49 protein-coding genes and 2 pseudogenes (2 of these 51 running past the window's edge) are annotated in these 56657 nt (G+C 69.2%); 27 read left to right on the forward strand and 24 right to left on the reverse strand.

Features of this window, described 5'->3' with window-relative positions:
- Positions 1–228, forward strand: the final stretch of a protein-coding gene (rimO, locus tag ICG51_RS11650) for a 30S ribosomal protein S12 methylthiotransferase RimO (RefSeq protein ID WP_190280517.1). Its footprint begins 1116 nt before the window's first position; the window shows 228 of its 1344 coding nt (coding positions 1117–1344); its start codon lies beyond the left edge, outside the window; its stop codon occupies positions 226–228.
- 40 nt (positions 229–268) lie between these two features.
- Positions 269–688: a low affinity iron permease family protein gene (locus ICG51_RS11655; protein ID WP_190280518.1), complete on the forward strand. Its 420-nt coding sequence runs from the start codon at positions 269–271 to the stop codon at positions 686–688.
- A 24-nt stretch (positions 689–712) separates the two neighbouring features.
- Here the strand turns inward: ICG51_RS11655 and ICG51_RS11660 are convergent, their stop codons facing one another.
- On the reverse strand, positions 713–2086 hold the full coding sequence (locus ICG51_RS11660; RefSeq protein ID WP_190280519.1) for an MBL fold metallo-hydrolase: 1374 nt from the start codon (positions 2084–2086) through the stop codon (positions 713–715).
- 117 nt (positions 2087–2203) lie between these two features.
- Between ICG51_RS11660 and ICG51_RS11665 the strand changes: the two genes are divergently transcribed.
- From ICG51_RS11665 to ICG51_RS11700, 7 genes and pseudogenes are all read left to right on the forward strand, one after another.
- On the forward strand, positions 2204–3580 hold the full coding sequence (locus ICG51_RS11665) for a pitrilysin family protein (RefSeq protein WP_190280520.1): 1377 nt from the start codon (positions 2204–2206) through the stop codon (positions 3578–3580).
- Positions 3580–4974 carry a pitrilysin family protein gene (locus tag ICG51_RS11670; protein WP_190280521.1) on the forward strand — a complete coding sequence of 465 codons (1395 nt, stop codon included), beginning with the start codon at positions 3580–3582 and terminating at the stop codon, positions 4972–4974. The genes ICG51_RS11665 and ICG51_RS11670 overlap by 1 nt, the downstream gene beginning before the upstream one ends.
- 126 nt (positions 4975–5100) lie before the next feature.
- A pseudogene (locus ICG51_RS11675) lies at positions 5101–7200 on the forward strand (M13-type metalloendopeptidase).
- Positions 7201–7359: 159 nt separating this feature from the next.
- Complete coding sequence (locus ICG51_RS11680; RefSeq protein WP_190280522.1) at positions 7360–8985, forward strand: phosphoethanolamine--lipid A transferase; 1626 nt, start codon at positions 7360–7362, stop codon at positions 8983–8985.
- A 167-nt stretch (positions 8986–9152) separates the two neighbouring features.
- Positions 9153–11765: pseudogene (locus ICG51_RS14450) on the forward strand (methyl-accepting chemotaxis protein).
- 213 nt (positions 11766–11978) lie between these two features.
- Complete coding sequence (locus ICG51_RS11695; protein WP_190280524.1) at positions 11979–13169, forward strand: hypothetical protein; 1191 nt, start codon at positions 11979–11981, stop codon at positions 13167–13169.
- 33 nt (positions 13170–13202) lie between these two features.
- The gene (locus ICG51_RS11700) at positions 13203–13607 is read left to right on the forward strand and encodes a phosphate ABC transporter substrate-binding protein (RefSeq protein ID WP_190280525.1); all 405 of its coding nucleotides are present in this window, start codon (positions 13203–13205) and stop codon (positions 13605–13607) included.
- Positions 13608–13669: 62 nt separating this feature from the next.
- Here ICG51_RS11700 and ICG51_RS11705 read toward each other — a convergent pair whose 3' ends face one another.
- From ICG51_RS11705 to ICG51_RS11730, 6 genes are all read right to left on the reverse strand, one after another.
- Positions 13670–14899, reverse strand: a complete 1230-nt coding sequence (locus ICG51_RS11705) for a cysteine desulfurase (protein WP_190282466.1) — start codon at positions 14897–14899, stop codon at positions 13670–13672.
- Between the two features lie 2 nt (positions 14900–14901).
- On the reverse strand, positions 14902–16161 hold the full coding sequence (gene sufD, locus ICG51_RS11710; protein WP_190280526.1) for a Fe-S cluster assembly protein SufD: 1260 nt from the start codon (positions 16159–16161) through the stop codon (positions 14902–14904).
- Positions 16161–16922, reverse strand: coding sequence for a Fe-S cluster assembly ATPase SufC (sufC, locus tag ICG51_RS11715; RefSeq protein WP_190280527.1), 762 nt, complete (start codon positions 16920–16922; stop codon positions 16161–16163). The genes sufD and sufC overlap by 1 nt, the downstream gene beginning before the upstream one ends.
- A 52-nt stretch (positions 16923–16974) precedes the next feature.
- Positions 16975–18420, reverse strand: coding sequence for a Fe-S cluster assembly protein SufB (sufB, locus tag ICG51_RS11720; protein ID WP_190280528.1), 1446 nt, complete (start codon positions 18418–18420; stop codon positions 16975–16977).
- An 11-nt stretch (positions 18421–18431) separates the two neighbouring features.
- Positions 18432–18881, reverse strand: coding sequence for an SUF system Fe-S cluster assembly regulator (locus ICG51_RS11725; protein WP_190280529.1), 450 nt, complete (start codon positions 18879–18881; stop codon positions 18432–18434).
- 63 nt (positions 18882–18944) lie between these two features.
- Positions 18945–19901 carry an alpha/beta hydrolase gene (locus ICG51_RS11730; protein ID WP_190280530.1) on the reverse strand — a complete coding sequence of 319 codons (957 nt, stop codon included), beginning with the start codon at positions 19899–19901 and terminating at the stop codon, positions 18945–18947.
- A 181-nt stretch (positions 19902–20082) separates the two neighbouring features.
- On the opposite strand from ICG51_RS11730, the gene ICG51_RS11735 reads away from it, so the two are divergent.
- Positions 20083–20334, forward strand: coding sequence for a hypothetical protein (locus tag ICG51_RS11735; protein ID WP_190280531.1), 252 nt, complete (start codon positions 20083–20085; stop codon positions 20332–20334).
- 7 nt (positions 20335–20341) lie between these two features.
- On the opposite strand, the gene ICG51_RS11740 is transcribed toward ICG51_RS11735, so the two are convergent.
- On the reverse strand, positions 20342–20659 hold the full coding sequence (locus ICG51_RS11740; protein WP_190280532.1) for a hypothetical protein: 318 nt from the start codon (positions 20657–20659) through the stop codon (positions 20342–20344).
- Positions 20660–20990: 331 nt separating this feature from the next.
- Here ICG51_RS11740 and ICG51_RS11745 point away from each other — a divergent pair, with 331 nt between their 5' ends.
- Together ICG51_RS11745 and ICG51_RS11750 are read left to right on the forward strand one after the other, a co-directional pair.
- Positions 20991–21455 carry an SET domain-containing protein-lysine N-methyltransferase gene (locus ICG51_RS11745; protein ID WP_190280533.1) on the forward strand — a complete coding sequence of 155 codons (465 nt, stop codon included), beginning with the start codon at positions 20991–20993 and terminating at the stop codon, positions 21453–21455.
- 130 nt (positions 21456–21585) lie between these two features.
- Complete coding sequence (locus ICG51_RS11750) at positions 21586–22494, forward strand: hypothetical protein (RefSeq protein ID WP_190280534.1); 909 nt, start codon at positions 21586–21588, stop codon at positions 22492–22494.
- Between the two features lie 53 nt (positions 22495–22547).
- On the opposite strand, the gene ICG51_RS11755 is transcribed toward ICG51_RS11750, so the two are convergent.
- From ICG51_RS11755 to ICG51_RS11765, 3 genes are all read right to left on the reverse strand, one after another.
- Complete coding sequence (locus tag ICG51_RS11755) at positions 22548–23171, reverse strand: hypothetical protein (protein ID WP_190280535.1); 624 nt, start codon at positions 23169–23171, stop codon at positions 22548–22550.
- A gap of 67 nt (positions 23172–23238) precedes the next feature.
- Positions 23239–25287: an elongation factor G gene (gene fusA, locus ICG51_RS11760; RefSeq protein ID WP_190280536.1), complete on the reverse strand. Its 2049-nt coding sequence runs from the start codon at positions 25285–25287 to the stop codon at positions 23239–23241.
- Between the two features lie 273 nt (positions 25288–25560).
- Positions 25561–25734 carry a hypothetical protein gene (locus ICG51_RS11765; RefSeq protein WP_190280537.1) on the reverse strand — a complete coding sequence of 58 codons (174 nt, stop codon included), beginning with the start codon at positions 25732–25734 and terminating at the stop codon, positions 25561–25563.
- A gap of 303 nt (positions 25735–26037) precedes the next feature.
- Between ICG51_RS11765 and ICG51_RS11770 the strand changes: the two genes are divergently transcribed.
- The gene (locus tag ICG51_RS11770; protein WP_190280538.1) at positions 26038–26721 is read left to right on the forward strand and encodes a glycine zipper 2TM domain-containing protein; all 684 of its coding nucleotides are present in this window, start codon (positions 26038–26040) and stop codon (positions 26719–26721) included.
- A gap of 87 nt (positions 26722–26808) precedes the next feature.
- Here ICG51_RS11770 and ICG51_RS11775 read toward each other — a convergent pair whose 3' ends face one another.
- The 3 genes from ICG51_RS11775 to ICG51_RS11785 all read right to left on the reverse strand — a co-directional run bounded on the left by ICG51_RS11775 (position 26809) and on the right by ICG51_RS11785 (position 30512).
- The gene (locus tag ICG51_RS11775) at positions 26809–27270 is read right to left on the reverse strand and encodes a response regulator (protein ID WP_190282467.1); all 462 of its coding nucleotides are present in this window, start codon (positions 27268–27270) and stop codon (positions 26809–26811) included.
- A gap of 203 nt (positions 27271–27473) precedes the next feature.
- Positions 27474–28364 carry a hypothetical protein gene (locus ICG51_RS11780; RefSeq protein WP_190280539.1) on the reverse strand — a complete coding sequence of 297 codons (891 nt, stop codon included), beginning with the start codon at positions 28362–28364 and terminating at the stop codon, positions 27474–27476.
- A 9-nt stretch (positions 28365–28373) separates the two neighbouring features.
- Entirely contained in the window at positions 28374–30512 is a 2139-nt protein-coding gene (locus ICG51_RS11785; RefSeq protein ID WP_223809442.1) for a M1 family metallopeptidase, read from the reverse strand.
- A 157-nt stretch (positions 30513–30669) separates the two neighbouring features.
- On the opposite strand from ICG51_RS11785, the gene ICG51_RS11790 reads away from it, so the two are divergent.
- The 3 genes from ICG51_RS11790 (at position 30670) to ICG51_RS11800 (ending at position 35719) form a co-directional block, all read left to right on the forward strand.
- Positions 30670–31023 carry a GFA family protein gene (locus ICG51_RS11790; protein WP_190280541.1) on the forward strand — a complete coding sequence of 118 codons (354 nt, stop codon included), beginning with the start codon at positions 30670–30672 and terminating at the stop codon, positions 31021–31023.
- A 40-nt stretch (positions 31024–31063) separates the two neighbouring features.
- Complete coding sequence (locus ICG51_RS11795) at positions 31064–33109, forward strand: tetratricopeptide repeat-containing sulfotransferase family protein (RefSeq protein ID WP_190280542.1); 2046 nt, start codon at positions 31064–31066, stop codon at positions 33107–33109.
- A gap of 84 nt (positions 33110–33193) precedes the next feature.
- Entirely contained in the window at positions 33194–35719 is a 2526-nt protein-coding gene (locus ICG51_RS11800) for a TonB-dependent receptor (RefSeq protein WP_190280543.1), read from the forward strand.
- Between the two features lie 83 nt (positions 35720–35802).
- Here the strand turns inward: ICG51_RS11800 and ICG51_RS11805 are convergent, their stop codons facing one another.
- From ICG51_RS11805 to ICG51_RS11825, 5 genes are all read right to left on the reverse strand, one after another.
- On the reverse strand, positions 35803–36096 hold the full coding sequence (locus ICG51_RS11805) for a hypothetical protein (protein ID WP_190280544.1): 294 nt from the start codon (positions 36094–36096) through the stop codon (positions 35803–35805).
- A 70-nt stretch (positions 36097–36166) separates the two neighbouring features.
- The gene (locus ICG51_RS11810; RefSeq protein ID WP_223809443.1) at positions 36167–37111 is read right to left on the reverse strand and encodes a peptidylprolyl isomerase; all 945 of its coding nucleotides are present in this window, start codon (positions 37109–37111) and stop codon (positions 36167–36169) included.
- A gap of 39 nt (positions 37112–37150) precedes the next feature.
- Positions 37151–37336: a hypothetical protein gene (locus ICG51_RS11815; protein WP_190280546.1), complete on the reverse strand. Its 186-nt coding sequence runs from the start codon at positions 37334–37336 to the stop codon at positions 37151–37153.
- Between the two features lie 80 nt (positions 37337–37416).
- A complete protein-coding gene (gene phaZ / locus ICG51_RS11820) occupies positions 37417–38703 on the reverse strand; it encodes a polyhydroxyalkanoate depolymerase (RefSeq protein ID WP_190282468.1) in 1287 nt (428 codons plus the stop codon).
- Positions 38704–38793: 90 nt separating this feature from the next.
- The gene (locus ICG51_RS11825; protein ID WP_190280547.1) at positions 38794–39387 is read right to left on the reverse strand and encodes a class I SAM-dependent methyltransferase; all 594 of its coding nucleotides are present in this window, start codon (positions 39385–39387) and stop codon (positions 38794–38796) included.
- Positions 39388–39504: 117 nt separating this feature from the next.
- On the opposite strand from ICG51_RS11825, the gene ICG51_RS11830 reads away from it, so the two are divergent.
- The gene (locus ICG51_RS11830) at positions 39505–39954 is read left to right on the forward strand and encodes a CopD family protein (protein ID WP_190280548.1); all 450 of its coding nucleotides are present in this window, start codon (positions 39505–39507) and stop codon (positions 39952–39954) included.
- A 53-nt stretch (positions 39955–40007) separates the two neighbouring features.
- Here ICG51_RS11830 and ICG51_RS11835 read toward each other — a convergent pair whose 3' ends face one another.
- Positions 40008–41723 carry an alkaline phosphatase gene (locus ICG51_RS11835; protein WP_190280549.1) on the reverse strand — a complete coding sequence of 572 codons (1716 nt, stop codon included), beginning with the start codon at positions 41721–41723 and terminating at the stop codon, positions 40008–40010.
- Between the two features lie 104 nt (positions 41724–41827).
- On the opposite strand from ICG51_RS11835, the gene ICG51_RS11840 reads away from it, so the two are divergent.
- The 6 genes from ICG51_RS11840 (at position 41828) to otsA (ending at position 49359) form a co-directional block, all read left to right on the forward strand.
- Positions 41828–43153, forward strand: a complete 1326-nt coding sequence (locus ICG51_RS11840; RefSeq protein WP_190280550.1) for a dicarboxylate/amino acid:cation symporter — start codon at positions 41828–41830, stop codon at positions 43151–43153.
- A gap of 46 nt (positions 43154–43199) precedes the next feature.
- A complete protein-coding gene (locus ICG51_RS11845; protein WP_190280551.1) occupies positions 43200–43961 on the forward strand; it encodes a flagellar brake protein in 762 nt (253 codons plus the stop codon).
- 230 nt (positions 43962–44191) lie between these two features.
- Positions 44192–45331 (forward strand): DUF3182 family protein, encoded by a 1140-nt coding sequence (locus ICG51_RS11850; RefSeq protein WP_190280552.1) that lies wholly within the window; start codon positions 44192–44194, stop codon positions 45329–45331.
- A gap of 112 nt (positions 45332–45443) precedes the next feature.
- Positions 45444–46202, forward strand: a complete 759-nt coding sequence (otsB, locus tag ICG51_RS11855) for a trehalose-phosphatase (RefSeq protein WP_190280553.1) — start codon at positions 45444–45446, stop codon at positions 46200–46202.
- Complete coding sequence (locus ICG51_RS11860) at positions 46199–47995, forward strand: glycoside hydrolase family 15 protein (RefSeq protein WP_190280554.1); 1797 nt, start codon at positions 46199–46201, stop codon at positions 47993–47995. The genes otsB and ICG51_RS11860 overlap by 4 nt, the downstream gene beginning before the upstream one ends.
- Positions 47992–49359: an alpha,alpha-trehalose-phosphate synthase (UDP-forming) gene (otsA, locus tag ICG51_RS11865; RefSeq protein ID WP_190280555.1), complete on the forward strand. Its 1368-nt coding sequence runs from the start codon at positions 47992–47994 to the stop codon at positions 49357–49359. Before ICG51_RS11860 ends, otsA begins: the two co-directional genes overlap by 4 nt.
- Positions 49360–49375: 16 nt before the next feature.
- Here otsA and ICG51_RS11870 read toward each other — a convergent pair whose 3' ends face one another.
- The 4 genes from ICG51_RS11870 to ICG51_RS11885 all read right to left on the reverse strand — a co-directional run bounded on the left by ICG51_RS11870 (position 49376) and on the right by ICG51_RS11885 (position 51743).
- Positions 49376–50179 (reverse strand): alpha/beta hydrolase, encoded by an 804-nt coding sequence (locus ICG51_RS11870; RefSeq protein WP_190280556.1) that lies wholly within the window; start codon positions 50177–50179, stop codon positions 49376–49378.
- A 32-nt stretch (positions 50180–50211) separates the two neighbouring features.
- A complete protein-coding gene (locus ICG51_RS11875) occupies positions 50212–50709 on the reverse strand; it encodes a hypothetical protein (protein WP_190280557.1) in 498 nt (165 codons plus the stop codon).
- Between the two features lie 282 nt (positions 50710–50991).
- Positions 50992–51423: a CBS domain-containing protein gene (locus ICG51_RS11880; protein ID WP_223809444.1), complete on the reverse strand. Its 432-nt coding sequence runs from the start codon at positions 51421–51423 to the stop codon at positions 50992–50994.
- 101 nt (positions 51424–51524) lie between these two features.
- Complete coding sequence (locus tag ICG51_RS11885) at positions 51525–51743, reverse strand: hypothetical protein (RefSeq protein ID WP_190280558.1); 219 nt, start codon at positions 51741–51743, stop codon at positions 51525–51527.
- Between the two features lie 66 nt (positions 51744–51809).
- On the opposite strand from ICG51_RS11885, the gene ICG51_RS11890 reads away from it, so the two are divergent.
- From ICG51_RS11890 to ICG51_RS11905, 4 genes are all read left to right on the forward strand, one after another.
- On the forward strand, positions 51810–52412 hold the full coding sequence (locus ICG51_RS11890; RefSeq protein ID WP_190280559.1) for a DUF892 family protein: 603 nt from the start codon (positions 51810–51812) through the stop codon (positions 52410–52412).
- 10 nt (positions 52413–52422) lie between these two features.
- Positions 52423–54933: a DNA ligase D gene (ligD, locus tag ICG51_RS11895; RefSeq protein ID WP_190280560.1), complete on the forward strand. Its 2511-nt coding sequence runs from the start codon at positions 52423–52425 to the stop codon at positions 54931–54933.
- Between the two features lie 211 nt (positions 54934–55144).
- Positions 55145–55510, forward strand: coding sequence for a response regulator (locus ICG51_RS11900; protein WP_190280561.1), 366 nt, complete (start codon positions 55145–55147; stop codon positions 55508–55510).
- Between the two features lie 327 nt (positions 55511–55837).
- A protein-coding gene (locus tag ICG51_RS11905; protein WP_190280562.1) for a sigma-54 dependent transcriptional regulator crosses the window boundary here: on the forward strand, positions 55838–56657 show its 5' portion. 524 nt of this gene lie beyond the right edge of the window; only the first 820 of its 1344 coding nucleotides appear in the window; the start codon lies at positions 55838–55840; its stop codon lies beyond the right edge, outside the window.

Raw genomic sequence — 56657 nt, forward strand, 5'->3', positions numbered from 1 at the left:
GAAGCGCGCCTGGCGGCAAAGGTCGGCACCGTGCAGCGCTGCCTGGTGGATGCGATCGACGGCGAGCTCGCCATCGCCCGTTCGATGGCCGATGCGCCGGAGATCGACGGCCTGGTGCAGATCCAGGACGGCCGCGAAGCCGGCCTGGTGCCGGGCGAGTTCGTCAACGTGCGGATCATGGGCAGCGACGAGCACGACTTGTACGGGGAAGTCGAGTACAACGACTGAGCCGCGGCATACTCCCGGCGTCCCCGCCGAGGAGTGCCCGATGTCGCCGTCGCATCTGTTCAGTCGCCTGGCCAAGTGGGCCTCGCGCGCAGCCGGCCGCCCGCTTGGATTCGCGCTGGCCGTGCTGGTGGTGCTGGCCTGGATCCTCACCGGGCCGCTGTTCGGTTTCAGCGACACCTGGCAGCTGGTGATCAACACCGGCACCACCATCGTCACCTTCCTGATGGTGTTCCTGATCCAGAACTCGCAGAACCGCGATACCGAGGCGATCCAGCTCAAGCTGGACGAGCTGATTCGCGCCACCCGTGGCGCCCACAACGCGCTGCTGGACCTGGAAGAGCTGGAGGAGCGCGAGCTGGATGTGTTCCGCGCCCGTTACGTCGCGCTGGCGCGCACTGCGCGCGAGCGCGACGACGAAGAAGCCGACCGCGGCACGCCGGAAGTCATCGACCCGCGCTGAACGCCCCTGCAGCAGGCGCGTGGCTCAGACGTCCAGCTGCATCCCCGGCCGCGCCAGCACCGCCTGCACGCCGTGGGCCTCGTGGATCTCGCCGGCCAGCGCCTCGCGCGCAAGGTCCTCGCCGTGCACCAGCGCTACCGGCGGCGGCGTGCTGAAACCGGCGTACCAGTCCAGCAGGCCGTGCTGGTCGGCGTGCGCGGACAGTCCGCCCACCGTGTGCCGGTGGGCATTCACGCGCACGTCGTAGCCGTGGATGCGCACCCAGCGCGCGCCGTCCACCAGCCGCCGGCCGATGGTGCCCTCGGCCTGGAAGCCGACGAACACCATCCGCGTCTGCCGCTTGGGCAGGCACTGGCGCATGTGGTGGAGGATGCGGCCGCCGCTGGCCATGCCGTTGCCGGCGATGATGATCGCGCCGCCGTGGATGCGGTTGATCGCCATTGATTCCTCGGCGGTTTCGGTGACGCGCAGGTTGGGCAGGCGGAACGGATTGGGCGTGCCGCGCCACACCTCGCGCGCTTCGGCGTCGAACAGGGCGTGGTGGCGGTCGTACACCTGCACCACCTTCGAAGCCATCGGGCTGTCGAGGAAAATCCGCCAGCGCGACATGTCCCAGTCGTTCCAGTGGCGGGCGAACCAGTACAGCAGCTCCTGCGTGCGGCCCACCGCGAACGCCGGGATCAGCACGTTGCCGCCGTCGCGCCAGGCAGCTTCGAAGATCTCGCCCAGCTCGCGCACGGTTTCGTCGCGCTCGCGGTGGTTGCGGTTGCCGTAGGTGGATTCCAGCAGCAGCAGGTCGGCCTCGGCGATCTGCACGGGATCGCGCAGGATCGGCGCGTTGCGCATGCCGAGGTCGCCGGAGAACACCAGTTTCCTGCCGTCGGCCCACAGCTCCACGATGCTGGACCCGAGGATGTGGCCGGCATCGCGGAAGGCGACCTCGATGCCGGGGAACAGTTCGGTACGCGTCGCGTAGGGCAGGGGGCGCAGCTGCGAGAGCGCGCCGCGCACGTCCTCGCGGGTATACAGCGGCATCGCCTTCGGCTGGCCCGGCTTGCGCTTGCGGTTGCTGCGCTCGGCGTCGTTTTCCTGCAGCGTGGCCGAATCCATCAGCATGATCGGCAGCAGGTCGACGGTGGCTGCCTGCGCGTAGATCGGGCCGTCGAAGCCGGACAGGGTCAGCCGCGGGACGCGGCCGACGTGGTCGATGTGGCCATGGCTCAGGATCAGCGCATCGATGCTGGCGGGGTCGAACGGGAACGGCGCGAAGTTGCGTTCGTCGGCTTCCGGGCTTCCCTGGACCAGCCCGCAGTCGATCAGGATGCGCCGGCCGGCGGCTTCAACCAGATGCATCGAGCCAGTGACTTCACCGGCTGCTCCGTGGAAATGCACGCGCATGCGCTTGTCCGTTCCGTTGCGTTGCCGCAGGTTAACCCAGCAACCCCCACTTCCGGCAGATGGCGATGCGCGCGCGGGTGCGGCAATGTATGCCGCCTGCAAAACGGGAAACCACCCATGCGTCTGCTTTCCATCGCCTGTGCGCTCGCACTGGGCACCGCGGCTTCCGCCGCCCCGGCCGCCACGCCCGCCCCGGCCGCGGCCGCCGTCCCCGGCAGCGAGGCCATCGCCAGCAAAACTTTGGCCAACGGGCTGAAGATCATCGTCTGGCCGGACCACGACATCCCCAACGCCAACTACTACACCTTCTACAAGGTCGGCAGCCGCAACGAGCGCGCCGGCATCACCGGCCTCGCGCACTTCTTCGAACACATGATGTTCAACGGCACCACCCGCCGCGCGCCGGGCGAATTCGACCGCACCATGGAGGCGGCCGGCGGCAGCAACAACGCCAGCACCAGCAACGACCTGACCATCTATACGGACTGGTTCCCGTCCAGCGCGCTGGAGGCGATCTTCGACCTCGAAGGCGACCGCATGGCCAACCTGTCGTTCGACCCCAAGGTGGTGGAAAGCGAGCGCGGCGTGGTCTACAGCGAGCGCCGCTCCAGCGTCGACAACGACAGCATGGGCACGCTGATGGAGCAGATGCAGGCCACCGCCTACGTCGCGCATCCCTACCAGATCCCCACCATCGGCTGGCCCAGCGACATCGAGCGCTGGAAGACCGAGGACCTCAAGCAGTTCTTCAAGACCTACTACGCGCCCAACAACGCGGTGCTGGTGGTGGCGGGCGATGTCGAGCCGGCGCAGGTCTTCGCGCTGGCCGACAGGTACCTGGCCGCGCTGCCGCGGCAGCCGGAACCGACCCCGATCACCACGGTGGAGCCGGAGCAGCTGGGCGAGCGTCGCATCACCGTGGAGCGCGGCGATGCACAGTCGCCCATCCTGGCCTACGCCTTCCACAGCGGCATCGGCGCCGGCAGCAAGGACTATCCGGCGCTGGAACTTTTGACCACCATCCTGGCGCAGGGCCAGTCCTCGCGCCTGCACCAGCGGCTGGTCGAGCGCGAACAGGTGGCGGTGGATGCCGGTGCGTTCGCCGAGGCCGGTTTCGACCCGGGCCTGCTGTGGGTCTACGCGATGCTGCCGCCCGGCGGCGACCTGGCGAAGGCCGAGGCGCTGCTGGACGAGGAACTGGCGAAGATCGCCCGCGACGGCGTGACCGCCGCCGAGCTGGACAAGGCGCGCAACCTGAAGTTGTCCGCGTTCTGGCGCGGCATGGCCACCATCAACGGCAAGGCGCGCGCACTGGGCACCGCCGAGGTGTTCGAGGGCGACTACCGCAAGGCCTTCGACGAACCCGCCGCCTTCGAGGCCGTCACCGCCGCCCAGGTGCAGGCGCTGGCCGCAAGGATCCTGCGCAGGCAGAACCGCACCACCGGCCTGCTGCAACCCGTCGCCGCGCCCGCGGCCAACAAGGAGGGCGTTTGATGAGCGGCCTGCGTTTCGTGTTCGCGGCGCTGGCCGCATTCGCCTTCGGCAGCGCCACGGCTGCTGCCGACATCAAGCTGCCGGACTACCAGACCGTCCGGCTGGACAACGGCGCCACCCTGCTGCTGACCCCACGCAAGGACGTGCCGATGGTCGCGGCTACCGTGCTGGTGCGCGGCGGTGCGCTGGCCGACCCGGCCGGCAAGGAGGGTACCGCCGGCCTGCTGGCGGAGATGCTGTCCAAGGGCGCGGGCAGCCGCGATGCGCTGGCCTTCGCGCAGGCGGTGGATGGCGCCGGCGGCAACCTCGACTTCGGCAGTTCCAGCGAGGCGCTCACCGCCAACGCGCAGTTCCTGTCGAAGGACACCGGGCTCATGCTGTCGCTGCTGGCCGATGCGCTGCTGCGTCCGGCGATGGCGCCGGCCGAGTTCGACAAGCTGCGCAAGCGCGCCATCGACGGGATCGCGAGCGCCAAGGATTCCGACCCGCGCCGGCTGATCGGCCTGTATGCCAGCGGCTGGTTGTTCCGCGGGCATCCCTATGGGCGTCCGGCCGGTGGCGACGAAACCAGCTTGGCCACCGTTACCCTGGACGACCTGCAGGCGTTCCGTCGCCAGCAGATGGGGGGTGACCGCCTGATCATCTCGATCGCCGGCGACTTCGATCCTGCCGCCGTGACCGCGCAGGTGAGGCAGGCGTTCGGCGGCTGGGCCAAGGCGGAAGGCGCATTGCCGCAGGTCGCGGCGAAGGCCCGGGAAAGCGGTCGCCGTGTCCTGCTGGTCGACAAGCCCGGCGCCACCCAGACCTATTTCTCGCTGGGCAACGTCGGCAGCCAGCGCAGCGACCCGGCCCGTGCCGCGCAGGATCTGGTGCAGACCGCGTTCGGTGGTCGCTTCACCTCGATGCTCAATACCGAGCTGCGGGTGAAGTCCGGCCTGACCTACGGCGCCAGCGCGCAGCTGCCGCGCCCGCGCCACCCGGGTGCCGCCCAGATCACCAGCTTCACCAAGACCGATTCCACCAAGGCCGCGATCGACCTGGCCATCGCCACCCTCGACCGCCTGCACAAGGACGGGCTGGACGCCGCCACCCTGCAGTCGGCCAGGAACTACATCGCCGGACAGTTCGCGCCGAGCATGGAAACCGCGCCGCAGTTGGCCAGCGCCATCGCCTGGCTGGCCCTGTACGGCGACGGCCGCGACTACATCGACGGCTACCTCGGGCAGGTGGCCGCCGCCACGCCGGCGCAGGTGGCAGAGGCGCGCGCGGTGTTCCCGGCCAGTGGCGACCTGGTGATCGTGGCGATCGGCGATGCGGCGAAGATCCGCACGGTGATGCAGGGTTACGGCCCGGTCACCGAGATGAAACTGACCGATCCGCGCTTTTCACCCTGAACGCGGGGCGGTGCCGGCGGCCATGACCTCCGGCACCCTCCCGCGCGTCGGGCAGCCGATACAGTCCGAAGACGCGGCCAGGTGCCGCGTCTTTTTTTCATTCCCGCCTCGCCGGAGCCGCCTGCCGTGAACACCCCGAAGTCCCTGCTGCTGTCCCTCGCCATCGCCACGGCGCTGGGCGCCTGCCAGAAACCGGCCGAACCGGCCGCCAACGCCGGCGCGGGCGACGCCAAGGCCGATCCGGCCGCCTACACCCTGGACGAATCCAAGCTCCCGCCGGTCAACCGCTTCCTGCCCGGCGACCTGGATCCGGCGAAGAACGCCTGCGCCGACTTCGGCGGCTACGTCAACGGCAAGTGGCTGGCCGCCAACGCGATCCCGGGCGACCGCACCAGCTGGGGTGCGTTCGAAATGCTGGACGAACGGTCGCAGGCGGTGCAGCGCCAGCTGGCCGAACAGGCCGCGGCCAGGGCCAACGCCAGCGGCATCGACAAGATCGTCGGTGATTTCTGGGCCGCCGGCATGGATGCGGCGAAGATCAACGCGCAGGGCATCGCGCCGCTGCAGTCGCGGCTGGACGCGATCGCCGCGCTCGACAGCCAGGACAAGATCGCCGATTACCTGCGCAGCAGCGCAGCCAAGGGCGAGAACCTGCTGTTCGGCTTCGGTCCCGAAGCGGACTTCAACGACCCGTCGATGAACATCGCCTACGCCGCCCAGGGCGGCCTGGGCCTGCCGGATCGCGGTTACTACTTCGACAAGGACAAGGCGGACAAGCTTGCCGCCTACCAGGCCCACATCGCCAAGGTGCTGGAGCTTTCCGGCGTCGAGGCTGCAGATGCCGCGGCCCAGGCCAAGGACGTGGTGGCCTTCGAAACCCGGCTGGCCAAGGTGTCCAAGTCCAGCGAGGAGATGTCGCGCGACGTCTCGCTGTACTACAACCCGGTCAGCCCGGCCGACGCCGACAAGCTGACCCCCAACTTCCCGTGGACGAAGTTCTTCGAGGCCCAGGGCATCGCGGCGCCGAAGATGTTCTCGCTGGCCATCCCCGCCTTCCACCAGGAGGTCAGCAAGATGCTGGCCGAGGTACCGGCCGCGCAGTGGCAGAGCTACCTGCGCTTCCATACCGTGGACGGCGCCTCGCCGTACCTGGCCGATGCGTTCGCCAACGAGCACTTCAACTTCTACGGCAAGGCCATGCGCGGCCAGAAGGAGATCAAGGAGCGCGGCAAGCGCGTGCTCGACACCCTCAACAGCAGCGCCGGCGAGGCGCTGGGGCAGATCTACGTCAAGGTCGCGTTCTCGCCGGAAGCCAAGGCGCGCATGCAGGAGCTGGTGAAGAACCTGTCGGAGGCGCTCAAGGTGCGGATCGGCGGGCTGGCCTGGATGGGTGATGCGACCAAGGCCAAGGCGATGGAGAAGTGGGCGAGCTTCACGCCCAAGATCGGCTACCCGGACAAGTGGCGCGACTGGAGCGGGCTGGCCACCAGCCGCGACAGCTATATCGGCAACGTGCTGGCCGCCAATGCCTTCAATTACCAGTGGATGCTGGGCAAGATCGGCAAGCCGGTGGACCGGACCGAATGGGGTATGAGCCCGCAGACGGTCAACGCCTATTACAACCCGCTGCAGAACTAGATCGTGTTCCCGGCCGCCATCCTGCAGCCGCCGTTCTTCGATCCGGCGGCGGACGACGCGCTCAATTACGGCGGCATCGGCGCGGTGATCGGCCACGAGATGACCCACGGCTATGACGATCAGGGCAGCCGCTTCGGCGCCACCTGCAAGTTCGAGAACTGGTGGAGCCCGGAGGATGCCAAGGGCTTCTCCAGCCGTACCGACAAGCTGATCGCGCAGTTCAACAGCTACCTCGCCGGCCCCGGCCAGTACGTCAACGGCAAGCTGACCCTGGGCGAGAACATCGCCGACCTGGGCGGCCTGGCCACCGCCTACGACGCCATGCGGAAGGCCACCGAAGGCAAGGACGACCCGAAGGCCGACGGCCTGAGCCGCGACCAGCGCTTCTTCCTGAACTGGGGCACGGTGTGGCGCCGCAACTTCACCCCGGAAGAACTGAAGGTCCGGCTGACCACCGACCCGCATGCGCCGGCCAACTTCCGCGCCATCGGTGCACCGTCCAACCTGCCGGCCTTCGCCAGCGCATTCGGTTGCAAGGCGGGCGATGCGATGGTGCGGGCGGACGGCCAGCAGGTGGTGATCTGGTAACGCCTGGCGGCGCGTCCTAGCCGACAATTCCCGCCGGAATGCGGATGCATCCGGCGGCATCGCCGGCTGGGCGGGACGCCGCGCGGATGTTAGTGTCGCGCGCCAATACCATTGCACCCACTGCGGGCGGAGAACGGCGTGACGGATTTGCTGCGGAACATGCGCCTGCGCACCGGCGGCGATGGCCCCTGGTGGCGGCCGCGCGTGTCCACGGAAGCGCTGGCCGCGCTGGCCAGCATCTGGTTCGCGCTCGTCCTCAACGGTCCGCTATGGGACGCGGTGCGGGCCGGCAGCGGTTCCCTGCGGGTGCTGCTGTCGCTGGGCGTGGCGGTGTTCGCGCTGCAGGCGCTGCTGTTCGGGCTGCTGTGCTGGGGCAGGCTGGCACGGCCGGTTCTGGCCCTGCTGCTGGTGGTGAGTGCGTTCGCCCACTGGTACATGACCCGCTACGCGGTGGTGCTGGATCCGGAAATGATCCGCAACGTGCTGGCAACCGACGTGGCCGAGAGCCGGGAGCTGGTATCGGTACGGATGCTCCTGCATGCGCTGCTGCTGGGCGTGCTGCCGGCCGTGGCGGTGCTGCTGACCCGCCCGCTGCCGGCGCGCAGTTGGCGGCGCGGGCTGCTGCGCCGTGCCGGCTTCCTGCTGGCGATGGCGCTGTTGGCCGGCGGCGCATTGGCAGCCTCCTCGCAGGGTGTGTTCTCGCTGATGCGCAGCGATCCCTCCCTGCGTTACCGGATCACTCCCGGTAACTACACCGTTTCGCTGGTGCGGGTATTGAAGCCCTCGAAGGCGAGGGGGCCGGTGAAGGTGGTCGGCGCCGATGCGCACCGGCCGCCCGCGGCGCTGGCACGCAAGCCGCGGCTGCTGGTGCTGGTGGTCGGCGAAACGGTGCGCGGCGACCATTGGGGACTGAACGGCTACGGCCGCCAGACCACGCCGGAGCTGGCGGCGCGCGGGGTGGTCAATTTCCCCGATGTGACCGCCTGCGGCACCAGCACCGAAGTGTCGCTGCCGTGCATGTTCTCCCCGTTCGGGCGCGAACGTTACGACCGCGACGCCATCCGCGGCCACGAATCGCTGCTCGACGTCGCCGCCCGCGCCGGCGTGGGCGTGCTCTGGCGCGACAACCAGTCGGGCTGCAAGGGGATCTGCGTGCGCCAGCGCTCGGAGACGATGGGGCCGTCCGACGCCGCCGCGCTGTGCGCGGACGGGCGCTGTTTCGACGAGATCCTGCTGTCCGGCCTGCAGGCCCGGATCGATGCCGTCCCGGGCGATGCACTGATCGTGCTGCACATGCTGGGCAACCACGGCCCGAACTACTTCGAACGCTATCCGCCGAAGTTCGAACGTTGGACGCCGGTCTGCCGCACCGCAGAGCTGGGGCGCTGCACGCAGCAGGAAATCATCAATGCCTACGACAACGCGATCCTCTATTCGGATGCGGTGCTGGGGCAGTTGATCGACCTGCTGGCGCAACAGCAGGGCCACGACGCGGCGATGCTGTACCTGTCCGACCACGGCGAATCGCTGGGCGAATACGGGCTGTTCCTGCACGGCGCGCCGCACGCCATCGCGCCGAAGCCCCAGCTGCATGTGCCGATGACGCTGTGGATGTCGCCCGGTTTCGTCGCCGGCGAGCGGCTTGACGCCGCCTGCCTGCGCGAGGCGGCGAAGCGGCCGGCCAGCCACGATCACCTGTTCTCGACCGTGCTGGGGGTGTTCGACGTGCAGACGTCGGTGTACCGCCCTGAACGGGATCTGCTGGGCGCCTGCCGGGCGCGCTGAAGCGCAGCGGACAGTTGTCAGGAAACCGTCAAGAAAAGTCCGTCGCTGCCGTTGACGTGGCAAGGGAGCGGATCGGGCCGCGTTGCCCTTGCGGTCGGTCGTGGCGGTTTCGCCGGGACGCGCGGCTGGTTCCGGTCCGGTGTCCACAACCTCCGCAGGTCCATACCATGTCCAAATCCCCCGCTTCCCGCAGCGGCAGCGTCGCCACCCGCCTGATGCTGGGGGTCGCCCTGATTGCCATCGCCGCGTTCGGGCTGACCGCCGCGGTGAGCTACTGGAAGAGCAGCCGCGCGCTGCTAGCGTCGGCGCAGGGTGCGCTGGAGAACCTGGCGCAGTAAGAAACCCAGCGCGTCGCGGTGGAGATGAGCCAGTCCTATGACGCGGTGCAGACCCTCGCCGAGAACCTGAAGACCCAGCGCGGCCAGGTCAGCCGCGCGGTGGTCGACGAGACCTTCAAGCAGCAGGTCGAGATGCATCCGGAGCGCGCCGGCATGTGCGTGCTGTTCGAACCCGACGCCTTCGACGGCAAGGACGCGGAGTTCGTGGATGCGCCCATGCACGACGCCACCGGCCGCTTCATGAGCTACTACGCGCGCGTCGATGGCAAGGTCGTGGGCGAGCCCCTGCGCGACTATGAAGACCCGAAGCTGGGCGAGTGGTACGTCACTCCCAAGACGCTGAAGCGGCCGGTGATCATCGAGCCCTACCCGTACCAGGTGGGCGGCAAGACCCTGATGCTGACCACGATTGCGATTCCGATCATGGAAGGCGACCGCGTGCTGGGCGTGGTGACCTCGGAATTCGAACTGTCCACCCTGCAGCAGCGGGTTGCGCAGCTGCGCCCACTGGGCGAGGGCCGCGCCGAACTGCTGTCGCCGATGGGCACGGTGGTGGCGTCGCCGGACGCCGCCAGCATCGGCAAGAAGCGCGAGGACGCGACCACCAGGGCGATCCTGGCCGCGACCGAGGAGGACCGGCTCTACAGCGACTTCAATGCCGACGCACAGGGCATGGTGAAGGTCTACGCGCCGCTGCGCGTGGGCGAGAGCAACCGCCGTTTCGCGCTGGGCGTGCTGGTGCCGCGGGCGCTGCTGACCGCGCAGGCGCGTTCGCAGCTGGTGCTGGTGGTGCTGATCGGCCTGCTGGCCGCGGTGGCGCTGTGCGCCGGCCTGTACCTGGTGCTGCGCCAGCTGGTGCTGCGGCCGCTGGCGGAGGCGGTGCGGGTTTCCGGCGACGTGGCCGACGGCCGGCTGGACACCCATATCCCGCAGGTCGGCAACAACGAGCTGGGCCGGCTGCTGCAGGCGCAGCGGCGGATGGTCGACCAGCTCAAGGCACGCTCGGAACAGGACCGGGCGCGGGCCGCGGAAGACCTGCGCATCCGCACCGCGCTGGACGAAGTCAGCACCAGCGTGATGATCGCCGATGCCGACCTCAACATCATCTACGGCAACAAGCCGCTGATGAAGATGCTGGGCGAGGCCGAGCAGGACCTGCGCCGTGACCTGCCACAGTTCGACCTGCGCACGATGATCGGCAGCAACATCGACATCTTCCACAAGCATCCGGCGCACCAGCGCCGGCTGCTGGGTGAGCTGCGCGGGACCCACCGCGCGCAGATCACCGTGGGCAACCACATCCTGCGCCAGCTCATCAACCCGGTCACCGACGCGCAGGGCCAGCGCGTTGGCTACGTGGTGGAGTGGGACGACCGCACCGAGGAGGTGCGGATCGAAGGGGAGGTCAGCGACATCATCCGCAATGCGGTCGATGGCGACCTGTCCGGGCGGATCCCGCTGGATGGCAAGCAGGGCTTCCTGCTGCAGCTTTCGGGGCAGATGAATGACCTGCTGTCCGCCATTTCCGGCAGCGTCGAGCAGGTGTCCACCGTGCTGCGCGCGCTGTCGCAGGGCGACCTGACCGCGCGCATGGATGGGGACTTCCGCGGTGTGTTCGCGCGCATGCGCGACGACGCCAACGCCACCGTGGCCCAACTCACCGGAATCGTGTCCGGCATCCAGCAGGCCGCCGGAAACATCAATGCCGCCGCCAGCGAGATCGCCGCTGGCAATGACGACCTCTCGCGCCGCACCGAACAACAAGCGGCATCCCTGGAGGAGACCGCGGCGTCGATGGAGGAGCTCACCTCCACCGTCAAGCAGAACGCCGACAACGCACGCCAGGCCAACCAGGTGGCGCAGGGTGCGGCGCAGGTGGCGGCGCAGGGTGGCCAGGTGGTTGACCAGGTCGTGACCACCATGTCGGCCATCGACGCCTCGTCGAAGAAGATCGCCGACATCATCAGCGTGATCGACGGCATCGCCTTCCAGACCAACATCCTGGCCCTGAACGCGGCGGTGGAAGCCGCCCGCGCCGGCGAGCAGGGCCGCGGCTTCGCGGTGGTGGCGGGCGAAGTGCGCGCGCTGGCGCAGCGCAGCGCCGGCGCGGCCAAGGAGATCAAGCAGCTGATCGAGGAGTCGGTGGGCAAGGTGACCGACGGCTCGACGCTGGTGCGCCAGGCCGGCAGCACCATGCACGAGATCGTGACCTCGGTGTAGCGGGTCACCGACATCATGGCGGAGATTTCCGCGGCTTCGCAGGAGCAGAGCTCGGGCATCGAGCAGGTCAACCGCACGGTGACCCAGATGGACGAAACCACCCAGCAGAACGCGGCGCTGGTGGAAGAGGCCACCGCCGCGGCCCGTTCGATGGAAGAGCAGGCGCGCCAGCTCAGCGCCGCGGTGGCCGCGTTCCGGCTCCAGGGCGGACCTGTCCTATAACGGACCGCGCCGACTCATCCGCAGGGCGTCGCGGCGGCGCTCCCGCGGGTTGCATCGGGCCGCAACCGTGACCGCCATCGCCGTTCCGGCGGGTGGCCCCCAACTCCCCCGGCAGAGCGCCGTTATCCGGGGGCGAGGCCGTGCGGCCGCGTCCGGACAGCGGCCGCGGCGCGTCGCTGTGACCGGACCTCCCCCACTCGAACAAGACAAGGCATGTCCATGCAACTCAAGAAACTATCGATCGCGCTGGCGCTCGGCTTGGCACTCGCGCAGGGCGCCCAGGCGCAGGATGGAGAAGAACGCTTCAAGCTGAGCGGGTTCGGCACGCTCGGCATCGCCCATTCCAGCGAAGACAAGGCCGACGTGACCCCGGATTTCCAGGTCGACCGCGGCGTAGGCGCCAGCGACGCTGTCTCCGGCCGGCTGGACTCGCGCATCGGCGTGCAGCTCAACGCCGGATTCAGCGACAACTTCAGCGGCGTGGTGCAGGCCGTCAGCGAATACGCGGTGACCAAGTCGTATCGCCCGGAACTCACCCTGGCGCACGTCAAGTACCGCTTCTCGTCGGCCTTCAGCGCCCGTCTCGGCCGCATTTCCGCGCCGCTTTACATGCTGTCCGAGTACCAGCGCGTCGGCTACGCGATGCCGTGGGCCCGTCCGCCGCAGGAGGTCTACAACTACCTGCTGCCGATGGATGGCATCGAGGGGCAGTACAACATCACCGCCGGTGAAACCGTCATCGGCATCCAGGGCTTCTATGGCCGTATCGACTCCGAAAAGGCCGACGTCAACGCGATGCGCGGGATGGCGGTGACGGTCGACAAGGGCGCGTCAAGTTTCCGCGTCAGCCACATCCTCGGCCGCGTGCAGTACGTCACCGCCGACATCGACGCGCTGTTCAACACCTACCGCAACCTGCCGATCCCGGCGCTGGCGGCGGCGGCGGCGCGGCTCGACCCACGCGACATGGACGGCAGCTTCAGCGGCATCGGCTACAGCTACGACCCGGGCGACTGGTTCCTGCGCAGCGAAATCATCCGCGCCGACTACGCGCCGTCGATCAGCGGCAAGACCACCTCGGGCTACGCCAGCGTGGGCTATCGCCATGGCAGCCTGACGCCGTCGCTGACGGTGGCGCACGTGGACGTGCGCGGGCAGGAAATGCCGGGCGCGCTCGACCCGTTCGGCCTGCTCAACGGCGCCGTCGCCAGCAACAACGCCAACCGCCACAGCTACTCGGCGGCGCTGCGTTGGGACGTGCGCGACAACGTCGCCATCAAGTTCCAGGCCAGCCGCGTCCAGAACCATTCCGGCTCGTTCGGCAGCCTGGACAACCTGCAGCCGGGCTTCCAGCCGGGCCGCGGCTACAACCTGCTGTCGGCCTCCGTCGACTTCGTCTTCTGAGGTGAGCCCATGACTATTACTTCTAAGCGGCGCATGCTCCTGCTCGCCGCGCTGTTGACGGCCACCTCGGTGGCGCAGGCCGGCGTGGTGGTGGTGATGTCGTCGAAAAGCGACGTGTCCTCGCTGAGCAAGGCGCAGGTGGCACAGATCTTCATGGCCAAGACCGACGCCCTGCCCAACGGGCGGGTCGCCAAACCGGTCGACCAGGCGGAAGGGTCGGCCGTGCGCAACGAGTTCTACGACAAGGTGGCCGACAAGTCCGCCGCGCAGATGAAGGCGTACTGGTCGCAGCTGACCTTCACCGGCAAGGCGCAGCCGCCACGCAAGGTCTCGGGCGATGCGGCGGTCAAGGCCGCGCTGGGCGAAAACCCGGCGGCGATCGGCTACATCAGCGATGGCGCCGTCGACGGCAGCGTCAAGGTGGTGTTCAAGCCCTGATCCCGACGGATCGATGCCGGGCAAGCCCGAGCCCGCGTCGCGCCCCGCGACGCGGGCTTTTTTCATGCCAGCAGACGCTTCACCTTGCGCAGCGCGGCGATGAACGCGTCGATTTCCTCATGCGTGTTGTAGAACGCAAGCGAAGCGCGGCAGGTGGTGCCCACGCCCAGCCACTGCAGCAGCGGGTGCGCGCAGTGCTGGCCGGAGCGCACCGCGACGCCTTCGAGATCCAGCAGGGTGGCGAGGTCGTGCGAATGCGTGCCCTCGATGGCAAAGCTGATCACCGCGGCCTTGTGCGCGGCAGTGCCATACAGGCGCAGACCGTCGATCTTGAGCAGTTCTTCGGTGGCGTGCGCCAGCAGCGCCTGTTCGCGCGCGGCGATATCGGCCATCCCGATGGAGGCCAGGTAATCGCAGGCCGCCCCCAGGCCGACGTGGCCGGCGATATTGGGCGTGCCCGCCTCGAACTTGTGCGGGCCTTCGTTGAACACGGTGCCGTCGAAACGCACTTCCCGGATCATCTCGCCACCGCCGAGGAACGGCGGCATCGCATCGATGTGCTCACGCCGCGCCCACAGCGCCCCGGTGCCGGTGGGCCCGCTCATCTTGTGGCCGGTGACCGCGTAGAAGTCGCAGCCGATGGCGGGAATATCCACCGGCATGTGCGGCGCGGCCTGCGAGCCGTCGACCACCGTGGTGATCCCGCGCTTGCGCGCCTCGCGGCAGATGTCGGCAACCGGGTTGATGGTGCCAAGCACATTACTGACGTGGGTCAGCGCCAGCAGCTTCACCTCGGGCGTCATCGCCGCGGACAGCGCATCGAGGTCGAGGCTGCCGTCCGGCAGCAGTTCCGCCACCTTGATGGTCGCGCCGGTGCGCTGGGCGATGAGCTGCCAGGGCACGATGTTGGCGTGGTGCTCCATCCGGGTGACGAGGATGGCATCGCCCGCCTTCAGCTGCGGCAGGCCCCACGAATACGCCACCAGGTTGATGGCGAAGGTGGTGCCGCTGCACAGGATCAGCTCGTCGGTGCGCACGTTGAGGAAGCGCGCCAGCTTGCCGCGTGCGCCTTCATAGGCCTCGGTGGCCTCGCTGCCGAGTGCGTGCACCGCGCGGCTGACGTTGGCATTGTGGCGGCGGTAGAAGTCGTCGGTGGCGGCGATCACCGCCTCGGGCTTCTGCCCGGTATTGGCCGCATCGAAATAGATCAGCGGTTTGCCGTGGACCTGCCGCTGCAGCAGAGGGAAGTCCCTGCGCACGGCCGCCCAGTCGATCGCCGATACCGTTTCCATGTTCACGCGCCCAGCCTCGCCAGGGCGCGACCCAGCGCGGCGTCGGCCAGCGCGCGGCTGGGGCCGTCGCCGATGGCGTTGACCACCTCGCGGCAGAACGCGCCGGTCAGCAGCGCGCGCGCCTGCACCTCCGGCAATCCGCGCGAGCGCAGGTAGAACAGAGCGGTGGGATCGAGCTGGCCGACCGTGGCGCCGTGGGCGGCTTTGACCTCGTCGGCGTGGATTACCAGCACCGGCTGGGTGTCGATCTCCGCCTCGTTGGACAGCAGCAGGTTCTTGTTGGACAGGTCGGCCTCGGTGCCGTCGGCGCCGGGGTGGATGGTGATGCCGCCGTGGAAGACCGCGCGCCCGCGCTGGCCGGCCAGGCCGCGCCAGGTCAGGCCGCAGCGGTTGTCGCGGGCAAGGTGTTCGATGCCGAGGCGGGTATCCACGTGGCGGCGGCCGTCGGCCAGCAGCACGCCATCGGCCCGCAGCGTGGCGCCATCGCCCTCCAGCCGTACGTTGAGTTCGTGGCGCGACAGTGCCGCGCCCAGCTCCAGGTCGGTGCGCGCATAGCCGGCGTCGCGCGCCAGCACCGCGTCGGTGCGGGCGAACAGGCTGGCGCGCGCGGCGGCATCCTGCACGCGCACGTGCGACAGGCGTGCGCCGTCGGCCACGTGTGCATGCAGCAGCCCATTGCCGAGGTGGGCATGCTCGCCCGCAGCCAGTTCATGTTCCACCAGTTGCAGCGCCGCGCCTTCGCGCAGCTCGATGAAATGCCGCAGGTGCCAGGCCGCATCGCCGCCGTCCTGCGGCGCGCCGACATGGACGATGTGCAGGGGGGATTCGACCTGCACCCCGGCGTCGACGCGGACCACCACGCCTTCGCGCGCCAGCGCGGCATTGAGGCGGGCGAAGGGTTCGTCGATGCGCTGGTAGCGGCGTTCGAGGAAATGGACTGCGCGCGGATCATCGCCTTGCAGCAGCCGCGACAGCGGGCCGACTTCGATGCCGACGGGCAGCGCCGACACATCGCTCAAGACTGCATCGAAATGACCATTGACGAAGACGATGCGTGGTGCGGGAATCGCGGCCAGCAGCGTGGGATCGATAGCCACCGCCGCGGCCTGCGCGAAGCTGCGGCGTTCCAGCTGGCGCAGCGAGGTGTATTTCCAGCTTTCCGCGCGCTGCGGCAGGCCGTCGCGCAGCACCTCGTCCAGCAGCGCGCGGCGGGTGGCGTCGCCCTCGAAGCCAGCGGCCAGCGAGTCGAGCAGGGCGCCCATCAGGCGGCCTCCGGCGCCAGCCGGTTCCTGATCCAGTCGTAGCCGTGTTCTTCCAGTTGCAGTGCCAGCTCCGGGCCGCCGCTCTCGACGATGCGGCCATTGGCCAGCACGTGCACCACGTCCGGCTTGATGTAGTCGAGCAGGCGCTGGTAGTGGGTGATGACGAGGAAGGCGCGTTCGTTTGATCGCTGCGCGTTGACGCCGTCGGCCACCGCCTTCAGCGCATCGATGTCGAGGCCGGAGTCGGTTTCGTCGAGGATCGCCAGCTTCGGCTCCAGCAGCGCCATCTGGAAGATCTCGTTGCGCTTCTTCTCGCCGCCGGAAAATCCTTCGTTGACGCCGCGATGCAGCAGCTCGTCCTTCAGGTGCAGCACCGCGAGTTTCTCCCGCACCTTCTTGAGGAACTGCATCGAGTCGAGTTCTTCCTGCCCGCGCGCCTTGCGCTGGGCGTTGAACGCCGCGCGCAGGAAGTAGGTGTTGTTCACGCCGGGGATTTCCACCGGGTACTGGAAGGCCAGGAACACGCCGGCGGCGGCGCGCTCCTCGGGCTCCAGCTCCAACAGCGGCTTGCCGTCGAACTCGATCGTGCCGGCGGTGACCTCGTAGCCGTCGCGGCCGGCCAGGATGTTGCCCAGCGTGGACTTGCCGGCGCCGTTCGGGCCCATGATGGCGTGCACTTCACCTGCCGCAACAGAGAGCGAGAGCCCCTTGAGGATTTCCTTGCCCGCAACGGTGGCGTGGAGGTCGGTGATCTTGAGCATGTGCGTTTCCAATAGGTTCTTTCGAGTCCATCCCCTGCGGGGATGGAGAAAATCAGCCGACCGCGCCTTCCAGCGTCACGTCCAGCAGTTTCTTGGCTTCCACGGCGAATTCCATCGGCAGTTCGCGGAACACCTGCTTGCAGAAGCCGTCGACGATCATCGACACCGCGTCCTCCTGGCCGATGCCGCGGCTGCGGCAGTAGAACAGCTGGTCGTCGCTGATCTTCGAGGTGGTCGCCTCGTGTTCGACGGTGGCGCTGGGGTTCTTCACCTCGATGTAGGGGAAGGTGTGCGCGCCGCAGGTCTTGCCGATCAGCAGGCTGTCGCACTGGGTGTGGTTGCGCGCGCCGTCGGCGCCGGCGGCGACCTTCACCAGTCCGCGGTAGGTGTTCTGGCCGCGTCCCGCGCTGATGCCCTTGCTGACGATCTTCGACTTGGTGCGCTTGCCGATGTGCACCATCTTGGTGCCGGTATCGGCCTGCTGGTAATGGTGGGTGAGCGCCACGCTGTGGAACTCGCCGGTGGAGTCGTCGCCGGTGAGGATGCAGCTGGGGTACTTCCAGGTGATCGCGCTGCCGGTCTCCACCTGCGTCCACGTCACCTTGCTGCGCGCGCCGCGGCATTCGGCCCGCTTGGTGACGAAGTTGTAGATGCCGCCGACGCCGTTCTCGTCGCCGGGGTACCAGTTCTGCACGGTGGAATACTTGATCTCGGCATCTTCCAGCGCCACCAGCTCCACCACCGCGGCGTGCAGCTGGTTCTCGTCGCGCATCGGCGCGGTGCAGCCCTCGAGGTAGGACACGTGGCCCTTGTCCTCGCAGATGATCAGGGTGCGCTCGAACTGGCCGGTGTGGCCGGCGTTGATGCGGAAGTAGGTGCTCAGCTCCATCGGGCAGCGCACGCCCTTGGGGATGTAGACGAAACTGCCGTCGGAGAACACCGCCGAATTGAGCGCGGCGAAGTAGTTGTCGCCCACCGGCACCACGGTGCCGAGGTACTTCTTCACCAGTTCCGGGTGGTTGAGGATGGCGTCGCTCATGGAGGTGAAGATCACCCCGACCGCGGCCAGTTCCTTCTTGAAGGTGGTGCCGACGCTGACCGAGTCGAACACCGCGTCCACCGCCACCCCGGCCAGCTTGGCGCGCTCGTGCAGCGGCACGCCCAGCTTGTCGTAGGTGTCCAGCAGTTCCTTTGGCACCTCGTCCAGTGATTTGTACTTCGGGCCCTTGGGCGCGCTGTAGTAGCTCAGCGCCTGCAGGTCGATCGGGCCGATCTGCAGCTTCGCCCAATCGGGCTGGCGCATGGTCAGGAAGTGGCGGTAGGCCTCCAGCCGCCACTGGGTCATCCATTCCGGCTCGTGCTTCTTGGCCGAAAGCGCGCGGATGATGTCCTCCGACAGACCCGGCGGCAGCGAATCGGTTTCGATGTCGGTGATGAAGCCGGCGTCGTATTTGCGCCCCAGCTGGGCGTGGATCTCGGCGTTCTGCGGTTCGTTCATGGGGGTGTTCCTCAGACCTGCGCCAGGCGGGCGGGGATGCGCCCGCGCGCGGGTCGTTGCGGTGGTTCCAGCATCTGCGCCAGCGAGATGTTGCCCAGCGCTTCGGCCACCACGTCGTTGATGCGGCGCCAGTTGGCCTGCACGCCGCAGCTGTGCGCGATCCCGCACTGGCCGCTGGGCACGCTGCACTCGGTCATACCCAGCGGGCCTTCCATCGCCTCGACGATCTCGACCAGGCTGATCGCAGCGGCCGGGCGGGCAAGCCGGTAGCCTCCATTGGCGCCTCGGAAGCCCGCCACCAGCCCGGCGGCGGCCAGCGGCTTGAGCACCTTGGCCACGGTGGGCGCTTCCAGTCCGGCACGCTCGGCCAGTTCCGGCGCGCTCATCACCGCATCCGGCCGGGCGGCGAGCACGGTCAGGACGACGGTGGCGTAGTCGGTCAGCCGGGTGACGCGGAGCATGGCGGGACAGGGCAGGGGAATCTGGACTGAAATTGTACGTTTTAGGGCCGCTGCCGCCAAGTTTCAGCGCCTGACTTGCATCAAGACCCGTTCGATCCAGGCCTGGACCGCATCGGTATAGCTAGAAGGCTGGCCCAGGCTGTCGTTGATCTCCGAATGCGACAGCGCTTCCGGCAGCACCTGCATCGGCACCTGCAGGCTGGCAGCGCGGCCGGCGAACTTGCGGGCTTCGGCGCAGGGTGCGGTGGGGAAGCTCCGGGTGCTGGAACAGACCAGCAGCATCAGCAGTGCGCTGCGTTCAAGCTGCTGTTGCGGCGAAACCGATGCCCAGTAGGCGGGGTCGGTGCCGAACGCATCGCGGTAGAGCTGCGGCAGGCGCGGCTGGCCCATCAGCGCGGGGACATCCAGCGCGCCGCTGTCCAGCGACACCACGCCGAGCGGGCGATGCGCGCCGGCTTGCCGCAGCAGGCCTTGGGGATTGCTGCCCAACAGCGCCACCAGGTGCGCGCCGGCGGAATGGCCCATCAGGATCGTCTTCGCCGGATCGGCGGACCACTCGCGGGCGCGCCGCTGCACCGAAGCCAGCGCGGCGGCGACGTCGCCGGCTTGCACGAGCGGATCCGCATCGGGTTCCATCCGGTAGTTGGCGGACACGAATACGAAGCCGCGCTGCAGCCAGTACGCCGCCTTGTTGCCGACGACGTTGGACATGCGTTTGTCGCCTCGGCGCCAGCCGCCGCCATGGACCATGAACAGGATCGGCGCATCCGGCCGTGCATGAGCGGGCAGGTAGACGTCGTAGCGCTGCCTTGGGTCCGGGCCATAGGCGATATCGCGTTCGACGCGCACACCCGGCGGCAGTGGCGCGCGTTCGCCATGCCCGGCGGCTTCGATTTGCGGCTGCATCCGCTGCAGGATGCGATCGCGAAGTCGCTGCTTCGCCGGTGGCGCCGCTGCGGCGGCCGTGGCGATCAGGCAGAGTGCAAGCAGGCCGGTCGGGATCGGGGAGCGCTGGGACATGTCGGGCATTCCTGCGTCGGTGACACAGCGGCAACGCATCGACGCCAGCGGCGGTTGACGCGCGTGGCGCGCGGCCTCCTCGGGTGACAGCTGTCAGTCGCGATGGCTGACGACGTTCCCTGCCGCCGGCAACACGGCTGCGGAAAATGGGCGGCGTCCAATCCGGACGCAGGAGAGCCCCATGCAGACCCAGACCCGATCCCGCACGGCATTCGCCGACCAGCTGCAGGCCAGCGTGGGAGAACTGATGGAACGCGCGGCCCGCGCCGCCCCCGGTCCGGAGCGGTCGCGGCTGTTGCGCTGGCTGCTGGTGGGCGGCGCCCTCTTCCTGCTCTGGCGGATGGGGCGCGGTGCGAAAAAGTTGTTCTGGACGCTGTTCGGCATCGGCATGGCGCTGTACTGGAGCGGCGCCGCCGGCTGGCTGCTGCGCTGAGCAGGGCTCAGCCGGCGGGTGGCGGCAGGACCAGCTGCAGGTAGGGCGGTGCCGGCCTCTGCCCTGGCGGCAGGAACCCGGGCGCCTTGGTCCCGGCCGGGCCCAGCGCACGCAGGAAGCGGTACAGGGCAAGGCGGTCTTCCGCGGTCATGTCGCGCACGCTGTAGTCCGGCATCAGCGGGCGGGTGTGCAGGTTGGCGGTGTATTCCATCCACCCCGCCTCATCGATGTCCGCGGCCTTCAGGCGCAGGTTGGCGGGATAGGTGGTGCCCCAGGGGCCGTGGAATCCCACCGGCGAGCCGGTCAGCCACTCCTCCTTGGGCACGTTGCCGCCGCGTTCGCCGTAGGCGGGCGTGTGGCAGTCGTTGCAGCCGGCGATGCGGACCAGGTATTCGCCGCGCGCGCTCAGGGCCGCCCCCTGGTTGTCGGCCGGCGGGGGAATGGGGGGGCGAGCGAGGTTTCCTGCGCCGGAACGGTGCAGGCGGCAAGCGCGGACATGGCGGACAGGACTAGCGCGGTGCGGAACAGGGGCTGGAACATGGCGGTTCGGTATCGGGAGGTAGCCGGAAAGACGCAGCTTTCGCGGATGGCCGGCCACGCGGTGACGGGAATCGTTCAGCTGGCACAATGGCCCCTCCCCAAGCCGCGCCGCACCGATGCCGAAGAAGATCGCCACCCGCAAGTCCGCCATCCACGGCAACGGCGTGTTCGCCGCGCTGCCGATCGACAAGGGCGAGCGCCTGATCGAATACAAGGGCCGCCGCCGCACCCATGATGAGGTGGACGCGGGCGACAGCGGCGATATCGAAAGCGGCCACACCTTCCTGTTCACCCTTAACGAGGACTGGGTGATCGATGCCAACTTCGAGGGCAACGATGCGCGCTGGATCAACCACAGCTGCGCGCCCAACTGCGAAGCGGTGATGGTCGAGGACGAGGCCGATCCGAAGAAGTCTCGCGTGTTCATTGAGGCGATCCGCGCCATCAGCCCGGGCGAGGAATTGACCTACGACTACGGCATCACCCTGGCCGAGCGCCACACCCCGCGGCTGAAGAAGATCTGGGCCTGCCGCTGCGGCTCGAAGGACTGCACCGGCACGATGCTCAAGCCCAAGCGCTGAGTGGGCGCGCCACACCGGCGATGCGCCTGCGCTGTGGAAGGTTTACATGACCAATGCCAGCTGTTCGCACGGCAAAGGTGGTGGACCCTGAGGCACCGGCCCCGGCACCGGCAAACGGAGCTTCCCCGCCATGCGTATCCCCGTCCTGCTGGTGTCCGCTTTCCTGTCGATGCCCTGCGCTGCATCCGTTCCGCAAGCGCCGGGGGCCGATGCGTCCCCGGATGCGCCCATCGCCACCCTGAGGCTCGAGCCGTACCGGAAGAGTGTCGCCGTGCGGGTGGAGGCCAACGGTCGGCAGGGATTGTTTTCCTTCGACACGGCCGGCGGGCATACCGTCATATCGCCGGAGTTCGCCGCGCACGTCGGCTGCACGTCCTGGGGCCGCCTGGGCGGCTACAACATGACCGGCACCAGGCTGGACATGGCCCGATGCGACGACGTGCGGTTCAGCGTGGATGGGTTCCCACTGGCCGCGCCGGTCGTCGGCGTGATGCAGGTGGCGCCGCTGATTGCGGCGAACGCGGCGCCGATCGACGGCCTGCTGGCGCTGGACGTCTTCGCTGGCCGGACCATCACGCTGGATTTCGCCGGTGGGCACCTCCACGTCGAGTCGCCCGGCAGTGCGGCGAAGCGCGTCGCCGGGGCCCGGGAAATGCCGGTGCGCCTGTCAAGGGAGGCGCAGGGGCTCGCGCTGGCCGTCAATCTGGAGGTGCCGACGCCGAAAGGCATCGTGCGGTTCGAAATCGACAGTGGCAACGGTGGCACCTTGCTGGTATCCAAGGAATACGCCGCCCAGTTCGGGCTTGATCCCGCGAAGGACGGGCCGCAGGCGGCACGGATCCCGCTGGGTGGCGGCATCGTCGCGGAGGGGCTGGCATTCACCCCCGCGCTGAACATCGACGGCAACCTCGGGATGCCGTTCCTCAAGGACTGGGTGGTGACCCTGGATCTGGCCGCCGGTCGCATGTGGCTGCGCCGCAGCGACGTGCCCGCTCCACCGGGGATGGGGGTGCCACCGGTCCCCGCCGCCGCGCAATGAGGTGAGGTCAGGGCGTTGGGGCTGCCTGCGCGAGTGGCAGGCGGCGGGTCGGCCTACTGCTTCGCCAGCGTCGCGCGCTCGATCCGCCAGTCGGGGTTGCCGCCTTCCACCACGCTGCGATGCAGGACGTAGCGGCCGGCGTAGCGATCGACGCGGCCGTCCTGCTGGGTGGCGTCCAGCCTCACCGGGATTTCGATGAAGCGCTGGCCGGCACCCGCATCGATGGGCCCCGGCGCGCCGATCTCGACGCTGACGCCGGCGGTGCCGGCGAAGCCGTCGGCGAACTGCGCCACCGTCTGCGGGTTCTGCCGCCACAGCGCATGCGCGCGTGCGAAGTCATGGGCGTTGATGGCGGCGTAGTAGTCGCGCAGTACCGCGATCGCGGCTTCGGCCCCGGGCTCGTTCGGCGCGATGGGCGCGTCGGTGGCCGGCTGCGCGATGCCGTCGGCGGACGTGGCCGGGGCGGCCGCGAGGTCTTCGACGCGGCCGGGATCGGGCGTCGATGCGCCAGGCGCGGGCATGCCGGTCGCCGAGCCGCCGGTCGCCTCCGGCCTGGGCAGGGCTTCTTCGGCGACGGTGGTGTCCTCGCCGGCGGGTTTGCGGTCGCCACAGGCAACCAGCAGCGCGGCCAGCAGCGCGGCCAGCAACATGGCGGACAGGAAGCGGAAACGGTGCATGGCATGGTCCGGTAATCGGATGCGCACACGATAGCGCGCATCCGTGAACCCGGCCGGGACGGGCTGCTCAATCCTCGTCGTGGCGGGGTTTGTACGCCTCCGCCAGCTTCTTCTGCACCTGGGCCGGCACCGGTTCGTAATGGCTGAAATCCAGCGCGTAGCGGCCGCGCCCGGCGGTGGCGGATTTCAGCTCCGCGGCATAGCCCTCCAATTCCGACAGCGGCACCTGGGCGCGCACGACGATCTCGCCGCTGCGCAGGGCGTCGGTGCCGCTGATGCGGGCACGCTTGGACGCCAGCCCGCCGCTGACATCGCCCATGTGCTGTTCGGGTGCGCTGACTTCGAGCTCGACGATCGGTTCCAGCACCTGTGGCTGCGCCTTGCCGATGGCATCGAGGAAGGCGCGCTTGCCGGCGGCGATGAAGGCGACTTCCTTGCTGTCCACCGGATGGTGCTTGCCGTCATAGACCACCACCCGCACGTCCTGGATGGGAAAGCCGGCCACCGCGCCGCCAGCCAGCACCTGCCGCACGCCTTTTTCCACGGCCGGCAGGAACTGCCCGGGGATGGTGCCGCCCTTCACCTCGTCCACGAACTCGAAGCCGCCGCCGCGCGGCAGCGGCTCGATGCGCAGGAACACCTCGCCGAACTGGCCGGCGCCGCCGGTCTGCTTCTTGTGCCGGTGGTGGCCCTCGGCCCTGCCGCTGATGGTTTCGCGGTAGGCGATACGCGGCGGATGGGTGCTGACCTCCACCCCGTACTTGTCTTTCAGCCGGCGCAGCATGATCCGCAGGTGCAGGTCGGACAGGCCGCGGATCACCGTTTCGTTGGTCTCTTCGTTGTGCTCGACCGCGAATGCCGGATCCTCTTCGGCCAGCTTGTGCAGCGCGGTCGCCAGCTTCTGTTCCTGGCCCTTGCTGGCCGGCTCCACCGCCAGCCCGAACATCGGCTTCGGGAACGCCATCGGCGCCAAGTGGATGTGGTCCTCGTCGTGCGAATCGTGCAGCACCGCATCGAAATGCAGTTCATCGATCTTCGCCACCGCGGCGATGTCGCCGGGGATGGCCTGGCTGATCTCGATATGGTCCTTGCCCCTGAGCCGGAACAGGTGCGCGACCTTGAAGGGCTTGCGGCCGTCGTCGACGAACAGCTGCATGTCCTTGCGCACGGTGCCCTGGTAGACGCGGAAAATGCCCAGCTTGCCGACGAAGGGATCGTTGACGATCTTGAACACGTCGGCGATGACGTGTGCGTCCGGGTCGGGACGCGCCTCCACCGGTCGCGCGTCGTTGCCATGGCCCTTCACGAACGGTGGTGGATTGGCTTCGCCGGGGTGCGGGAACAGTGTCTCGGCGATGTCCAGCCATTCCGGCACGCCCACGCCGCTGCGCGCGGAGACGAAGCACACCGGCACCAGGTGGCCTTCGCGCAGGCACTGCTCGAAGGCGTCGTGCAGTTCCGCGCCGGACAGGCCGCCCTCACCGACGTCGAGGTAATGGTCCATCACCGTTTCGTTGATCTCCACCACCTGGTCGATGATCTTCTGGTGCCAGTCCGCCACCGGGCCCAGGTCACTGTCGCCCTGCTGGCTGCCGAAGCAGTCGACCACGCGGGCGCCGTCCCCCGCCGGCAGGTTCAGCGGCAGCACCTCGGGGCCGAACTCCACCCGCAGCATATCCAGCAGCGCGCCCAGGTCGTGGCCGGCATGGTCGATCTTGTTGACCACGATGGCGCGGCACAGGCCGCGTTGCTTCGCGTACTCCATCATCCGGCGGGTGCCGTGGCCGATGCCGGTGTCGGCATCGACCACGATCGCCACGGTTTCCGCCGCCGCCAGCGCACCCAGCGCGGGTCCGCGGAAATCGGGGTAGCCGGGGGTGTCGATGAGGTTCAGGTGCAGGCCGCCACGCTCCACGCTGGCGATGCCGGCGTCGATGGAATGGCCGCGTTCGCGTTCAAGCGGATCGAAATCGGACACGGTATTGCCGCGCTCGACGGTGCCTGCCGTCTGGAGTGCGCCACCGGCATGCAGCAGGGCTTCGAAAAGGGTGGTTTTGCCGGCGCCGGGGTGGCCCGCCAGGGCCACGTTGCGGATCTGCTGGGTCGAATAGGACATGAGCCCGTTCCTCCTTCGCGTGCGAATGGACGTGGCGTCATGGCTGTCCGCGCTTCGCGCCGGAGCGGTGGGCGCTCGGCGGGCGGTCATGGCGGGCGTTCACCTTAGCGCAGCCGTGGCGATTGTCCTCTTGCGCTGCAGCATCCCGCAGCCGTGGGCGACCGCATGCGGCCGGAACCGGGTCAGGCGTTGCACCCCGTATGGCGGCCCTCTACTCCGGCCGAAAAAAAGGCCGGGAAGGACTTGCCTTCCCGGCCGCACCATTCCGCGCGATCAGCGGCGGCTCTGGCTGTCACCCTGACGCTGCTCCTGGTTGCTGCGGCCTTCCTGGCGTTCCTGCTGGCCACGGCCTTCCGTGCGCTGGGTCTGGCTCTGGCTGCCGTCCTGGCGCTGGTTCTGGTTCTGGGCCTGGTTGCCGTCCTGACGCTGGTTCTGCTTGTTGTTCATCACGTCCTCTCCATGAGTCGCCGGGAGCATCCCCGGCACTGTCGACCTTGCGCCCGCCACCGGAACGGCGACGTGATGCGGAACCACGCTGGATGGTGGAATCGGGGAACAACTGCAGGCCGATGCAGGATGTGCCTGGTCATGCCGCACAACCAGCATCGAGATGCGCCCTGCGGGCCTCCCGGCTGTCGCGGCGCTAAACGGATCCAGCCGGGCCGGTCCGGTTCAGGTCCGCGTCAAGCATGTCTGCGCAATGTGCAAGCCGCGCCGGCCCTTTCCCTTTCCCGGCGACCGGAACCTGCCATGAAGCGCCTCCTTGCCAGCCTGCTCGCCCTCGGCCTTGCCGCCGGCGGCAATATCGCCTTCGCCCAGTCCGCAGGCTACGGCCGCTATGACGGCACCGGTTACGCCGAAGGCGACCGCTATTACGACTATGCGCGGGTGATCCGGGTCGATCCTGTGCTGGGTGGCAGCGGCTACCGCCAGACCTATGGCAGCGATCGCCGCTGCTACGAAACCACCACCGCCGGCGGCTATGGTGACGGGTATCGTGACGACGGCCGCTACGATGCTTACGATGGCCGCTACGACCGTCGCTATGGCGGTTACGACGGCCGCAGTGGCTACGGCAGCGAGACCGGGCGCAATGTCGCCACGGTGGTCGGCGGCATCGCCGGCGCGGTGCTCGGCAGCAAGGTCGGCGGCGGCAGCGGCGCCTACGCCGCGGCGGCAGTGGGTTCGATGCTCGGCGGGATGGCCGGGCGCGAGATCTACGACCAGAACCAGCGCAATCGCCGGCAGGTCGGCACCGTGCGGGTCTGCGATCCCGAGCCGGTGCGCAGTGGCTACCCGGGCCCGGGTTATCGCGATGGCGGTGCCGGTGGCTATGACGTGACCTACGAGTACAACGGCCGGCGCTACACCCGGCGCATGGACTACCACCCGGGCGAGCGTGTACGCGTGCTGGTCGGGGTGGAGCCGCAGTAAGCGCCCCGGTCGCGCGCATGAAGAAGGGGCCTTGCGGCCCCTTCTTCGTTTGCGCCGGCCTCGTTTACGCCGGCGATGGGATGCGCCTCAGCGCGTGGTCGCAGCGACCTCGGTGCGGCGGCTGGCGTGGCGCGGAACGCCCTGTTCGTCCAGCAGGTGCTCGATGCGGCTGAATACCTCCGCGCGCGAAAACGGCTTCTTCATGAAATCGTCGGCGCCGATGCGCTGCACGTAGAACTGTTCCGTGGCCTGTGCATTGCCGCTGATCATGATGATCGGCACGTCGCGGGTCGCCTCGTCGCGCCGGAGTTTGCGCAGCGCGCTGAACCCGTCGATGCCGGGCAGCACGATGTCGAGGAAGATCAGGTCGGGACGTTCACGGCGGGCGATCTCCAGCGCGCTCTCGCCGTCGTAGGCCACCAGTACCTCGAAATGGTTCTGCACCAGCATCCGCTTGAGCAGGGCGACGATCGTGGGTGAATCGTCGACCACCAGGATGCGGGTGCCGGGGCGGGCATTGCGGCGCTCACGCTCGCGCCGCTCGTGCACGTCGCCGTGACCGCCCTCGCCATCACCTGTACCGGCCTGCGGCCGTGGCGGATGTTCCGCGTCGGTCGCGCCCTGCGCCTGCCTGGCGGGCAGGGTGACCGACTCGCCCACCGGCGGGCGGTTGCGCTTGAACAGGTCGAAAAATCCCACGCTCCGGCTTCCCCAGGTTGCCCCGGGGCCATCTTACCGTGAACCCCGCCGGCTCAGCGGCGGGCGTGGGCATCCTCGGCCAGCGCGCGCAGGGCGAACAGGCGCGCCACCTTGCCCCAGGCCAGCGCAGCGGCCATGGCGCAGCCCAGCAGCAGCGCCAGCAGGAACCCGGTCATGTCGCTGGCATCCACGCGCTGCCGCAGGGCCAGCAATCCGGCCGCCAGCGCGAGCGCCAGTACGGTCGGCAGCACATAGGCCGACAGCACCGCGATCGGCCGCCGGCACAGCAGCCTGGTGCCGCGCCACCAGGCCTTGAAGGCCGAGCGCAGGCGGGCGTCGGCGGCCAGCCAACCGCGGCCGGCTTCGATGCCGGCGTGGGCGAGCAGCAGCAGGATGCCGCCGACGACCAGCGCGATGTTGCGGCCACGCTCCACGTCGGTGGCGAGGATGGCGTGCTCGTGGGCCTTCTCGTTGAAGCCAATCGCGCCCATCAGGATCGCAGCGGCCACGCCCAGCGGAATCACCGACCACAGCAGCAGGCGCAGCATCGGACCGTAGTCGCCGACGCCCCCGCGCAGCAGGTCGCCAAACCCCAGCGCAGCACGGCTGCGCGCTGCGGCCACAGTAGCGCCGGCCAGCAGCGGCGACAGCAGCAGCATCAGCAGGGTGCTGGCCAGGAGGCTCCCGGACAGGATGCCCATCGGCGTGGTGCGGGCGGTCAGCGCCTCCATCAGCAGCCCGGGGGCGCGGCCTTCGGCGATCGCCGGGGCCTGCACGGCGTGGTCGAGCAGGCTGGCCAGCCAGTTCCACACGGGCAGGGCGCCGACCAGCGCGCACAGCAGGGTGGCGGCAATCCACAGCAGCAGCAGTCGCCACTGCAGGGCACCGGTGAGGGCACGCGGGACGGAGGTGCGGGCGCGGAGCGGACGATTGATCGTGTTCATCGGGGCGCCTCAGACGGTGGCCAGCAGGGCGAAGAAGGACTGCAGCAGCGCGGCGAAATCACCGAACCAGCGGCGCGAGGCGGCCGGCTGTGCTTCGAGCATGCGGCTGTCGTTGAGCTTGTTGGCGTCCATCCACACCAGGTGGTCGGGGTCCAGCTCGGCGGAGACGGCCTTGGCCCGCGTGGTGACCACGATGCGCTGCCAGCTTTCCTGCGAGGTCACCGGGAAATCGCGGTGGCTGCCGTCGGCGAAGCGGATGCGCAGCACCTGTGGCGGCTTGGCCGCGTCGCGCCGTACCACCACCACGGTGCGGTACGGGAACGCGCCCTTGCCGGCCTTGGCATCCGGGTGCTTGTCCTTCCAGGCCTTGCGGTGCTTCTCGATCGCCTTGTCGATGGCCTTGCTGCCGACCAGCACCTGCCGGCCCTGGTACTCGTAATAGCCGGGCAGCGGCAGCACTTCGTTGCTGGACAGGCTTTCCACCCGGTCGTCGGTGCGGCCGGTACCGTAGATGTAGGCATCGAACGCCGCATTGACGATCGCCGGCTTGCCGGTCCCTTCGGCCAGCGTGTCGCGCAGGTCCGCCAGCGACGGATGGCGGAACTTCCAGCGCTCGTAGTACAGCTTCATCGCGCGTTCCATCGCCGGGGTGCCGACCAGTGCCTCGATCTGGCGCATGGTGGTGGCGGTGCGCGAGTACACCGTGCCGTAGCTGCCGCTGGACAGGCGCGTCCACGAGTTGCGGCCCAGCGGATCCGCCGGGTCGGCCAGACTGGCGCCCAGGCGCTCCATCTGGAACGGCGGGATGCGGAAGCCGATGTTGAACCAGCGGGTCCACGGGCGCTCCAGCGCCAAGTGCTGCCCCCGCGCGCTCATCATCCGCTGGTCCCAGTACTCGTTCATGCCCTCGTCGAGCATCGGTTCCTCGAACTCGTTGGAGGCAAGGATCCCGTAGAAGTAGCCGTGGCCGAACTCGTGCACGGTGACGAAGTCCAGCATCCAGCGGCCGATGCTGCCCGCTTCCACCATCTTGGTGCTGTCGGCGGTGAAGAAGGTCGGGTATTCCATGCCGCCGGCTTCGTCGGCGCCATAGGGCGGCACCACCGCGGTGGCGGTCTTGTACGGGTACGCGCCGAGCGTCTTCGAGAAGTAGTCCAGCGAATCGATGGTTGCCTGCAGGACGGGTTCCGCGTTGCTTTCGTATTCCGGGGTGTAGAGCACCTTGACCTCGACCGGGCCCAGCGGGCCGTTCCAGGTCTTCACCAGCGGCTTGGCATAGCGCTTGTCGGCGGTCCAGGCGAAGTCATGCACGTCGTGCTGGACGTAACGGTGGGTGACCTTGCCGCCCCGTTCGGCCGGCTTGCCGGTGAGCTGGCCGGTGGCGCCGACGGTGTAGTCCTTCGGCACGGTGATGCGCACGTCGTAGCTGCCGAAATCAGCGAAGAACTCGCTGTGCAGGTGGAACTCGTGGGCGTTCCAGCGCGGCGCGGTGGCACCGCGCTCGCCCGGCAGTTCCAGCACGCCGATCTTCGGGAACCACTGCGCCACCAGGTGGAAGCTGCCGTAGTAGCCGGTGCGTGCCACCACCCGCGGCAGCTGGTCGAAGAAGTCGATGTCCAAGGTGGTGGTGGCGCCCGGCGCCACCGGCTGCGGCAGGTCGATGCGGACCACGCTGCGGTCGGTTTTCGGGCCGTTGTCGGGCTGCACGAACGTCCACTTCGCCGGCTGGCCGCCCTGCGCCACCTTGTCCAGGCGGATGTAGCCGTATTCGCCATCCCTGGTGGCGACGTTGCTGCGGAAGCCCTGCTCGCTGGCCCGCTGCTCGGTCATGAAGGTGCTGCCCGGGCCCTCGAAGGCGTTGAGGTACAGGTGCACGTAGACGCTGCACACCGGCTGCGCGCTGCGGTTGCGCCAGGTCAGCTGCTGCTTGCCGCGCAGGGTGTGCTTGGCGGGATCCAGCTCGGCGTCGATGGAGTAAGAGACCACACGGTCGGAGAGGGTGGCGGCATCGGGCCTGCGCGGGCCGCCCCAGGCGTCCGCCGCGCTGGGCGCGCGCACCGCGCTGGCATCGGCTGCGGCCAGCGGGATGGCGGGGCAGGCGGTGGCGGGCGACAGGGGCGCAGCCGCTGCCGGAGTCTTGGCCAGCAAGGGAGCCGATGACAGCGCGAGCAAGATGGACAGGGCGACTGATACCCGGTGGCAAGGCATGGGTTCTCCGGCGGAATGCGGGCAAAGTTGTCACCACGATGTGCGAAGCGCCGGGACGTGGCAACATGCCGGTAGTCACGTCCGACGGGAGGCAGGCATGACGGTCCACCAGGGCAGCTGCCATTGCGGCGCCATCGCGTTCACGGTCGAGGGGCCGATCGAAACGGCCATCGACTGCAATTGCTCGCTGTGCCGCCGCCGCGGCGGCCTGCTTGCGTTCTTCCCGCGCGCCGCGCTGGTGCTGCGCACGCCGGAAGCGGACATGGCGACCTACACCTTCAATACCCATGCCATCCGCCACCACTTCTGCCCCACCTGCGGGGTGGCGCCCTTCAGCGACGGCACCGATCCAGCCACCGGTGCGCCGATGGCCGCGGTCAACCTGCGCTGCCTGCCGGACCTGGACCTGGCGGCCCTGAAGGTCCTTGCCTACGACGGCGCAAGCCGGTAACGGCCGGGCGACGAGCCGCAGACATGGCATGGGGGCAGGCATGGAAACACTGATCGCGCCGGCCCCGACCGCCGGCGTGGAGGCCGCGCTGGCCCACGCCTTGCGCCTGCTGTCAGCCGACCCGGCGCTGGCCGCGGAACAGGCCCGCGAGGTGCTGGCGGCCGCGCCCGGGCATCCCGGCGCCGAACTGGTATTGGGCATGGCCGACGCCGCGCAGGGCGATTTCGACGCCGCGCAGCGGCGGCTCGACCGGCTGGCGCGCGCGCAGCCGCGTTCGGCCATGACCTGGCTGGAACTGGCCCGGGCGCAAGCCGGTGCAGGGCGGCGGGTAGATGCGCTGGCCTGCGCAGAACGCGCGGTGGCGCTGCAGCCGGCCCTGCCCGGGGCGTGGCTGGCGCTGGCCGACCTGCGCTTCGCCGCCGGCGACGAGGACGGCGCCAATGCCGCCTATCTCCAGCATGTGCGACACAGCGCACGCGATCCCGCGCTGATGGTGGCCGCCGACGCGCTGGCGCGTGGCGACCTGCCGGAGGCCGAAACCCGCCTGCGCGCGCGGCTGGCGCGCCAGCCCGGCGACGTGGCGGCGCTGCGGATGCTGGCCGAGCTGGCGGTGCGGCTGGGTCGCAATGAAGAAGCCGCACTGTTGCTGGAACATGCGCTGGAGCGCGCGCCTGGGTTCGATGCCGCGCGCCAGAACTACGCCGCCGTGCTCAACCGCGGCAACCGCCACGCCGAGGCCCTGGCCGAGATCGATCGCCTGTTGGAGCGCGATCCCGGTAACCAGTCGCTGCGCAACATGCGCGCGGTGGTGCTGGGCAAGCTGGGCGACTTCGACGGCGCGATCGCCACCTACGAAGCCGTGCTGGCGCGCGCGCCGGGGCAGTGGCAGGTCTGGCTGGGCTATGGCCATGCGCTCAAGACCGCCAACCGCAGCGCCGACGCGGTGGCCGCGTACCGTCGCGCGATTGCGCTGAACCCCGGCTTCGGCGGCGCATGGTGGAGCCTGGCCAACCTCAAGACGGTGCGCTTCGATGCCGCAGACATCGAGGCGATGCGCGCGCAGCTGCGCCGCGATGACCTCGACGACGACGCCCGTCTGCATTTCGAGTTCGCGCTCGGCAAGGCGCTGGAAGACGCCGGCGACCACGGCGAGGCGTTCGGCCACTACGCCCGCGGCAACGCGCTGCGGCGCAGCCAGCTGCCCTATGACGCCGCGCTGGGGCGCGAGCGCACCCGCCGCGCCATCCGCACCTATACCCGCGACTTCTTCGCCGAGCGCGAAGGCGCGGGCTGCACGGCCCCGGATCCGATCTTCGTGGTCGGCATGCCGCGCGCCGGCTCCACCCTGATCGAGCAGATCCTCTCCAGCCACCCGCAGGTGGAAGGCACGATGGAGCTGCCGGCGCTGATCGCGATCACCCGCGAGCTGCGCCAGCGCGACGGCAACCCGGAGACCACGTCCTACCACGACGTGCTGGCCGGTCTGGATCGGGCCGAGCTGGAAGCGCTGGGCCGGGACTACCTGCGCCGGGCGCAGCCGCACCGGCGCGAGGGACGGCCGCTGTTCATCGACAAGATGCCGAACAACTTCGCCCACGTCGGCCTGATCCGGGCGATCCTGCCGAACGCGAAGATCATCGACGCGCGCCGCCATCCGCTGGCCTGCTGCTTCTCCAACTTCAAGCAGCATTTCGCCCGCGGCCAGGCCTTCAGCTACGGTCTGGCGGACATGGGCCACTACTACGCCGACTACGTGGCGCTGATGGCGCACTTCGACGAGGTGCTGCCGGGCCGTGTGCACCGCGTCATCTACGAGGACATGGTGGCCGACACCGAAACACAGGTGCGCGCGCTGCTGGACTACTGCGGGCTGGAGTTCGACGACCGCTGCCTGCGCTTCTTCGAGAACGAGCGGGCGGTCCGCACCGCCAGTTCCGAACAGGTGCGCCGGCCGATCTACCGCGACGGGCTGGACCAGTGGCGGCATTTCGCGCCGTGGCTGGGCCCGCTGGAAGAAGCGCTGGGGCCGGTACTGGCCCGTTATCCGGCCGTGCCGCCGGCGGAGGAATTGCCGGCCCGGCGCTGAGGGTGCGTCATCGGTCGAGCGGCCAGGGGGGGCGCGGAACCGCACAACAACAATTCGATTGCCACAACTGGAGGGGAGTCCACGATGCAAGCAAGCAGACGCTGTCGCCAACGCAAGGGCGACACACACAGGAGTTTCCGCAGGATCCCGCTGGCCGCCGCGGTGGCGCTGGCGTTCGCCGCGCCGGCATGGGCGCAGGAGGCCGCACCGCCGCAGAAGGACCGCGAGGCGCGCACCCTCGATACCGTCACGGTGACCGCGCAGAAGCGCGAGGAGAACCTGCAGAAGGTGCCGATCAGCCTGCAGGTGCTGGGCAACCAGCAGCTCGAGCAGCAGAACGTCGCCTCGTTCGCCGATTACGCCAAGATGATCCCCAGCCTGAGCTACGGTACCGCCGGCGGTGGCGTGTTCTCCGGGCCGGGCTTCGTGCAGGTGTACATGCGCGGCGTGGCCAGCGGCGGCGACGGCAACCATTCCGGTTCCCAGCCCAGCGTGGGCATGTACCTGGACGAGCAGCCGATCACCACCATCCAGGGTGCGCTCGACATCCACATGTACGACATCGACCGGGTCGAGGCCCTGGCCGGTCCGCAGGGCACGTTGTACGGTGCCAGCTCGCAGTCGGGCACGGTGCGCATCATCACCCGCAAACCCGATCCGTCCGGGTTCTCGGCCGGCGCCGCGATGGAGGTCAATGCCATCGACGGCGGCGGCATCGGCCACGTGCTGGAAGGCTTCGTCAACCTGCCGATCAAGGAGAACACCGCGGCGGTGCGCCTGGTGGGCTGGCAGAAGCATGACGCCGGCTACGTGGACAACCTGTACGGCACCCGCACCTACCCGACCTCGGGCATCGTCGACGACAACGCCGACCTGGCCGAAAAGAACTACAACACCGCCGACACCGTTGGCATGCGCGCGGCGTTGCGCTTCGACATCAACGACCGCTGGACCATCACCCCGCACGTCATCGCGCAGAAGCAGAAGGCCTACGGCAGCGCCGGCATCGACCCGCTGGTGGGCAGCGCCGACGCCGGTTACGACGCGTCCAGCGGCGAGATGGCGGTCAAGCACTTCTATCCCGAGTTCTCGGACGACCGCTGGTACCAGGCGGCGATGACGGTGGAAGGCAAGATCGGCAACTTCGACCTGACCTATGTGTTCTCGCACCTCAAGCGCGACGTCGACTCCGCGTCCGACTACAGCGACTACGGCTACTGGTACGACGCACTGGCCGGTTATGGCGCCTACTTCTATGACGACAACGGCGACCTGATCAACCCGGCCCAGCACATCGATGCCAAGGACGGTTACAAGCGCACCAGCCACGAGCTGCGCATCGCCTCGCCGCAGGACAACCGCGTGCGGATGGTGGCAGGCGTGTTCTGGCAGCAGCAGAGCCACGACATCGAACAGCGCTACCGCGTCGACGGCTTGGCTAGCGACCTGTCGGTCAGCGGTTGGCCGGAGACGATCTGGCTGACCCAGCAGGACCGCCGCGACCGCGACCAGGCGGTGTTCGGCCAGGTCAGCTTCGATGCCACCGACAAGCTCGAACTGACGGCGGGTGGCCGCTGGTTCCGGGCCGAGAACGGGCTGAAGGGCTACTTCGGTTTCGCCAACGGCTATTCCTCGGGCAGCAGCCTGGATCCGGCCGACCGCTACGGTGAGGCCGGCTGCCTGGCGCAGTACGGCGCGCCCTCCAACTGGGAGCCGTACGACGGCGCCCCATGCAAGGTGGTGGACAAGCAGGTCAAGGAGAACGACGCCACCTACCGGCTCAATGCCACCTGGAAGATCGACGACAAGAAGCTGGTGTACGCGACCTGGTCGCAGGGCTACCGGCCCGGCGGCATCAACCGTCGCGGCACGCTGCCGCCGTACGTCTCCGATTTCCTGACCAACTACGAGGCCGGCTGGAAGACCTCGTGGGCGGACGGCACGCTGATCTTCAACGGCGCGGTGTTCCGCGAGAACTGGAAGGACTTCCAGTTCTCTTATCTTGGCCAGAACGGCCTGACCGAGATCCGCAACGCCAACCAGGCGCGGATCGATGGCATGGAGCTGGACCTGAGCTGGGCGGCCACGTACAACCTGCAGTTCACCGGCAGCTTCGCCTGGTATGACGCCAAGCTGACCGAGAACTACTGCGGTTGGCTGAAGCCGGACGGCAAGCCGGAAACCGTGTGCCCGTCGGGCACGGAGGATCCGAACGGCAACGTCGTCGACGGCCCGCAGGCCGCGGCAGGCACTTCGTTGCCGGTGACCCCGCGCTTCAAGGGCGCGCTGAGCGCCCGCTACAGCTTCGAGATGGGCTCGGGTGAAGCGTACTGGCAGGCCTCGCTGTCGCATGCGGGCAAGCGGCGGGTGGACATGCGCACGGCGGAAACCGCCCTGCTGGGCCAGCTCGATGGCTACACGCTGGTCGATCTGTCGGCGGGCTGGCGCAGGGACAGCTGGTCGGTGGACCTGTTCCTGAAGAACGCCTTCGACGAGCGCGCGCAGATGAGCCGGTTCGCCCAGTGCGCCGCGCTGACCTGCGGCAACGAGCCGTACACGGTGATCGCGCAGCCGCGCACGTTCGGGGTGCGGGTCAGCAGGGAGTTCTGATTCAGGGCCACCGGCTGGAATGGAAAAGGCGGCCTCGGCCGCCTTTTCCTTTTGCGTCCCCGGGGCATTCCCCGGTGCGTGCCTCAGCCTTCGTCCTCTTCGAATTCCGCCACCACGTCGAGATCGAACGCCAGCGCCTCCACCGTCTGCCGGACCTTCTGCGCGGTCGCGGCGTTGGGCGCGTCGATTTCCAGTTCGTGGGTATCCGGGCCCTCGACGTCGCTCAGGCCTGCCGAACTGGAATCGGCGTCGTCCATGTGCGGCATCAGGTCATCGATTTCCTCGACGTGCTCGATGCCGTCCAGGCTCTGCAGCAGGTTGGTGATCGCGCGGACATCGTCCTCGCTGCCGGTCAGGCGGATGCGCATCATGGGCATGGTGTCGGTTTCCGGGGGAAGGAAAGCGCAGGCTAGGGGGAGGCAGGCGAACGCCGGGTGATGGCGCCGCTCACGGCGCCGGGCGCACCGGCAGGCTGACGTTGCACAGGTCGATGTGGCCGGCCGGCTGGGTGTAGAAGTCGTCCACCCGGTTGCGGCGCGCCTCGGTGGCATCGATGAACGCCTGGCTGTCGGTGCGCAGCAGCTGCAGCGGGGTGCGCTGCGCCTCGGGCACCTCGCTGGCCAGCTTGATCGACAGGATCGGCGCGCGCTGTTCGGGCTTCTCGTAGAAGCCCATCGGCGCCGGTCCGCGCGGGATCACGCTGAGCAGCTCCATGCCCTTGACCACCCGGCCCACCACGGTCAGCTGGTGGTCCAGCGCGCGCGGGGCCTGGCCGATGACGACATAGAGTTCGGCGCCGATGCTGCTGTCGGGCGCGCTGTTGCGGCCGGCGCCGAGAACGCCATAGCAGTGCGCCATCCACAGCCTGCCGGTCTTCGGGTCGCGCGCGGCCGGCATGCCGTCAACGAAGCCGACCTGCGGCGCCCAGCCGTCGACGTCGGGCAGGCGGTCGAAGCGCACGCCCTTGTCGCTGCGGGTGAATTCCGCGGGCAGGTGGGTGCGGGTGCCGGTCGGGTAGGGCTTGGCCTTGCCGGCCTCCTCGCCGTCGGGATCGCCGAACTGGACCACGAAGTTGTCCTGCGAGCGGTAGATGGTCAGCCCATCCCAGAAGCCGCCCTGGGCCATCGTCCTGATGTTCGCCACATGCGCGGGCGCGAAGCCCGGCGCCAGCTCGATCACCACCCGCCCGGTCGGCAGTTCCATGTACAGGGTGTTGGCCGGATCCAGGTCGCGCCAGGCGCTGGCCGGGGCGGCGTCGATGATGTCCTGCGCCGACTTGCGCTTGGGTGGCTGGGCACCGTCCGCCGCAACGGCGGGCGCCGCGATGAGGGCGGCTACGGCGAAGGCGAGCAGGGCGTGGCGCATGGCGGTCATCCTCGGCGAAAGCGGCAAGCATAGCCGCCGCGCGCCGAGGGTGCCGCAGCCAGCCGGCTAGTGCTTCGTGTCCTTGCGGCCGCTGCCGGACTGCTTGCCGCCGCCGTCCTGCTTGTTGACCGTGGCCCAGGCGATGCGCTCGGCGTCTTCCTGCGAGCGGCCTTCCTTGCGTTCGCTGCTTTCGATGTGCGCCGCCTGGCGCTTCTGCTTGTCGGTGTAGGCCGATTTATCGCCGCGGGGCATGACCGTTCTCCAGCCGGGAAGGTCGAGACTGGAGCGGCAGCCGTTGCCGGCATGTGAATGACGCGCTGAATGCGGCGTGGTCAGCGGCGCCCGGGCGCGGACTTGCGGGCGGGCGCCTCCGGCTTGCCCGCATGCGCGGCGATGAAGTCGCGCACCTGCGGATACACCTGGGTCCGCCAGCGACGGCCGCTGAAGATGCCGTAGTGGCCGGCGCCGGCCACGGTCAGGTGCTTGCGGTCTTCGTCGGCGATGCCGGTGCACAGGGCGTGCGCGGCGCGCGTCTGGCCCTGCCCGGAAATGTCGTCCAGCTCGCCCTCGATGGTCAGCAGCGCGCAGCCCCTGATCTTCGAAGGATCGACCCGCTCGCCCGCCACGTCCCACAGGCCGCGCGGCAGCAGGTGCTGCTGGAACACGGTGCGGATGGTGTCGAGGTAGTACTCGGCGGGCATGTCGAGCACCGCGTTGTACTCGTCGTAGAACTTGCGGTGCGACTGCGCGGAGCTGAGGTCGCCCTTGACCAGGTCCTGGTAGAAGTCCCAGTGCGAAGTCGAGTGCCGCTCCGGGTTCATCGCCACGAACCCGAGGTGCTGCAGGAAGCCCGGGTAGACGCGGCGGCCGGCCCCGGGATAGTTGGCCGGTACGGTGTGGATGACGTTGTTCTCGAACCACCACAGCGGCTGGCGGGTGGCGAGGTTGTTGACCGAGGTGGGCGACTGGCGGGTGTCGATCGGCCCGCCCATCATCGTCATCGACTTCGGCAGCGCCTCGCCGCGCGCCGCCATCAGCGAGATCGCGGCCAGCACCGGCACGGTGGGCTGGCAGACGCTGATCACGTGCAGGCGCTCGACGCCGATGTGGCGGATGAATTCCTGCACGTAGGCGATGTAGTCGTCGAGGGTGAACGCGCCCTCGGCCGCCGGCACCATGCGCGCGTCGGTCCAGTCGGTGATGTAGACCTTGTGGTCGGCCAGCAGGGTGCGCACGGTGTCGCGCAGCAGGGTGGCGTGGTGGCCGGACAGCGGCGCTACCACCAGTACGGTGGGGTCGTCCTTCATTCGCGCCAGGCCGTCGGCCTGGTCGTGGTAGCGCTTGAAGCGCAGCAGCCGGCAGAACGGCTTCTCAAGCGCCACCCGTTCGACGACCGGGATCGACAGACCTTCCACCTCGATCTGGTGGATGCCGAATTCGGGCTTCTCGTAATCCTTGCCCAGCCGGTACATCAGCTCGAACGCGGCCGCCGTGCGGGGTGCACCGGGCAGCGCCGACAGCCAGCTGTCCTGCGCGGAATACATCTTCGCGCCGGCGTCGGCCCAATAGGTATAGGGCGCAAGGCCCGCCCGCCAGAATTCGTGCAGTTGGTACAGCAGCATGGTGAGTCTTGGGTCGCCCCGGATTGCGGCACTGCAGCATAACCCATGGGCATGACGGGGCCGTGATCGCTATCCCGGTTCTGCCGATCAGTCCGGAAGCTCCAGCGCGGTCGCGTGCGGCACCAGTGCCGGTGACAGCCAGCAGTGCGAGCCCAGCGGACGCAGCCCGAGCGCGCGCAGGCGCTCGCGGTAGAACGCGGCGCTGCGCTGCTTGAAGTCGTGTTCGTCGCCCTCGGCGCCGTCGCCGCGCGCGAACACCTCGATGAAGGCCACGCCGCCGCAGAGCTCGGCCAGCGCGGGCAGGCCACGGTCGAGTTCGCGGGTGTCGAGGTAATGCAGCACGTCGCTGCAGACCAGCAGATCGACGGGCGGGCAGGGGCGCAGGTGGGCGAAATCGGCGAAACGCGCGTGGTGCAGGTTGCGGCGGCGGCCATGGCGGGCGATGGCGTAGTCGCTGCTGTCGAAGCCCAGGTACTGCGCGTTCGGGCGCAGCTTCAGCAGCGGCGCGCGCCAGGCGCCCTCGCCGCAGCCGATGTCCAGCACGCTGCGGATCGGCCGCTCCAGATGGTATTCGGCGGTGGCCACCGCCAGCGCCACCTTGCGCGCCAGCCGCGCGGCGTGGCCGATGCCGCCGTGGCGGTACCAGCGGTCGAAGTAGGCGCGGTCATAGGTCTTGGTCATCGTGTGCGTATCATCCGCCGGTTGTCATCGTCGAGGGTCGCGCCAGCGGCAGCGGCGAAGGCGCATCGGCCAGCGCCCGCGCGGGCATGGCGAATTGAAACATTCCGGAGCGACCGCATGGCCTACCTGCTGACCAAGACCTTCCACCTCGTGTTCGTGATCGCCTGGATGGCGGCGGTGTTCTACCTGCCGCGGATCCTGGTCAACCTCGCCGAAGCGGGCGAGTCGCAGGAGGTGCGTGCGCGGCTGCTGCTGATGGGGCGGCGGCTGTACCGCTTCGGCCACGTGATGTTCGGCATCGCCTTCGTGCTGGGCCTGGTGCTGTGGTTGGGCTACCGGGTGCTGCCGGCGTTTCCGACCATGGTCGGCGCGGGCACCGCGTGGCTGCATGCCAAGCTGGGTCTGGTGGTGGCGTTGTTCGCGTTCTACATCGTCACCGGGCGCTGGTTGAAGGGCGTGGAGCGCGGCCGGCCCCTGCCGTCGGGCAGGGCACTGCGCTGGTTCAACGAGCTGCCGCTGCCGGCGCTGGTCGCGATCGTCTGGCTGGTGCTGGCCAAGCCGTTCTGATCCGCACTCGGGCTTCGCGAGCGCTGTCGGTGCGCCGCGAAGCCGGATCCCGGTCAGGGACCGGGTGGCGGCTGGCGGAAGGTTTCGATCCGCGGCAGTTCCACCGGCACGCCGTTGCCGTCGCACAGCTGCTTCGCGCACAGCGCCGCGCGCAGGCGCGGGGTGGCCTGCACGAGGATGTGGTGAAGTGCGTTCTGTTCCAGCGAGCCGCGGACCGCGACGCTTCCGGGACCGCGCGCCCACACCCCCACGTCGTCGCCGCCGTGGCTTTCGTTGGACAGCGGCACCAGTGCTTCCTGCAGGTAGTCGGGATGCGCGGTGTCCACGTGGGTCAGGTCGGGGCGGCCGTCGGCCGGCTGGTATTCCCTGCCGAAGTGCGGGAAACGCTTCGGCCCGGCCGGCTGCGAGCCACTGGCGCCTGTATAGCCGGGGCCGTTGGCGTAGCTGAGGGTGGTGTAGGGCAGGCCGGTGCCGTCGTTGACCAGGCCGCCGCCGTCCTCTTCGCCGCTGCTGCCGCGGACCTTGTCGAGGATCGGATTCCCGCGCTGCGGATAGCCGACGAAGTTCAGGGTATGCGAATGGTCGGCGGTCACCAGAATCAGGGTGTCGGCGGGATCGGTCGCTTCGCTGGCGGCACGCACGGCATCGCTCAGGGCCACGGTATCGGTGAGCGCGCGGTAGGCGTTGCCGTAGTGGTGGGCGTGATCGATGCGGCCGCCTTCCACCAGCAGTACGTAGCCCTCGGGCGCCCGCGACAGCCGGGCGATCGCCGCGCGGGTCATCTCGGCCAGCGAGGGCTCGCCTGCGCGGTCCTGCGGGCGGTCATGCTCGAACTGCATGTGGTCGGGTTCGAACAGGGCCAGCAGCGGCCGGTCGAGGGGCGCGGCATCGAGTTGGCGCTTGTTCCAGACATAGACGCCGCCGGCATGGCGCTGCTGCCACTCGCCGACCAGGTCGCGCCCGTCGAGGCGTTCGCCGACCTTGTCGTCGTACTCCGGGTCGCGCTGCGACACCGGCATGAAGTTCTTGCGGCCGCCGCCCATCAGCACGTCGAAGCCATGCGCGAACGGCGTTTCCACCAGCTGGCGGGCGATGTCGGTGCAACCGGCGCGCTTCGCCTCGTCGGGCAGGTCGGTGTCGTTTTCCCAGTTGCGGTCGGCCGAGTGGGTGAACGTCGCACCCGGGGTGGCATGGGTGACGCGGGTGGTGGTGACCACGCCGGTGGCCATCCCGGCGCTGGAGGCCAGCTCCCACAGCGTCAGCATTGGCGCCGCCAGCGCGCCCGCGCAGTCGCGGCGCCGGGCCTGCTGGCCGATGCTGAGCACGCCGGCGCGGGTCTTCACCCCGGTGGCGATCGCGCTCATCGTGCCCGCGGAGTCGGGCGTCTGCGAGTCGGTGTTGTAGGTCTTGGCCAGCGCGGTGGCGGGGAATACCTCCCAGGCGAGCCGGTTCTCCTCACCGCTGCCGCCATTGCGCTGGCCCTCCAGGATGCGCGCCGCGGCCACCGTGGTCAGGCTCATGCCATCGCCGAGGAAAACGATCACGTTCTTCGCGCGCCCGGCGAGGGCGCCGCGTTCGCCCGCCTGGGCGGCGCCGTCGCGGTACCACCATTGAGCGGTCTCGCCGTCGGGGTGGCGTACCGGCGGGACGGACACCGCCACGCTGGCGGCCTGGGGCGGCAGGGAGGGCGGAGCCGGCGGGGTGCTGGCGCAGGCGGCGAGGGTCAGGCCGCAGGCAAGCGGCAGCAGGCGCAGATGCAGTTTCTTCATGCGCACATTATGAATGGTCACCATGTCCGCAGTGTTGCGCGGATGGCGCTGACGCCGCGACGGCGCTCCGGTATCGTTCGACGGTCTTTCCCGGGGTTACGCGCATGTTCGACTGGTGGTTCCGCATCAAGTTCTGGAAGCGCGTGGTGCTGGGTTTCGTGTTCGGTGCGCTGGCCGGCTGGGCCTTCGGCAAGGATGCGGAAACCTGGTTCGGGCCGATCGGCGACCTCTACGTCACCCTGATCATGATGATCGCGGTGCCGCTGGTGTTCTTCGCGGTGATCAACGCGGTGGCGTCGCTGAGCGGGCAGAAGTCGATCGCCGCGCTGGCCGGCCGCACCTTCGCCTGGTTCGCCATCACCGCCGCGCTGGCGGTGGGCGTGGGCCTGCTGTTCGGCTGGATCATCCAGCCCGGCAGTGGCGTCGGCGTGCTGCAGGTCGCCTCCGACTACAAACCCAAGGACGTGCCGGGCGCGCTGGACATGCTGCTCAACCTGGTGCCGGCCAACCCGTTCCAGGCGCTAGGTGGGGCCGCCACCGCCAAGCTGGCCGACGGCACCAAGGTGCTGGTCCCGCGCAGCGGCACCGTGCTGCAGGTGATCTTCTTCGCCGGCCTGGTCGGTTTTGCGATGGTCAAGCTGGGCGAGAAGGTGGCCGGCGTGCGCAAGCTGGTCGGCGAAGCCAGCGACGTGATGATCCAGGTGACCCGCTACGTGCTGGAGTTCACCCCGTTCGGCACCTTCGGCCTGATCGCCGCGCTGGTGGGCGGTTATGGTTTCGAGCAGCTGCGCCCCCTGCTGAACTTCGTGTTCGCCCTGTACGCCGCCTGCGCCTTCCACATCGTGGTGGTCTATGGCGGGCTGCTGCTGGCGCACGGGCTGAATCCGCTGAAGTTCTTTCGCGGCGCCGCGCCCGGCATGCAGGTGGCGTTCGTGGCCTCGAGCAGCTTCGCCGCGCTGCCGGTGTCCCTGCGCAGCGCGACCCACAACCTCGGCGTGGACAAGGATTACGCGGCGTTCGCGGTGCCGCTGGGCGCGACCATCAAGATGGACGGCTGTGGCGCGATCTACCCGGCGCTGGCGGCGGTGTTCATTTCGCAGTACGCCGGCATCGAGCTGTCGCTGTCGCAGTACCTGATCATCGCGCTGGCCTCGGTGCTGGGCAGCTTCGGCACCGCCGGCGTGCCCGGCACCGCGGTGATCATGGCCACGGTGGTGCTGAGCGCGGCCGGGCTGCCGCTGGAAACCATCGGCTACCTGTACGCCATCGACCGCGTGCTGGACATGATGCGGACCATGACCAACGTGACCGGGCAGATGCTGGTGCCGGTGCTGGTGGCGCGGGAAACCGGGTTGCTGGACCGGAAGGTGTTTGATGCCGCCCCGACCAATGTCGGCGTGCGCGAGGGCGACCTGGCCGACGCGGAGTGAACATCGCCATCAAGCATCGGCATCTGCCAGCCGTTAAGCTTGCTTGATGAGCGAAGTTCCGCCCCCTTCCGAGCTGGACGCGGCCGACCTGGACGGCTACTACGACAAGTTCTACGTCCACGACCTCGGCGAGATCCGCCACCACCTGCAGCGGCTGGCAGGGGAGCGCTGCGCGCTGACCGTGCGCGCGGAAGGCAGCGCCGACAGCATGGCGACCATGCTGCTGCGGGTGGACGAGGGCTCCCTGTGGATCGACGTGCCGTCCACCCGCAAGCTTCTGGACGCCTGGCTGGGCGCGCACCAGCTGCGCATCGAGGGCAGCATCGACCGCGCCGCGCTGCGTTTTTCCGCCGGCCCGGCCTGGCTGGACAGTTTCGAGGACAAGCCGGCGCTGCGGCTGGCCCTGCCTGCCCGCATGCTGTATCTGCAGCGCCGCGAATTCATGCGGCGCGAGCCGCCGGCTGGCAGCCTGGTCTGCCACCTGCGCCTGCCCGAGAGCGACCGCGAAATCCAGGCCAGCATCCGCGATATCGGCGGTGGCGGCCTGGCGATCGTGGCGACCCGCTCGGAAGTCACCTTCAAGACCGGTGACGTGCTGAAGGGCTGTCGCATCGAGTTGCCCGAGTTCGGCGAGGTGGAGGTGAACCTGCAGATCCGCCACGTGCTGGTGCGCGGCCATATCGGCTATGACGCGGCGCAGGCCGGCTGCGAGTTCGTCGACCTGACTCCCGCTGCGCAGCGCAAGCTGTTCCGCTACCTGATGCAGCTGGATCGCGACCAGCTGGCGCGCCGGCGCGGGCTGGAGTAGCCCGGCCACAGGCGCATCCACCTGCGCGCCTGCGCCATTTCATTCGTGACGCCGGTGGAAGCGGTTGTCGCCACCCGCCCCCGAATCCGGGAATTTCCTGCATTGACGTGTAAAAGTTGCGTGGGCCCGTATTTCCGGCCCCATTCCGGTTGGATTCCGGTCATCTCCGCCTCTCCACAATCCGCGGAACAGGGAGTGATCCGGGACAGCGCCGACGACGAGGAAAAGGAATGATGCCAACGCTGCGGCAGCAGGAGACAAGGACGACGGCGATCCGGTGGTCGGCACTGCCGGTCGAGATCTCGGTGGCTGAAATCGGCGGCGGGCGGGATCCGCATGAGGTGGCGGTGCTGCACTGCGCCGCCGGGCGGTTGGCCGAGCTTTTCGGGGCCCGACGGGTCGCGGCGGCTGCCGCCCCGCCGCCCTGCGGCCGCTACTGGATTCCCTCTTCCACCCTGTCGCGGCGCGAGGCCGCGGCGCTCGGCATCAGCGACGGCAGCCAGCTGTGGGGCGGCATCGTGCCGGCCGGCTATGTCGCGACCAAGCTGGTCAGCCATCCGCGGTCGGGCCGCCGCGCCGCGGCCCCGAAGGGATGGATCGACATCATCGGGCTGGAGGACTGCACCCTGCCGGGCTGGTCGGTGTTCTCGCGCGCGGACGCGCTGGCCGCGGGCGCCGAGCTGTTGCGCGGCGGCCCGGTGCGGGTGAAACCGCCGCGTGAGCGCGGTGGGCGCGGCCAGCGCGTGGTGCGCAGCGAGGAGGAGCTTGGCAACTGGCTGGATGCGGCATCTCCGCGGGCGCTGGAGGAAGGGCTGGTGCTGGAGCGGGACCTGGTGGAATCGACCACCTACAGCGTCGGCTTCAGCGTGCTCCCCGGCGGGCACCGCATCGCCTATGTCGGTACCCAGCGTACCGTCATCACCCCGCAGGGCGTGGCGGCCTACGGCGGTTCACGGCTGGAGGTGGTGCGCGGCACTTTTGCGGACCTGGAGGCCACCCTGCGGCCCGGCAAGCCGCGCGCCGCGGTGCAGGCCGCCAGCCGCTACGATGCGGTGATCCGTCACGCCTACGGGGTTGTGGCGACCCGCTGCAACTACGACGTGATCGCCGGCATCGACCGTCTGGGCCGGCGCCATCTCGGCGTGCTGGAGCAGTCGTGGCGGTTCGGCGGCGCGAGCATGGCCGAACTGCTGGCGATCGAACGCTTCACCCGGATGCCGGGGCTGCAGCGCGTGGTCGCAGAAACTGTGGAGACCTTCGCCGGCGAGCGCGTTCCGGCGGAGGCGGTGATGGCGTGGCGGGGCGATGCGCGTTCGCCTTGCAAGTACGCGCGGATCGTCGAGGAGGCCAGCGCGGGAATGGCAGCCTGATTCCCGCGCCTGCCTGCGCGGGATGACATTTCCTCGACATCCGCGCGGGTACAACGGGAGTCGCGTGCCGCTGGCCGTATCGGCGCGCAGCATGTTTCCTCCCGGTACCTCCATGCCCGCTGCCGAGTTCCACGCACCGCTTCCCGCACCACCACCGCTGTCCGCCGACTGGGCGCTGTTCCTGGACGTGGACGGCTGCCTGCTTGAATTCGAGGAGGATCCCGACCGCGTGCGCGCACCGGCATCGCTGTCGGTGCAGCTCGCGGCGGTGTCGCGACGGCTTGGCGGCGCGCTGGCGCTGGTCAGCGGACGCGGCATCGCCGGCGTCGACCGGGTGTTCGCGCCGGCGCGGTTCCCGGTTGGCGGTCTGCACGGGTTGGAGCGGCGCGGTGCGCCGATGCCGGATGCGGATACCGGCGCCGCGATCGATCCCGCCACGTGGGGCGGCTTGATCGCCGATGCGCGCGTCTGGATGGCCACGCATCCGCTGGCGCGGGTAGAGGACAAGGGACGGGCGCTGGCGCTGCACTGGCGCGCCGATGCGTCGGCGGAGGCGCGCGCGCGCGCGTTTGCATCAACGGCATTGGCCGCGCTGCCGGGCTACCGGTTGCAGCCGGGCGACTGCGTGCTGGAACTGCGGCCGGAGGGCGCGGACAAAGGTGCGGCGATTGCCGCGTTCCTGGACGAGCCGCCGTTCGCCGGGCGGCGGCCGGTATTCGCCGGCGATGACCTGACCGACGAACACGGCTTCGCGCTGGTCAACCGGCGCGACGGCATCAGCATCGTGGTCGGCGACCGTCGGCCGACGCTGGCGACGCACTGGCTGGCCAATCCGGCCGCCGTGCGTCGTTGGTTGGAGGAGGTGGCATGAACAACGACCGCCCACCCGTGCACACGCTCGACCTGGGCGTGGTCGGCAATGGCAGCTTCGCGGCGCTCATCGATGCGCGGGCGCGGGTGGTCTGGGGCTGCCTGCCCGCGTTCGATGGCGATCCTGCGTTCTGCGCGCTGCTGTCGCCGCGTCAACACCCCGGCGGCGACTTCGCCATCGAACTGGAAGATTTCGAGCGCGCCGAGCAGCACTACATCGCCAATACCGCGGTGCTGCGCACGGTGCTGCACGACAGTCGCGGCGGCTCGGTGGAGATCCTCGACTTCGCCCCCCGCTGGCGCCAGAACGGGCGGTTCTACCGGCCGGTGTCGCTGCTCCGCCGGCTCACCCCGCTGGCCGGCACGCCGCGCATCCGCGTGCGCGCACGGCCGCTGGCGGACTGGGGGGCACGCGTCCCGGACAGTACCTGGGGCAGCAACCACATCCGCTGGCTGCTGCCGCAGATGACCCTGCGGCTGACCACCGACGTGCCGGTCCGCTTCGTCCGCGAACAGCTGCCGTTCGTGTTGAACCACCGTCTGCACCTCGTGCTGGGGCCGGACGAGCCGCTGGCGCGCTCGATCGACGGCTACGTGGAGGAAGCGCTGAACCGCACCCTGGACTACTGGCGCGAATGGGTGCGCTACCTGTCCATCCCGCTGGAGTGGCAGGACGCGGTGATCCGCAGCGCCATTACTCTGAAGCTGTGCCAGTACGAGGACAGCGGCGCGATCATCGCGGCGATGACCACCTCGATCCCGGAGGCGCCGGGGTCGTCGCGCAACTGGGACTACCGCTATTGCTGGCTGCGCGACGCGGCCTTCGTGGTGCGCGTGCTCAACCGGCTGGGCGCGACCCGCAGCATGGAGGAGTTCCTGCGCTACATCTTCGACATCGCCACCCACGACGGCAGCCTGCAGCCGCTGTATGGGATCGCCTTCGAGACCGCGCTGCACGAGGAGGAAGTGGCGTCCCTGGACGGGTACCGCGGCTGCGGCCCGGTGCGGCGCGGCAACCTGGCCTGGCTGCAGAAGCAGCACGACGTGTACGGCAGCGTGGTGCTGGCGACCACCCAGCTGTTCTTCGACCAGCGCCTGGCCGACCCCGGCGACATCGCCACCTTCGCCCGGCTGGAGCCGCTGGGCGAGCGCGCGTTCGCCCTGCACGACGTGCCCGACGCCGGGCTTTGGGAGTTCCGCGGCCGCGCCGAGGTGCATACCTACACCGCCGCGATGTGCTGGGCGGCCTGCGACCGGCTGGCGCGTGTGGCGGCGAAACTGGGCCTGGCCGAACGCTCGGGGTACTGGCGCGAACGCGCGGAAATCGTCCGTGCCCGCGTGCTGGCGCGCGCATGGCGCGAAGATGTCGGCTGGTTCAGCGCCTCCTTCGACAGCACCTACCTGGACGCCTCATTGCTGCTGCTGGCCGACATCGGCCTGCTGCCGGCGGAGGACCCGCGCTACGTCGCCACGGTGGAGGCGATCGGGCGCGAGCTCAAGCGCGGCGACGGGCTGTTCCGCTACGTCGCGGCGGACGACTTCGGCGTGCCGGAAACCAGCTTCACCATCTGCATGTTCTGGTACATCGACGCGCTGGCGGCGATCGGCCGGCACGACGAGGCGCGGCAACTGTTCGAGCGCGTGCTGGCGCGCCGCAACCACCTCGGCCTGCTGTCGGAGGACATGGCGTTCGAGGATGGCGAGGCCTGGGGCAACTTCCCGCAGGCGTATTCGCACGTCGGGCTGATCATGGCGGCGATGCGCCTGTCGCGGCCGTGGACGGAGGCGCTGTGAGCCGGCTGGTGGTGGTCTCCAACCGGGTCGCGCTGCCGGGCGAAAGCGCGCCAGGCGGGTTGGCGGTGGGGCTGCAGGCGGCGCTGGCGGCGCGCGGCGGGCTGTGGTTCGGGTGGAGCGGCAAGACCGCGCGCGAGGACAGCGGTGCGCTGCACGAACAGCGGGATGGCGAGATCCGCTACGTCACGCTCGACCTGTCGCGGCAGGACGTGGCCGCCTACTACAACGGCTTCTCCAACCGCACGCTGTGGCCACTGCTGCATTTCCGCCTGGACCTGGTGGACTACGCGCGCGAAACCCGCGCCGGCTACCGCCGCGTCAACGCGCTGTTCGCCGACCGGCTGGCGCCGCTGCTGCGCGACGACGACACCGTGTGGATTCACGACTACCACCTGATCCCGCTGGCCGCGATGCTGCGCGAACGCGGGGTGGGCTGCAGGATGGGCTTCTTCCTGCACGTGCCGATGCCGTCGGCGGACATCGCCGCCTCGTTGCCGGACCACGCCCAGCTGTTCGGCGCGCTGTTCGCGCACGACCTGGTGGGTTTCCAGACGCAGCGTGATGCCGAACGGTTCCGCAGCTACGCGCGGCTGTTCGGCGGCGCGACCCTCGTCGGTGACGACGGCCTGCGCCTGCCCGACGGGCGCAGCGTCTGCGTCGGTGCCTTCCCCATCGGCATCGATGCCGCGCGCATCGCCGGGCAGGCCCGGGCGGCCGCCGGCAAGCCGGCCGTGCGCCAGCTGCAGGCCAGCCTGAGCGGCCGCAAGCTCGCCATCGGTGTGGACCGGCTGGACTATTCCAAGGGGCTGCCCGAGCGCTTCCGCGGCTTCGCGCGCTACCTCGAACGCTACCCGCAGGAGCGCGGGCGGCTGACCTTCCTGCAGATCGCGCCGGTGTCGCGCGGCGAAGTGCAGGAGTACCGCCTGCTGCGCGACCAGCTGGAAGGCATCGCCGGGCACATCAACGGCACCCATGCCGACCCCGAATGGACCCCGCTGCGCTACGTCAACCGCAACTTCGCCCATGCCACCCTGACCGGGTTCTACCGGCTGGCCGCGATCGGCGTGGTCACGCCGCTGCGCGACGGCATGAACCTGGTGGCGAAGGAATACGTGGCTGCGCAGGACCCCCAGAACCCGGGCGTGCTGCTGCTGTCGATGTTTGCCGGTGCCGCCGCCGAGCTGGAGCAGGGCGCGCTGCTGGTGAACCCCTACGACCTGGACGGCGTGGCCGATGCCTTCGCACGTGCCGCGGCGATGCCGCTGGCGGAGCGGCGCGAACGCTGGCAGTCGATGATGGCGCCGGTGTCACGCTACGACATCCACGCCTGGTGCGAGGACTTCCTCGCCGCGCTGCGCAGCTGAAGGTGCCTAGGAGGCGCTAGCGGCCCTGCCCGGCGCGGCGCTGCTGCTTGTCGTCGCGCACCTTGTCGGCAGCGATCATGTTGCGTGCGCCGACGATCATTTCCGTCATCCACGCTTCCAGCACCTCGGTGTACTGGCGCTGCGCAGGCTTGCCGCTGAAGCCGTGGTCGGCCCCTGGGATCAGGCGCCGGGTCAGCGAGCGTGCCGAATGGAAGGCGCGTGCGTAGTTGTCGATGACCGGCTGCGGCACGATCTCGTCGTGTTCGGCCTGCACCAGCAGGACATCGCCGGTGAAGCCGGCACAGGCACGCAGGGCGCGGTTGTCGTCCGCGTCCACCTCGCGGCGCCGGTAGCGGAACAGCTCCGGGTCATCGTGCAGGCGCGCCTTCGGCTGGTCCCAGTCGCGATCCAGGTACAGCGCCGGGGAACGCAGCGCCAGCCAGCGCACCGGACGCAGTTGCGACAGCAGCGCAGCCAGGTATCCGCCGTAGCTCACGCCGACGAGGGCGACGGCGCCGGCATCGACCTGCGGCTGTGCGACCAGCCAGTCGTAGGTAGCGCAGAGGTCGTGCAGGTTCTGCGCGCGGGTGATGGTTTCCTTGCGGGTGGCGTTGGCCCGGTGGCCGCGCAGGTCGAAGGTCAGGCAGACGCTGCCCAGGCCGGCCAGCAGCTTGGCGCGGCTGAGATCCTGTTCCTGGTTGCCGCCCCAGCCATGCACGAACAGGATGCCGGGCAGTTCCGGCCGCGGCGCCAGCACGGTGGCGTCCACCGCGTCCCCGGGTTCGACCGCCAGCGAGAATCGGTTGAGGTGTATGTCCATCGCCGGTTCGGAGGCAGGTCGCCGCGTGCGGGTCACTTCGCCCCGAGGGGGGCCACGTAGTCCAGGCAGGTGGCGCCCGCCTCGGCCATCGCCTCGCGCATCGGCGCCAGCTGCGACTCTGCGATATCGACCAGCACCAGGATCCGTCCGGCCTCGATCTCGCCTTCGAACTGCTGGCGCACCGGGTCGGGCAGGGCGGCGCCCATCAGTGCCGACGACCAGCCGCCCATCAGCGCGCCGACTACGCCGATGGCCGCGGCGCCGGCGAGGGTGACGCCGAGAGGGGTGAATGCCACCGCGGCCAGGCCGGCCAGAAGGCCGGTCGCACCGCCCAGCCCCATGCCCCGCACGGCAGCCGGCACCGTGTCGGTATCGGCTTCCTTGAGCGAGTCCGGGATGCGTTCGAGTTCGATGTCGGCGCGTGCCACCAGCGAGATCGCGTCGTTGCCGATCCCGCGCATGTGCAGCGCGGCGATGGTTGCGCGTGCATGCGCCATGTCGCGCGTGCTGTAGACGTGTCGGTGCTTCATCGGCGTCTCCCTGCCATGCGGATTCCGAAACATGCGCCGCAAGCGGTGAAGGCGATGTCAGCCGCAGCGCATGCCGCACGTTCCGGGGCAGGCTGGTGCTGCGCCGATCGGGAACACCCTTGCCTGCGGTGGCAGGTGCGTCGGCCCAGCGCGCAGATGGTGTCTGGAGCGTAGGGGCGCCGAGCAGCCACCTCGCGCAAGGCTGGCGGGAAAAAGGAAACCCGCCACGCCATGCAGGCGCGGCGGGTTTCCCTCGGAAGGCCCGGGGCGGGGTGGCGGTGGTTACTGCGGCAGGCCCGGCTTCGACACTTCGCTGACCACCTCAGCGGTGGCGGCGTCCTTGCCCGCCCGTGCCAGATCGGCGATCGACACGATCCCGGACAGGCGGCCGTCGTCATCCACGATCGGCACGCGGCGGATCTTCGCGGACTCCATCAGCTGGGTGCATTCCTCCACGCTGGTGTTCGCATTCACCGTCTTGCATGGCGCGGTCATCGCATCGCCCGCGATGCTGGAGGCTTCGAAGTGACCCGCGGCGACGATGCGCACGGCGACGTCGCGGTCGGTCACGAAGCCCAGCGGCTTGCCCTCCATGTCGACTACCGGAATGCCCCCGCAATCGTGATCGACCATCAGCCTTGCCACCGCGTCCAGGGGTGTGTCGATGCGGCAGAAGGCGGGGTTGCTGGTCATGAGGGAACTGACGTTCTGCATGGAGGTGCTCCTGGTCGATGGGCGGGCCAGAATCGCGCGGTCCGGGTTGCATCGACGTGAACATCGCGCGCGCAGCCGCCATGCATTCAGCGGGGCTTGCGTCACGCGCAATTTCGGCGTGAAGGCGCTGCGCACTGGTGCACCGGATTCACGCGGCCGGGCGGAGCGGCAAGCGGCACCGGTTCAATGCGCAGGAAGCGCGCGAGGTTGGGCGCAAGGGCGGCCATGCGGTCACCAGCAATCTTCGCCCTGCGGCCAGGATCGACGGCAGTGGCGGCAATGCGCGCGCAACCGAAGCCGTGGCGGCGCTCTTCGATCACGCATTGATCCTGCCTACACGTCCGCAGGATTACAACCGGTTCTCCCACCCCCACAGGAGATACACCATGGCCAAGCAGGCAGAGAGCAGCCAGGTCCACGAACTGTTGTTGCAGGCACTGGAAACGGAACGTGGCGGCATCCAGATCTATACCGCCGCCATCGAGGCTGCGCAGAACGACGACCTGCGCAAGGAATGGGAGCACTACCTCGAGCAGACCACCAACCACGAACGCATCCTGACCGACGTGTTCGCGCAGTTGGGCATGGACACCGAGGAGATGAGCCCCGGCCGTGAAGTGGTAGCGGGGCTGGGCGCCGCGCTGGTGGATTCGATCAAGGCCGCGATCGCGACCGCCGATCCGGCCGCCGCCGAGATCGTCGCCGCCGAGTGCGTGGTGCTGGCCGAAAACAAGGACCACATGAACTGGGAACTGATCGGCAAGGTGGGCGAAACCCGCTTCGCCGGGGCCAAGGTGCTGAAGCAGGCCTACGAGGAAGTGGAGAACGAGGAAGACGAGCACCTCTACCACACCAAGGGTTGGTGCCGCGAGCTGTGGATCCAGGCCTTGGGCATGCCGGCGGTGCTGCCGCCGCCGGAAGAAGTGAAGAAGGTGAAGACCGCCATCGGCGCGGCGCGGGCGGAACACGCGCGCGACGAGATGATGTGATGCCGCGGGCGTGAGCCTCGTCGAATACCGGCGCAAGCGCGAGTTCTCGCGGACGCGGGAACCCGCGCCCGGCCGGGTCCGTGTCCCCGGCGATCGCGCGATCTTCGTGGTCCAGTTGCACCACGCCTCGCGCCGGCATTACGACTTCCGCCTGCAGGTGGGTGGCGTGCTGAAGAGCTGGGCGGTGCCGAAGGGGCCCAGCTTCGACCCTGCGGTCAAGCGGATGGCAGTGGAGGTCGAGGACCATCCGCTGGATTACGCGGGCTTCGAGGGCGACATCCCCAAAGGCCAGTACGGCGGCGGCCACGTCGCCCGGTTCGATGCCGGCTACTGGTCCACCGACGGCGATGCGCAGGCGCAGCTGGCCAAGGGTCATCTGCGCTTCGAGCTGTTCGGTGACAAGCTCAAGGGCGGATGGCACCTGGTGCGTTCCGGCAAGCCGGGGCGGCAGGTGCAGTGGCTGCTGTTCAAGGACAAGGACGTCCACGCGGGCACGCTGGAAGCGGATGACCTGCTCGGTGATGTCACGTCGGCGCCGGCCGCCGACGTGCAGCGCGCCGGTGCGGGGAAGCGCGAAAAAGCGCAGCGCACCGCGGCGCCGCCGGCAAAGGCACGGCGCCGACGAGACTGGTCGAAGCGCGCGCTGCAGTTGCCCGGGGCGAGCAAGGCGCGGTTCCACGGCGGCTTCTTCGCGCCGCAGCTGGCCCAGCTGGGCGATGCGCCGCCGGACGGCCCGGCGTGGCTGCATGAACTCAAATGGGATGGCTACCGGCTGCTGGTCGCGGTGGTCGACGGCAAGGCGCGGCTGTATTCCCGCAACGCGCTGGACTGGACACCTAAACTGCCGGACATTGTTGCCGCCATCGAGGCGCTGAAGCTGGGCCATGCCGCGCTGGACGGCGAGCTGATTGCCGGCAGCGGCACCAAGGCCGACTTCAACCTGCTCCAGGCCACCCTGTCCGGGGAAAAGAACGCCAGCCTTTCGCTGGTGCTGTTCGACCTGCTGCACCTGGATGGCGTGGACATCTCCGCGGCGCCGCTGCTCCAGCGCAAGGCGCTGCTGGAGACGGTGCTGGGGACGCCGCCACCACACCTCGCCTACAGCTCGCACGTGCTGGGCGAGGGCGTGCACGCCTGGCAGCTGGCCGGTGAACAGGGGTTCGAAGGCATCGTCTCCAAGCGCGCCGACCGCGGCCACCATGCGGGACGCTCGCCGGAATGGCGCAAGACCAAGCATGTCCACGCCGACGAGTTCGCGGTGGTGGGCTTCAGCGCGCCGAAGGGCAGCCGCGTCGGCATCGGGGCGCTGCTGCTGGCCACGCCGGAAGGCCGGGGTTGGCGTTACGTCGGCCGGCTCGGCAGTGGTTTCAGCGATGCCTTGCTGCGCCAGCTGGCAACGACGCTGGGCGAAGGGCAGCCCGAACCGACCGCACGGGTGGAGGTGGCGGATCCGGCCCTGCGTCGCGCGCGCTGGGTGGCGCCGCAGATGGTGGTGGAGGCCTACTATCGCGGCATCGGCGGCAATGGCCTGCTGCGGCAGGCGTCGCTGAAGGCGGTGCGTTCCGACAAATCCGCGTCCGACCTGCGCGACAGCGACCGCGCACCGGCTGCCAGGAGGAAGGGCAAGGCGATGGCCAGCAAACCGGCAACCGACGAAATCGTCGTCACCCACCCGGAGCGGGTGGTGTTTCCCGATGCCGGCATCCGCAAGGGGGAGGTGTTCGACTACTACCGCGACATGCTGCCTTGGCTGCTGCCGGAGGTCGTCGATCGACCGCTGTCGATCGTGCGCTGCCCGCAAGGAGCGGCGCGCCCGTGCTTCTTCCAGAAGCACACCGGCGCCGGCATGCAGCACGTGGACAGCCTGCGCCTGCGCGAGGAGTCCGGCGCGGAAGAGGACTACCTGGTGGTGCGCGATGCCGCCGGCCTGCTGGAACTGGTGCAGTTCAACGCGCTGGAATTCCATCCCTGGGGCGCGCAGGCCGCCGGCGCCGACCTTGCCGATCGCCTGGTGTTCGACCTTGATCCCGGCCCCGACGTTGCGTGGCGGGAGGTCGTCGCCGCGGCGCGCACGCTGCGCAGGCGCTTGCAGGAGCTCGGTCTGCAAAGCTGGCTGCGCACCTCCGGCGGCAAGGGCCTGCACGTGGTGGTGCCGCTGCGCCCGGCGTGCCCGTGGGAGCAGGCGAAGACGTTCGCGCATGGCTTCGCCGACGCGCTGGCCGCTGCCGAACCACTGAAGTTCGTCGCCACCGCGGCCAAGCGGCTGCGCAAGGGCCGGATCTTCGTGGACTACCTGCGCAACGGCCGCGGTGCCACCAGCGTGGCCTCGTTCTCGCTGCGCGCGCGTGCCGGCGCGCCGGTCGCCATGCCGATCCGCTGGGAGGAACTGGGGCGGGTGAAGAGCCCCGCGCAGTTCAACCTGCGCAACGCTCCGGCGCGGATGCGGCGGCTGCGTTCGCACCCATGGGCGGGCATCGACGAGGTGGAGCAGGACCTGTCCGGGATCGTCGGTCCCGGCTGAGGGTCAGACACCTGTCTGCGAACAGCGGCGCCCTCCGCTGTGCGTTCGGTGATGCCGTTCCTGTCTGATCCGGGCTGCCGACCCGTATTAACGGAAGAATCTGCATGCGAATGAAAAATCTTCGCTGAACCGGCACTGCCGGCCGAGGTGGCGCGTGCATGGATGGTGTGATGATGCCTGTTCAGGGGAGAACGGCAAGGATGGGACGCACATGCGCGATCTTCTTGGACTCCGCGTTTTGGTGGTGGAACCGGACAGGACATTGGCCTGCGTGTTGGCTGACGCCCTGACCTTGGCGGGCGCGAGCGTGGTGGCGATGTGCTCGGATCTGGCCGAGGCCGCGCGCTCCCGCTGCATCGAGGCGCCGCAGGCGCTGGTGGTGGGCACGCGCCCCAATCACGATCCGGAAGCCACCGTGCAGTCCGCCCGGGGATGGGGGTTGCCGTTCCTGCTGACCTGTGACCGGCCCGTGTCGGTGGGCGGTACGCACAATGCGCGCTGCCTGATCAAACCGTTCTGCTACCACGAGCTGGTGGAGGGGTTGATCGGTTGTGCATCCGGCGAGGGCGCTCCGTGAACCTTTCTTGCGCGGCGCATGGTGAGGCGCTGATGCCACTGATGCCCGGCGTCCGGCAGCTGCTTCGAGTTGAAACCGGAGCTTGCAGGCAGGTGGTGCCCGGCGATGGTGGCGCGGAGCATGGCGCGGTCGCCTTGGCATGACTGCCGTGCCCTCGCATTCAAGGACGCGTGCGCGCTGAGCTTCACTGGAGGGTGGCGCCAGACGCCGCCGGCGCCTGCACGACATGAATCCGCAGCGATACGCTCGGGTGCGGTTCAGCTGCGTGAGCAAATCCGGAAGGGGCCTTAACCACCCCGATGCAGAATTGCTTCCATGGTCGAGGCAATGGCGAGAATCCTGATCGTCGACGACGATCCAGACTTTGGTGAGTGCACGGCGGCCTTGGCCGCGCGGCAGGGCTGCGAGGTGATCCTGGCGCCCACGCTGGCGAAGGCGCGGGCAGCGCTGGCCAGCCCGATGGACCTCATTCTGCTGGACCTGCACCTGCCCGATGGCAGCGGGCTGGACCTGCTGCAGGACATCGACCTTGCCCAGCAGGGCAAGATCGTGGTGCTGACCGGCCACCCCTGCCTAGACACAGCGCGCCGCGCCGTGTCCGAGCCGATCGTGGAATACCTGCTCAAGCCGTTGCCGGCGGAGGAGTTGACCGCGATGTTCGCGCACGCCGCGGAGACTGCGCATGGACTGGCCACCGACCACCAGCTGATGCGGACCGGCCTGCTGGGGCGTTCGCGCCCGTTGCGTGAGGCAGTGGCGGCGCTGCTGCGGATCGCACCGACGGATGTATCGGTGCTGTTGACCGGCGAGAGCGGCACCGGCAAGGAGCTGGCGGCGAAGACCCTGCACGAGGCCAGCGGCAACACGGGCGCATTCGTTGCCCTGAACTGCGGCGCAGTGCCCGCCGAGCTGCTCGCAAGCCAGCTGTTCGGGCACGAGCGTGGCAGCTTCACCGGCGCGATGAGCCGCCATGTCGGCGTGTTCGAGCAGGCCGAGAACGGCACGTTGTTCCTGGACGAGATCGCGGAGATGCCGCCCCAACTGCAGGTGTATCTGCTGCGGGTGCTGGAAACCGGCTGCATCACCCGCGTCGGCGGGACCGAGAGCATCCGCGTGCCAGTGCGGGTGGTGGCGGCGACCAACCGCG

Source organism: Thermomonas sp. XSG (assembly GCF_014678725.1).
Classification (GTDB): domain Bacteria; phylum Pseudomonadota; class Gammaproteobacteria; order Xanthomonadales; family Xanthomonadaceae; genus Thermomonas.

Excerpts from the sequence above, each read along its gene's own strand:
- ICG51_RS11725 (WP_190280529.1), bottom strand. The coding sequence starts at position 18,881 with ATGCTCCGCGTCACCCGGCTGACCGACTACGCCACCGTCGTCCTGACC.
- fusA (WP_190280536.1), bottom strand. The coding sequence starts at position 25,287 with ATGTCCTATTCGACCCAGCAGATCCGCAACGTGGCCCTGGCGGGCCAC.
- ICG51_RS11670 (WP_190280521.1), top strand. The coding sequence starts at position 3,580 with ATGAGCGGCCTGCGTTTCGTGTTCGCGGCGCTGGCCGCATTCGCCTTC.
- ICG51_RS11900 (WP_190280561.1), top strand. The coding sequence starts at position 55,145 with ATGCGCGATCTTCTTGGACTCCGCGTTTTGGTGGTGGAACCGGACAGG.
- ICG51_RS11750 (WP_190280534.1), top strand. The coding sequence starts at position 21,586 with ATGCGTATCCCCGTCCTGCTGGTGTCCGCTTTCCTGTCGATGCCCTGC.
- ICG51_RS11665 (WP_190280520.1), top strand. The coding sequence starts at position 2,204 with ATGCGTCTGCTTTCCATCGCCTGTGCGCTCGCACTGGGCACCGCGGCT.
- sufB (WP_190280528.1), bottom strand. The coding sequence starts at position 18,420 with ATGAACGAACCGCAGAACGCCGAGATCCACGCCCAGCTGGGGCGCAAA.
- ICG51_RS11800 (WP_190280543.1), top strand. The coding sequence starts at position 33,194 with ATGCAAGCAAGCAGACGCTGTCGCCAACGCAAGGGCGACACACACAGG.
- ICG51_RS11735 (WP_190280531.1), top strand. The coding sequence starts at position 20,083 with ATGCAGACCCAGACCCGATCCCGCACGGCATTCGCCGACCAGCTGCAG.
- ICG51_RS11680 (WP_190280522.1), top strand. The coding sequence starts at position 7,360 with ATGCGCCTGCGCACCGGCGGCGATGGCCCCTGGTGGCGGCCGCGCGTG.
- ICG51_RS11880 (WP_223809444.1), bottom strand. The coding sequence starts at position 51,423 with ATGCAGAACGTCAGTTCCCTCATGACCAGCAACCCCGCCTTCTGCCGC.
- ICG51_RS11780 (WP_190280539.1), bottom strand. The coding sequence starts at position 28,364 with ATGAACACGATCAATCGTCCGCTCCGCGCCCGCACCTCCGTCCCGCGT.
- ICG51_RS11660 (WP_190280519.1), bottom strand. The coding sequence starts at position 2,086 with ATGCGCGTGCATTTCCACGGAGCAGCCGGTGAAGTCACTGGCTCGATG.
- ICG51_RS11815 (WP_190280546.1), bottom strand. The coding sequence starts at position 37,336 with ATGCCCCGCGGCGATAAATCGGCCTACACCGACAAGCAGAAGCGCCAG.
- ICG51_RS11890 (WP_190280559.1), top strand. The coding sequence starts at position 51,810 with ATGGCCAAGCAGGCAGAGAGCAGCCAGGTCCACGAACTGTTGTTGCAG.
- ICG51_RS11845 (WP_190280551.1), top strand. The coding sequence starts at position 43,200 with ATGAGCGAAGTTCCGCCCCCTTCCGAGCTGGACGCGGCCGACCTGGAC.
- otsB (WP_190280553.1), top strand. The coding sequence starts at position 45,444 with ATGCCCGCTGCCGAGTTCCACGCACCGCTTCCCGCACCACCACCGCTG.
- ICG51_RS11860 (WP_190280554.1), top strand. The coding sequence starts at position 46,199 with ATGAACAACGACCGCCCACCCGTGCACACGCTCGACCTGGGCGTGGTC.
- ICG51_RS11805 (WP_190280544.1), bottom strand. The coding sequence starts at position 36,096 with ATGCCCATGATGCGCATCCGCCTGACCGGCAGCGAGGACGATGTCCGC.
- ICG51_RS11840 (WP_190280550.1), top strand. The coding sequence starts at position 41,828 with ATGTTCGACTGGTGGTTCCGCATCAAGTTCTGGAAGCGCGTGGTGCTG.
- ICG51_RS11695 (WP_190280524.1), top strand. The coding sequence starts at position 11,979 with ATGTCCATGCAACTCAAGAAACTATCGATCGCGCTGGCGCTCGGCTTG.
- ICG51_RS11755 (WP_190280535.1), bottom strand. The coding sequence starts at position 23,171 with ATGCACCGTTTCCGCTTCCTGTCCGCCATGTTGCTGGCCGCGCTGCTG.
- ICG51_RS11850 (WP_190280552.1), top strand. The coding sequence starts at position 44,192 with ATGATGCCAACGCTGCGGCAGCAGGAGACAAGGACGACGGCGATCCGG.
- ICG51_RS11700 (WP_190280525.1), top strand. The coding sequence starts at position 13,203 with ATGCTCCTGCTCGCCGCGCTGTTGACGGCCACCTCGGTGGCGCAGGCC.
- ICG51_RS11870 (WP_190280556.1), bottom strand. The coding sequence starts at position 50,179 with ATGGACATACACCTCAACCGATTCTCGCTGGCGGTCGAACCCGGGGAC.
- ICG51_RS11730 (WP_190280530.1), bottom strand. The coding sequence starts at position 19,901 with ATGTCCCAGCGCTCCCCGATCCCGACCGGCCTGCTTGCACTCTGCCTG.
- ICG51_RS11745 (WP_190280533.1), top strand. The coding sequence starts at position 20,991 with ATGCCGAAGAAGATCGCCACCCGCAAGTCCGCCATCCACGGCAACGGC.
- ICG51_RS11705 (WP_190282466.1), bottom strand. The coding sequence starts at position 14,899 with ATGGAAACGGTATCGGCGATCGACTGGGCGGCCGTGCGCAGGGACTTC.
- ICG51_RS11825 (WP_190280547.1), bottom strand. The coding sequence starts at position 39,387 with ATGACCAAGACCTATGACCGCGCCTACTTCGACCGCTGGTACCGCCAC.
- ICG51_RS11835 (WP_190280549.1), bottom strand. The coding sequence starts at position 41,723 with ATGAAGAAACTGCATCTGCGCCTGCTGCCGCTTGCCTGCGGCCTGACC.
- sufD (WP_190280526.1), bottom strand. The coding sequence starts at position 16,161 with ATGGGCGCCCTGCTCGACTCGCTGGCCGCTGGCTTCGAGGGCGACGCC.
- ICG51_RS11795 (WP_190280542.1), top strand. The coding sequence starts at position 31,064 with ATGGAAACACTGATCGCGCCGGCCCCGACCGCCGGCGTGGAGGCCGCG.
- sufC (WP_190280527.1), bottom strand. The coding sequence starts at position 16,922 with ATGCTCAAGATCACCGACCTCCACGCCACCGTTGCGGGCAAGGAAATC.
- ICG51_RS11790 (WP_190280541.1), top strand. The coding sequence starts at position 30,670 with ATGACGGTCCACCAGGGCAGCTGCCATTGCGGCGCCATCGCGTTCACG.
- ICG51_RS11770 (WP_190280538.1), top strand. The coding sequence starts at position 26,038 with ATGAAGCGCCTCCTTGCCAGCCTGCTCGCCCTCGGCCTTGCCGCCGGC.
- ICG51_RS11655 (WP_190280518.1), top strand. The coding sequence starts at position 269 with ATGTCGCCGTCGCATCTGTTCAGTCGCCTGGCCAAGTGGGCCTCGCGC.
- ICG51_RS11875 (WP_190280557.1), bottom strand. The coding sequence starts at position 50,709 with ATGAAGCACCGACACGTCTACAGCACGCGCGACATGGCGCATGCACGC.
- ICG51_RS11765 (WP_190280537.1), bottom strand. The coding sequence starts at position 25,734 with ATGAACAACAAGCAGAACCAGCGTCAGGACGGCAACCAGGCCCAGAAC.
- ICG51_RS11830 (WP_190280548.1), top strand. The coding sequence starts at position 39,505 with ATGGCCTACCTGCTGACCAAGACCTTCCACCTCGTGTTCGTGATCGCC.